The organism is Rhizobium sp. Root482 (assembly GCF_001426565.1).
GTDB lineage: Bacteria > Pseudomonadota > Alphaproteobacteria > Rhizobiales > Rhizobiaceae > Pararhizobium.
On sequence record NZ_LMFA01000020.1, the window covers coordinates 117,512 to 174,519 of the forward strand.

Genomic DNA, 57,008 nt, shown 5'->3' on the forward strand with positions numbered 1-57,008 from the left:
TCGAACCGGCTGACGCGCGCGCTCATCTATGCCGTGCTCATCCTGTTTGCAGCCTATTCGCTGCTGCCGCTCTATGTGATGGTGGTCAATTCGTTCAAACCGCTGGATGAAATCCGCCTGGGCGGCATGCTCAACCTGCCGCAGACATGGACGATCGCGCCTTGGCTTTCCGCCTGGTCGACGGCGCAGATCGGCGTGCAGCCGACCGGCCTCAAGCCCTTCTTCATCAACTCGATCCTGATGGTCATTCCGGCCGTGGCGATCTCCACCATTCTCGGCGCGCTCAACGGCTATGTGCTGACGAAATGGCGGTTTCCGGGTTCCGGCATCTTCTTCGGCATGCTGCTTTTGTCCTGCTTCATTCCGTTCCAGATCGTGCTGATCCCGATGGCCCGCATTCTCGGCATGATCGGGCTGGCGGGTTCCGTGCCCGGGCTGATCTTCGTCCATGTCATCTACGGCCTCGGCTTCACCACGCTCTATTTCCGCAATTACTACGAGGCCTTCCCAACGGAATTGGTGCGGGCGGCGCAGATCGATGGGGCGAGCTTCTTCCAGATTTTCCGGCGCATCCTTCTGCCGTCGTCCGGGCCGATCATCGTCGTCTCCGTCATCTGGCAGTTCACCAATATCTGGAACGACTTCCTGTTCGGAGCTTCGTTCTCCGGCGCCAATTCGGTGCCGATGACGGTGGCGCTCAACAATCTCGTTTCCTCCTCCACGGGGGTCAAGGAATACAATGTCCATTTCGCAGGCGCGATCCTCGCCGCCCTGCCAACGCTCGTCGTCTATATCGTGTCCGGCCGCTATTTCGTGCGCGGCCTGATGTCCGGCGCCGTGAAGGGGTAAGTTCATGTCCTTTTTGAAAATCACCAATCTGCGCAAGTCCTACGGCTCGCTGGAAATCCTGAAAGACATCAACCTGGAAATCGACGAGGGCGGCTTCCTGGTTCTCGTCGGCCCGTCCGGCTGCGGAAAATCGACGCTGCTCAACACGATTGCCGGGCTGGAGCCGATTACCTCGGGTGAAATCTCCATCAACGGCAAGTCGGTGGCGGGGCTCCACCCGTCCAAGCGCGATATCGCCATGGTGTTCCAGTCCTATGCGCTCTATCCGAATATGACGGTGGCCGGCAACATCGCCTTCGGCATGGAAATCCGCGGCGTGCCGAAGGAGGAGCGCGAGAAGGCGATCCACCAGGTCGCCGACATGCTGCAGATCGGCCATCTCCTGGAGCGCAAGCCGAGCCAGCTTTCCGGCGGGCAGCGCCAGCGCGTCGCCATGGGCCGGGCGCTGGTGCGCAACCCGCAGGTCTTCCTGTTCGACGAGCCCTTGTCCAACCTCGATGCCAAACTGCGCGTCGACATGCGCACCGAGATCAAGCGCCTGCACCAGCGCATGAAGACGACGATCGTCTATGTCACCCATGACCAGATCGAGGCGATGACGCTGGCCACCAAGATCGCGGTCCTGAAGGACGGGATTTTGCAGCAGTTCGGAACGCCGTCCGAAATCTACAACAACCCGGCCAACCTGTTCGTCGCCGATTTCATGGGCTCGCCGGCCATGAACCTCCTGACCGCAACCGTCGAGGGCGGTGGCGGCGATCTCAGCGTTTCGCTGGAGCGCCCGGATGCCGAGCCGTTGCGCCTGCCGGTGCCGCAGGTAAGCGGCCTTGCCGCCCATGCGGGAAAGCAGATCGTCTTCGGTATCCGGCCGGAAGCGCTGACCGATCCCGATGGTGCCGATCGCAATGCCCGTTCGCTGGTGGAGGGCGATTGCCTGATCGAGGTGGTGGAGCCGGCCGGTTCCGACACATTCGCGGTCACCAAGCTTGGCGGCAAGGAAGTGGTGGCACGCCTGCGCGCCGATGCCCGCATCGCACCGGGCCACGTGACCCGGCTTGCCTTCAACCTGGACAAGGCGGTCTATTTCGACCCGCGAAGCCAGCAGCGGATCGGCTGATATCGTCATGAATGGTCAGCCCGATATAGTCATCATCGGCTCCGGCATCGGCGGCGCGACGATCGCGTCGGCGCTCGCCGGTTCCGGTGCCGACATCCTCATCCTGGAGGCCGGCGGTCATATCGAAGACCGGCCGGAAAACCGCGACCAGCGGGCAATCTTCCAGCGCGGCCATTTCCGCCCGAAGGAAAGCTGGTACGAGGCCGACGGCACCAGCTTCAATCCCGGCAATTATTACAATGTCGGCGGCAATTCGAAATTCTTCGGCGCGGTGATGGTGCGCTACCGCCGCGAGGATTTCGCCGAAATGGCACATCTGGAAGGCGTCTCGCCCGCCTGGCCCTTCGCCTATGAGGAACTGGAGCCCTGGTACGGCCGCGCCGAACAGCTCTACCAGGTGCGTGGCAGCCTTGGCGAGGATCCGACCGAGCCCGATCATTCGCAGCCCTATCCGTTCGCACCCGTGCCGGACGAGCCGCCGATCGCCCGCGTGCGCGAAAAGCTCAAGCGCAACGGCCTCAACCCCTATTCGCTGCCGCTCGGCGTCGATATCGACAAATGGCTCGGCAAGGCAAAGACGCCTTGGGACGCGCATCCCAATAGCTTCGACGGCAAGATGGACGCGGAGACGGCGGCGCTGGCGGTTGCCCTGCAGCATCCCAATGTGCGGCTGCAGACCGGATCGCGAGTGACGCGGCTCGAGACGGCGCCCGACGGCAAGCGCATTGAGACGGTGCACTATGTTCGCGACGGCGCCGAACAGTCGGTCACGCCGAAACTCGTCATCCTGTCGGCCGGCGCCGTCCAGTCGGCGGCGCTGCTGCTGCGCTCGGCCAATGCTGTTCACCCGAAAGGCCTTGCCAACAGCTCCGACCAGGTCGGCCGTAATTTCATGAACCACAATTCGAGCGCCGTGCTGGCGATTTCGCCGTGGTTCAGGAATGATTCGATCTATCAGAAGACCTTCGGCTTCAACGATTATTATCTGTCTGACGGGGAGGGCAGGCCGCCGCTCGGCAATGTGCAGCTTCTCGGGCGGATTTCCGGCCGTATCCTCAAGGCCAACCTGCCGAGACTGCCGGAATGGCTGCTCGATCGGGTCTCGGCGCATGCCATTGATTTCTACGCGATGAGCGAGGATATCCCGCATCCGGAAAGCCGGATCATGGTCGATGGCGAGCGCATCGTGCTGCAATGGGTGCGCACCAACTGGCCGGCGCATCTGATGCTGGTGAAGAAGTTGAAACAGGCGCTAAAGGCGGCGGGTTTCCCGATCGTCCTGTCGCGGCCCTTCGACAAGCGTACGCCGTCGCACCAGTGCGGCACGGTGCGGATGGGCGACGATCCGACACTCTCGCCGCTCGACGTCTATTGCCGCGCCTTTGATCATCAGAACCTGTTCGTCGTCGATGCGAGCTTCCTGCCGACCTCGGCCGCCGTCAATCCGGCGTTGACGGTGGCGGCGCAGGCGCTCAGGGTCGCCGATCACATCACATCGAAGGATTTGGCGGCATGACGGATGAAAAACGTCCCCTCGCCATCGTCACCGGCGGCCGCCGCGGCATCGGCCTCGGTATTGCCAAGGCGCTGGCGAAAGGCGGCTACGATATCGCCATCACCGGCATCGGCGAGGCGGACCAGCTCGGCTCGGTGCTCGATGATCTGGGGACGCTCGGTGCGAGGGCGGTATTCCTGAAGGCTGATCTTTCGGTTCTGTCCGGACACCGGGCGACGGTCGATGCGGTGCTCGATGCGTTCGGGTCGATCGACTGCCTCGTCAACAATGCTGGCATGGCATCGGTGATGCGCGGCGATTTTCTTGATCTGGCCCCGGCAAATTTCGACGCGATCATGGCCACCAATCTGCGCGGAACGGTGTTCTTCACCCAGGCCGTCGTCAGGGCGATGCTGGCGCAGCAATCCGGCGTGAAGAACCGTTCAGTGATCAACATCACCTCTGTGTCCGCGACCCTGTCTTCGCCGGAACGGCTGGACTACTGCATGAGCAAGGCCGGGCTTGCGGCCTTTTCGCAAGGGCTGGCCCTGCGCCTGGCGGAGACCGGAATTTCCGTCTTCGAGGTGCGGCCGGGCATCATCCGATCGGACATGACGGCGGGGGTCTCCGCGAAATACGACGCCCTGATCGACGGCGGCCTCGTGCCGATGCGGCGCTGGGGCGAGGCCGAGGATATCGGCCGCATGGTCGCGGCGCTCGCCAGCGGCAGCTTCGGTTTCGCCACGGGCTCGGTGGTATCAGCCGATGGCGGGCTTTCGATCGGGCGGTTGTAGAGAGAGTGTCTTGTTGTGATTGCCCCTCACCCTCACCCTCACCCTCACCCTAGCCCTCTCCCCGTAAACGGGGAGAGGGGACTAAGGAATTTGCGGCACGGTCCTTCTCCCCGCACGCGGGGAGAAGGTGCCCGGCAGGGCGGATGAGGGGCCATGCTCCTCGGCAAGTGGAATTTAAGGACGACGACATGAGCTATGATTACATCATCACCGGCGCCGGGCCTGCCGGTTGCGTGCTGGCCAACCGGTTGAGCGAGGACGCGGATGTGAAGGTGCTGCTGCTCGAGGCCGGCGGCGGCGACTGGAACCCGCTGTTCCACATGCCGGCCGGCTTTGCCAAGATGACCAAGGGCGTTGCCAGCTGGGGCTGGGAGACCGTGCCGCAGAAGCATATGAAAGGCCGCGTGCTGCGTTATACCCAGGCCAAGGTGATCGGCGGCGGCTCCTCGATCAATGCGCAGCTTTATACGCGCGGCAATGCGGCCGATTACGATCTCTGGGCCAGCGAAGACGGCTGCGCCGGCTGGGACTATCGTAACGTCCTGCCCTATTTCAAGCGTTCGGAAGACAACCAGCGCTTTGCTGACGATTACCATTCTTATGGCGGGCCGCTTGGCGTTTCCATGCCGGTTTCGGCATTGCCGATCTGCGATGCCTATATCCGCGCCGGCCAGGAGCTCGGCATTCCCTATAATCACGATTTCAACGGCAGGCAGCAGGCCGGCGTCGGTTTCTATCAACTGACCCAGCGCAATCGCCGCCGCTCTTCGGCCTCGCTCGCCTATCTCTCGCCGATCCGCGACCGTAAGAACCTGACGGTTCGGCTGGGCACGCGGGTGACGCGGATCGTGCTGGAAGGAACCCGCGCGGTTGGCGTCGAAATCGCCACGGCAAAAGGGTTGGAGACGATCAGGGCCGAGCGGGAAGTGCTGGTCTCCTCCGGCGCCATCGGTTCGCCGAAACTGCTGCTGCAGTCCGGTATCGGTCCGGCGGATCATTTGCGCGCGGTCGGTGTCGAGGTGAAGCACGATCTGGCCGGCGTCGGCGGCAATCTGCAGGATCATCTCGATCTCTTCGTCATCTCCGAATGCACCGGCGACCATACCTATGACGGTGTCGCGAAATTGCACCGAACGCTTTGGGCAGGCCTGCAATATGCGCTGTTCCGCTCCGGCCCGGTGGCCTCGTCACTGTTCGAGACCGGCGGCTTCTGGTATGCGGATCCGCAGGCGCGCTCGCCGGATATCCAGTTCCATCTCGGCCTCGGCTCCGGCATCGAGGCCGGCGTCGAAAAGCTCAGGAATGCCGGGGTGACGCTGAATTCGGCCTATCTGCATCCACGCTCGCGCGGCACGGTGCGGCTGTCCTCCGCCGATCCGGCCGCAGCGCCGCTGATCGACCCGAACTACTGGAGCGATCCGCATGATCGCAAGATGTCTATCGAAGGACTGAAGATCGCCCGGGAAATCTTCCAGCAGAATGCGCTGAAACCGTTCATCATGGCCGAACGCCTGCCGGGTCCGAAGGTCATGACTGACCAGGAACTGTTCGATTACGGCTGCGCCAATGCCAAGACCGATCACCATCCGGTGGGCACCTGCAAGATGGGAACCGGCGCTGATGCGGTCGTCGATCTGGAACTGAAGGTCCATGGGCTCGAAGGTCTGCGGGTCTGCGACAGTTCGGTCATGCCGCGCGTTCCCTCCTGCAATACCAATGGACCGACGATCATGATGGGCGAGAAGGGCTCGGACATCATCCGCAACCGGCAGCCACTGCCGGCGGCGATCTTCTCGCACGAACGCAACGACCAGCGGCCGCGTGCGCGCGCCGAAATAAGATAGGAATCGCCATGATCCGCCATTGTGTCTTCATCCGCTTCAAGGCGAGTATCCCGCAGACCGAACGGGCGTCGATTCTGGCTGATATCGCCGATCTCAAGAGGTTGGTTCCGGGCTATCTGACGGTAAATATCGGTCCCAATGTCAGCCCGGAAGGGCTGGGCAGGGGCTATACCGACGGCTTTGTCATCGATTTTACCGATGCGGCCGCGCGCGACGCCTATCTTGTCCATCCAGCGCACGAAAAGGCGGGCAGGCGGATCGTCGCGGCGGCCGAAGGCGGCGTGGACGGTGTGTTCGTCTATGATTTCGAGATGGCGGGTTGATGGCGATGTCGCTTGAGCCGCGCGCTTTCCTCACCAGCCTGTTCGAGGCGGCGGTCAAGGCTGCCGATCCCCTGACGGCGATCCGCGCTCATCTGCCCGAAAGGCCGAAAGGCCGCACGATCGTCGTCGGCGCCGGCAAGGCCGCGAGCCAGATGGCGGCCGCCTTCGAAAACCTCTGGGACGGGCCGCTCGAAGGCGCGGTGGTGGCCCGGCACGGACCGGTGGCGGTTTGCGAGCGCATCCGCGTCCTGCAGTCGGCCCATCCTGTGCCGGACGAGGCAGGACTTGCCGGTTCGGCCGAATTGCTGCGACTTGTTGAGGGCTTGACGCCCGACGATCTCGTCGTGGCGTTGATCTCGGGCGGCGGTTCGTCCCTGCTGCCGGCCCCGCCTGCGGGGCTCTCGCTTGAAGACGAGATTGTCGTCAACAGGGCGCTGCTTGCCTCGGGCGCGCCGATCTCGGCGATGAATGTCGTGCGCAAACACGTGTCGCGCATCAAGAGCGGGCGGCTGGCCTTCGCAGCAGCGCCGGCGCGGCTGGTGAGCCTGATCGTCTCCGATGTCCCGGGCGACAATCCGGCCTTCGTCGCCTCGGGGCCGACCATCGCGGATTTTTCGACGGCGCAGGATGCGCTTGCCATTATTGCCCGCTACGGTCTGGCCCTGCCCGAACCCGTCATGCGCCATCTGCGCTCCGGCCAGGCGGATGCGCCCCGGCCCGATCATCCGGCCTTTGCCGGCCAGGCGCATCATGTCATCGCCTCGGCAGGTGTCTCGCTCGAAGCGGCCGCCGCGAGAGCCCGTTCGCTGGGCGTCGAGGCGGTCATTCTTTCGGACGCGATCGAGGGCGAGGCGCGCGATATCGGCCGCATGCACGCGGCGATCGCCCGCGAAACGGCCGCGCGCGGCCGGCCGTTCACAAAGCCGATCGTCATCCTTTCGGGCGGCGAAACTACGGTGACGATACCGCCCGGCGCCCAAGGAAAGGGCGGCCGCAACAGCGAATTCCTTTTGTCCTTCGCACTTGATATCGATGGCATCGATGGCATTCATGCGCTGGCCGCCGATACGGACGGCATCGACGGATCGGAAGACAATGCCGGTGCCTTTGCCGATGGCGGCACGATCCACCGCATGCGCACGGCCGGCGCCGATGCGCGCGCCCATCTTGCCCGCCATGACGCCTGGAGCGCGTTTTGCGCGAGCGGCGATCTGTTCGTGCCGGGGCCAACGGGAACGAATGTCAATGATTTCAGGGCGTTATTGATCCGCTAAGTTCTTTCGTCGCGTCTTCCTATTCCTTGCTGCATGGCTGGAACAAAATCTTCGCCCCATCCGTTGCTTCCCTGGTTATGGAGGGTGTGCAATGTTCATACGGTTTGGATACGAAATAGGCATCAGATGCGCCCAGCCGACGCCGATGATGACGTTTCTCTCGGTCGAGCAGGCCCGGCGCAAGGACATCGTCAGGGAAACCGGCCCGATATCCGATCCTGTGGTCAAGATGGACGAGATTACCGATTCCTTCGGCAATAGCTGTATCCGCATGCTCGTTCCCGAAGGCGATATGCGACTGACCTATGATGCGGTGATCATGGACGATGGACGACCTGACCCGGTCATATCCCAGGCCGGCATCATTCCCGTCGAGAAACTTCCGGCCGAATGCCTTCCCTATCTTTCCGGCAGCCGCTACTGCGAGACCGATCGGTTCGGGGAACTTGCCTGGCGGCTTTTCGGCGGGATAGAGCCCGGCTGGGCGCGCGTCCAGGCGATCTGCGATTACGTGCATGACCGGCTGACTTTCAGCTACGGCTATGCATCCGCCTTTCGCACCGCCGTGCAGGCGCATGAGGAAAGGGTGGGGGTGTGCCGCGATTATGCGCATCTCGCCGTTACGTTCTGCCGCGCCTTGAACATTCCTGCGCGCTACGCCAACGGTTACATGGGTGATATCGGTGTTCTCGCCGATCCGGCACCGATGGATTTCAACGCCTGGTTCGAGGTCTATCTGGAGGGCGGGTGGTATATTTTCGACGCCCGTCACAATATTCCGCGTATCGGCCGCATTACCGTCGCGCGTGGTCGCGACGCCGCCGACATCCCACTGATCCAGACCTTCGGCATCCACGATCTGACGACCTTCAAGGTCTGGACCTATCCGGAAGAAAACGCGGCGATGACGCGACCGCATGCCAAGGCCGAGGTGACATTGATCAGTCCCTGGTTCAGCGAGCGGTGGTCGCGACTGGTGCGCGAACGGGAGTACAATCGGGAACATTGACGCCGGCGACGCATTTCATACGACGGCATGGCGCGAAGTCGGATTTTTTCCAGCCGATGCTTATCGAAGAAAATAATATCTATAAATTCAGTAGGAAATAACGGACAAAGGCAGGACCGACACACGGCATGGCAGGCGGGCTATCCGCACAACTCATATGGAGGACGTGATGCAAGGTTTGAAACACGTCATGCACAATCGTCCATCTCCCCTTGGCGTCAGGCCACCCTTTTCCTGGCATGCGGCGACCCAGGCCGTCGTTCTGTTTGCCGCATTCCTCTTTGTCGCCGTGCTCGTCTGCGGCGGGATCTAGTCTTCGTCAGGCCGATAAAGCACCCGTAGAGCCTCCGGTATCCCCAGGGATTCCGAGGGCTCTGCTTTGTCGTGCTCCCGCGGAATATGCCCTGTTTTCCCGTATTGCGCTTTGACTGGAGTTCGCTCAAGTTCCTTTTGGCCTTCATGGCCTGTCTGCCGATGGGGACGGCCGGCACAGCATGATCTGATGGGAAGGAAAGACCTGATGCTCGACAAACGCAAATTCTATATCAATGGCGAATGGGTAGCCCCGCTTACGGCCAATGATCTGGAGGTGCTCAATCCGGCCACCGAAAAGCCGGTGGCGGTGATTTCCATGGGGACGGCCGCCGATATCGACCGCGCCGTCGCTGCCGCCAAGAAGGCCTTTGCCACCTATAGCCGTACCAGCATCGAGGAGCGGCTTGCGCTTCTGGAAAAACTGCTGTCGATCTACAAGCGGCGCTATGAGGAGATGGCAGACACCGTCACGCTGGAGCTTGGCGCGCCGGCCACCATGTGCCGCGAGCAGCAATGCGATGTCGGCGTCGGCCATTTGCAGGGTTTTATCGATGCGCTGAAGCGCCTGCCGATGCGTGACGTGCTGCCGAACGGCGATGTGGTGCTGCGCGAGCCGATCGGCGTCTGCGGGCTGATCACGCCCTGGAACTGGCCGATCAACCAGATCGCCCTGAAGGTCGTGCCTGCTTTGGCGACCGGCGCCACCTGCGTGTTGAAGCCGAGCGAGTTTACGCCGCTGAATGCCATGCTCTATGCCGAAATGGTCCATGAGGCAGGCTTTCCGGCCGGCACCTTCAACCTCGTCAATGGCGATGGTCCGAATGCGGGTGCTGCGCTTTCCAGACATAAGGACATCGACATGATGTCGTTTACCGGCTCCACCCGCGCCGGCATCGCCGTCAGCAAGGACGCGGCCGAAACGGTCAAGCGGGTGACACTGGAACTGGGCGGAAAATCGCCGAATATCGTCTTCGAGGATGCCGATCTGGAGGACCGCATCACCGCCGGCGTTCTGGATTGCTTCAACAATTCCGGCCAGTCCTGCGATGCACCGACGCGTCTCCTGGTGCAGAAATCGATCTACGACAAGGCCGTGGAGATCGCCACGCGGGTTGGCGGCGAAGCGAGGGTCGGCGATCCCACGCAAGAGGGTGACCATATCGGACCGCTGGTCAGCGATATCCAGTTCGGCCGCGTGCAGGCGCTGATCGAGGCCGGCATCAGTGAAGGGGCCCGGCTTCTCGTCGGCGGCGCCGGCAAGCCTGAAGGATTCGAGACCGGTTATTTCGTCAAGCCGACGATCTTTGCCGACGTCAATAATCAGATGCGCATCGCCCGCGAGGAAGTCTTCGGGCCGGTGCTAGCCATCCTGCCTTTCGAGACGGAGGAAGAGGCGATCGAGATCGCCAACGATACGAATTACGGGCTGGCTGCCTATGTCCAGACAGGCGATCCGAAGCGCGCCGAGCGGGTTGCCTCAAGGCTGCGCGCCGGCATGGTCCATATCAATGGCGGACCGCACCGCTATGGCAGCCCCTTCGGCGGCTACAAGCAATCGGGGAATGGTCGCGAGGGCGGCCAGTTCGGGCTCGAGGATTTCCTCGAGGTAAAGACAATCCACCGTCCGGAGGAGGCTGCCTGAGGGCAATCCTTCGAATCCATGTTCCAGCCGCCGCGCCCGAAAGGGCGCGGCGGTTTCAGTTCAAGGATTGTCATCCTTCCATCAATAGAAATGGCTGTCTTCCGCGGCGGGCTTCTGATAGCGCCTTCTCCTATCGTCAGGGTGGCGCATCGCCGGGCCAGCATGCATTGGATCTCTCCGTGTCAGACATTTCTTCCGCCGCCCCCACATCGGCAAACCGCCTTGCGCTTGCAGCACTTCTGATCGGCGGTGCGGCGATCGGTGGATCGCCGATCTTCGTGCGGTTGTCCGAGGTCGGGCCGATGGCGACCGCCTTCTGGCGGGTGGGGCTGGCGCTCATACCCCTGCTGATCTGGGCGAAGGCCACGGAAAAGACGGCTGCCGACACCCGTCCGCAGGGGCTTGCGGATTATGCCATGCTGGTGCTTCCGGGCGTCTTCCTTGCCGTCGATCTCGCCGCCTGGCATCTTTCGCTGCACATGACCTCGGTTGCCAATGCGACGCTGCTTGCCAATCTCGCCCCGATCTTCGTGACGCTCGGCTCCTGGGCGCTGTTTCGCGCCCATGTCAGCCGGCTGTTCATCGTCGGTCTCGCCACGGCGCTGATCGGCGTCGTCACCTTGAAGGGCGGGCCGATGAAGCTGGGCGGCGGCGATCTCGCGGGCGACGCGACGGCCATCGTCGCCGCCGTCCTCTATGCCGGCTATATCCTGACGGTCGGCCGTTTGCGCAGCCGGTTTTCCACCAACAGGATCATGGTCTGGAGCACGGCATCGGCGGCGGTCTGCATCGCGCCCATGGTGTTCTTCCTCGAAAGCAGCTTCATGCCCACGGCGCTGTTCGGCTGGGCCATGCTCATAGGGCTGGCCTTTATCAGCCATGCGGGCGGGCAGGGGATGATTACCTATGCGCTGGCCTTCCTGCCGCCGGCCTTCTCGTCGCTGACGCTGCTGCTGCAGCCGGTCGTGGCGGCGATCCTCGCCTGGATTCTCCTCAATGAACCGGTCGGGCTGATGCAGGCCGTTGGCGGCATCATCGTGCTCGCCGGCATCATGGTCGCCCGCCGCGGCTGATTTGCCCGCCAGATGGTGGCCTGCCGGTCAGATGCCCGGCAGGTTGAAGGTCGAGAGCCGCTCCTCCAGCCGAAGGATGGTCGGCGCATCGGCATTGGCAAAGGCAAAGCGCAGATAGCCTTCCTGGCCCTCGCCGAAATAATCGCCCGGCAGGCAGGCGACCCCGGCGAGCTTTGCCAGCTTTTCCGCGACGAATTCCGAGCGGATATCGGGATAGGGATGCCGGATATAAGCGAAATAGGCGCCGATCGCCTGGAGTTTCCAGCCTGACAGCCTGCTCATGACCAGTTTCAGCGCCTCTGCGCGCCTGGCGATTTCGGCGCGGTTACCGGCGCGCCATTCGTCCAGCGCCGGAAGCGCTTTGGCGACCGCCGCTTGAGCGGAGCGCGGAGCGCAGATCTGCAGATTGTCCATGACCTTGGCGATCTGCTCCACCAAGGTCGGGCCGGCAGTGACGGCGCCGAGGCGGTGACCGGGAATGCAGAAGGATTTGGAGAAGCTGTAGAGGCAGACAAGGCTGTCCTGCCAATCCTCGACGGTAAGCAGGTCATGCGGGGCGCCGCTGCCCTCGGCAAGAAAGTCCCGATAGGTCTCGTCGAGGATCAGCCATGTGCCGTTGGCGCGGCAGAGATCGAAAATCCGCCGCAGCAGTTCCGGCGGATAGACGGCGCCGGTGGGATTGTTGGGGGTGACGAGTGCCAGGGCACGGATGCCGGGCTTGAGGGCAGCTTCTATCGCCCCGATATCCGGCAGGAAGCCGCGTCCCGCATCGCAAGGCACGAGCTCGACATCGATGCCCAGCATGGCCAGTGTGGTTTCCTGGTTGAAATAGAACGGATTGGTCATCAGCACCATATCGCCGGCGCCGGCGATCGCCATGATCGTGCAGATGAAGGCCTGGTTGCAGCCCGAGGTGATGTGGATATTGCCGGTCGTGACCGGCGCCCTGTAGAGAGCCGAGACATGGGCCGCATAGGCGCTGCGCAGGACCTCCTCGCCCTCGATCGCGCCATAGCCGGTAAAGGCGGGAGAGCCGGCGGTTTCGGCCAGCCAGGCCAGCATGTCGGGATGCGGGGGATAGCCGGGAACGGCCTGGCTGAGATCGATCAGCGGTCCGCGCGCGCCGTCATAGGCCCTTGCCCAGGCGAGGACGGACGGCACCGGCGGCGGCGACAGTCTGGCGATCAGCGGATTGAAATGCGGCATTGCGATTGTCCCATGGTTCATGTTTTTGCGCGACGCTTCGGCGGTCTTTCGGCATGCCGGTCGCGGGTTGGCGAGGAAACGGGCTGGAAGCCCTCTCTGGCGGGCAGGCGCTCCGGAGTCCCGGTCTTGGCAGGCCGGGCGCGGATGATGGTGCGTGCCGAGGTCTGCAGTTCCGGCATCGGCTCGCTTTCGAGCGCGGAAAACAGCCAGTCGATAAAAACCTTGACGATCGGGGCTGCGCGGACCTCGTTGCGGCAGGCGACATAGAAGGCGTCGTTGGCCGGCACCGTCAGGTCGAAGGGAGCGATCAGTTCGCCGCGGGCAATCAGGCTGCCGGCGGTGATCGTATCGCCGAGCGCCACGCCCTGGTTGTGCAGCGCCGCCTCCGTCGAAAGCCGGGCATCGCTCATGAAATGCTGGCGCCCGCGCTGGAAATCGATGCCATCGGCGGCCGCAAGCCAGGTGTTCCATTCGCGACCGTCGTCGCCGTGCAGGATGACGTGATCGCGCAGATCGCGCACAGAGCGCAGCGGCCGCGTGCTCAGGAGTGCCGGGCTGACGACCGGGAATAGCTCCAGCCGGCTCCACAACCGCGCCCAGCAATCGGGCCAATTGCCGTCACCATAGAGCAGGCAGATATCGATATCGGAGGAGAAAAGGCCGGCAGGATCGTTGGTGGCGATCAGCGTCAGGCGGACATCGGGAAATTGTTCGGTGAACTGGTGCAGGCGCGGAATCATCCAGAAGGACAGAAGTGCCGGTACGCAGGTGATGCGCAATTCGCCGCTGGTGGTCGGCCGGGTCATGGCGGCGGTCGCGGCCGCGATCCCTTCGAAGGCATGGGTGACGGCGGGGAGCAGCAGGGCGCCCTGCGAGGTCAGTCGCAGCCGCTTGCCGCCGCGCTCGAAGAGAGCTGCGTTGAAGGACAGTTCCAGCGCTCGTATCTGATGGCTGATCGCTCCATGCGTGACGTTGAGTTCGCGCGCCGCCGCCGAAACGGAGCCGCGCCGGGCCGTCGCCTCGAAGGCGCGCAGGGGATTGAGCGGGGGCAGGCGGCTGGACACGTCGGACTTCCGGAACGCTTGGATGGTGAGTTTTTCTCACATCAAATGCTATAACAATGTCAATTGATTTTTCAATGAAATTGTTTCCTAATGTATCCCAATAAAGGCAAAAAGGCCTGGGGAACACGCAAGACGGTGGTTTGGCTCAAGGCCGGAATCGTCTCGCTTCTGGCGATTTCAGAGCTTTCAGAAGCTTTACTTCGTCGGATGATCTCCCTTGGCTGAAGAGGAGATGATTGCCATGGCATGGAACGCAGCAAAGCTCGAGGAGTTGAAGGCGAAATACGGGGCGAGCCATGGCGGCGAACTGTTCGATCCCGCCTTCCGCAAGGTCGCAGACAAGATATTCTCCAAGAGCGGCACACGCCTGGCGCCCTATGCGGGCGTTCCCACTTTTCTCAGCGCCCCCTATATGCCGGTTGATGCCAACGAGCCCGATTTCGGCAATCTCCAGGTGGCGATCCTTGGCGTGCCGATGGATCTCGGCGTCACCAATCGCCCAGGATCGCGTTTCGGTCCGCGCGCCCTGCGCACCATCGAGCGGATCGGACCCTACAACCATGTGCTCGATTGCGCGCCGGTGTTTGACCTTCGTGTGGCGGATATCGGCGACGTGCCGTTCCAGAGCCGCTACCGGCTGGAACTCAGCCATGACGACATCGAAAAGCGCGTCAACCAGATCGTCGATGCCGGCGTCGTGCCGCTTTCGGTGGGCGGCGATCACTCGATCACCCATCCGATCATGAAGGCGGTGGGCAAGACGCGTCCAGTCGGCATGATCCATATCGACGCGCATTGCGATACGGGCGGTGCCTTCGACCAGACGAAATTCCACCATGGCGGCCCGTTCCGCAATGCGGTTCTGGATGGCGTGCTCGATCCGACGCGCACGGTGCAGATCGGCATCCGCGGTTCGGCGGAATATCTCTGGGAGTTCTCCTACGAGGCCGGCATGACCGTCATCCACGCCGAGGAAGTGACGGGCATGGGCATTCCGGCGATCATCGAGAAGGCGAAGGCAATCGTCGGCGACGGCCCGACCTATCTTTCCTTCGATATCGACAGCGTCGATCCGAGCTTCGCGCCAGGCACCGGCACGCCGGAAGTGGGCGGGCTGACGACGCGTGAGGTGCTGGAACTGATCCGCGGCCTCAAGGGCATCAATCTCGTTGGCGGCGATGTCGTTGAAGTCGCGCCGCAATATGACGCGACCACCAATACGGCTCATGTCGGCGCCCAGGTCCTGTTCGAGATTTTGAGCCTGATGGTGTCCAGTCCTTTCGTGAACGGGAAGCGGGATTGAGGCATGTCTCGGCCGAATTGCGGCCTTGACATCCTTTGCCGGTTTTGAGGAAGTGGACGCTGCTTTGAGGCCGCGCCCGGATAGCAAGTCAGGCGGATTTGCAATGGTGCTTACGCGCAGGGTGCTTTGGGTGCCGCACCCGGATATGTGCGAACATCCCGCGTCGAAATACTGAGAATAAGAATGCCGGCCTTGCATGCCGGAGGGAAACTTGGGAACAGACCGGAAGCCAAAAATGGCACCGGCAAACAGGAGAACGACGATGAGCGAATTTCTGAAACAGACCGTCGGCCGCCGCGCGGTGCTGGGGGCCGGGCTTACCGGCGTCTCCATGCTGGCGATGCCCTCCATCCTGCGCGCCCAGGACAAGTCGCTGAAGGTCGGCGTCTATGGCGGATATTTCAAGGATTCCTTCGACAAGAACATCTTCCCGGAATTCACCAAGGCGACCGGGATCGCCGTCGAAGCGGTGGCGGAGCCGACTGGCGAAGCCTGGCTGGTGCAGCTGGAACAGGCCGCCAAGGCGGGCCAGGCGCCGGCCGATGTCTCGATGATGTCGCAGGTCTCGATGCTCAAGGGCCAGGCAACCGAACTGTGGGCGCCGCTCGACATGGCCAAGATTCCGAATGGCGCGAACCTTATCGATCGGTTCGTCAATAAATACCCGGATGGTCGCGTTGCCGGCATCGGCGCCGTTTCCTGGTACATCACCCTCGTCACCAATACCGACGTCTACAAGGAAGCGCCGACCTCCTGGGCCGCCTTCTGGGATCCGGCCAATGCCGACAAGCTCGGGCTTCTGGCGCTGGTTTCCAACTCCTTCCTGCTTGAAGTGACGGCCAAGACCTATTTCGGCGGTACTAATGCGCTCGATACCGAAGAGGGTATCCAGAAGGCCTTCGACAAGCTGGCCGAAGTCAAGCCGAATGTCCGTCTCTGGTATCGCGACGAGGCGCAGTTCGAACAGGCGCTGAAATCGGGCGAAATCCCGATGGGCCAGTATTACCACGACGTGACAGGCCTTGCCGCCGCCGACGGCAATCCGGTGCGCTCGACCTTCCCCAAGGAAGGCGGCATCCAGGACAGCGGCTGCTGGGCGCTGTCGCGCGCCTCCGAGAAAGTCGAGGAAGCGCATGTGTTCATCGATTATATGAGCCAGCCTGGGATCCAGGCGATCCTGTCGCGCAAGGTCGGCACCTCGCCCACCGTCAAGCGCGACCTGATCGACCTTACGGACGAAGAATTCGCCGCCGTCTCCTCCGATATCGAGCCGATCATTCCGCGCTATGATCTCTACCAGACGAAATCGGACTGGCTGAACCAGAAATGGACGGAACTGATTGTCGGTTGATCGATCGTCCCTCATCCGCCCTGTCGGGCACCTTCTCCCCGCTTGCGGGGAGAAGGACCGTGCCGCAAACTCTGTAATCCCCTCTCCCCGCGTGCGGGGAGAGGGTTAGGGTGAGGGGCATTTTGTCTGCATATTGAAACTGAATGGAACACGAATGTCAGGCCTGGCCCTCAACAATGTCACGAAGGAATTCGGGACTTTTACCGCGGTCAACAATGTTGCCCTGACGGTGCCGCACGGCACATTCGTGTGCATGCTGGGGCCTTCCGGCTGCGGCAAGACCACGCTTTTGCGGATGATCGCCGGGCTCGAACTGCCGAGTGCCGGCACGATCAGCCTCGATGGCGAGGACATTACCCAGGTTCCCACCCACAAGCGCAATCTCGGCATGGTCTTCCAGTCGCTGGCTCTGTTTCCGCATCTGACGGTGGGCGAGAATATCGCCTATCCTTTGCGCATTCGTGGCGCCGCGAAAGAGGACCAGGTCAAGCGCGTCGCGGATCTTCTGGCCATGGTGCATCTGGGCGGCTACGCCGACCGGCCGGTGGCCAAGCTTTCCGGCGGCCAGCGCCAGCGCGTGGCGATCGCCCGCGCCCTGGCGATATCACCAAAACTCTTCCTTCTCGACGAGCCGCTGTCGGCGCTCGATGCGCAATTGCGCGAGGCCATGCAGGTGGAACTGCGGCAATTGCAGCAGAAGCTCGGCATCACCACCATCGTCGTGACCCATGACCAGCGCGAGGCGATGACCATGGCCGATACGGTGATCGTCATGAAAGGCGGCGAAATCCGCCAGGCGGCGCCGCCGATCGAAATCTACCGGCGCCCGGCCGACAGCTTCGTCGCCGATTTCATCGGCTCCACCAACCTGATCGCCGCCGAGGCCGACAGTGCCGGCCGCGTCAGCGTGCTCGGCCAGGCCGTCCCCGGCATTTCGCTCGGCTCCGGCATGAAAACAGCGACGCTTTCGGTTCGGCCGGAAGACGTGCATCTGACGGCACCCGGCGACGGCGCGCTGTCGGGAACGGTGACCTTCGTGCGCGATCTCGGCGGCACGATCGAGACCTTCGTCGATATGTCCGGCCAGCGGATCGTCGCCGTCTCGACGCCGCGCGCCCGCCCGCAGGTCACGGTCGGCCAGCCGGTCGGCGTGGTGTTGCAGCCCGATGTCTGCGTGGTGCTTGCCAAATGAGACGAGAAGCACCGCAACGGTTTGGCGACTATGCTCCGCTGTTCTTCCCGGCGACGATGCTCATCGTCTTCTTCGTCATTCCCTTCGCGACGATGATCGCCGTCTCGTTCTTCCAGCGCCAGCAGGGCGGCTTCTACGTGCCGGCCTTCGAGTTTTCGAACTACCAGCGGTTTCTCAGTCTGTTCTTTGCCAATGTGCTCGGCTTCTCGCTGATGCTTGCGGTTGCGGTTGCCATCTGCTGCGTCCTGCTTGCCGTTCCCTTCACCTATCTTCTCACCCGCATGGCGCGAAAGGTGCAGATCGTCTGGCTGGTGGCGCTCCTGTCCGTCCTGTCGCTCTCTGAAGTCATCATCGGCTTTGCCTGGTCGACCCTGTTTTCGCGCACCGCCGGCATCACCAACCTTCTCGTCATGGCCGGGATCATGAGCGAGGCGAAGGCGCTGTTGCCGAGTTTTGGCGCCGTCCTCACCGGCATGGTCTACCAGGCCTTTCCCTATACGGTGCTGGTGCTCTATCCGGCGCTGGTCCGGCTTGACCCGACGCTGACGGAAGCGGCCCGAACGCTCGGTGCTTCGCCGATAAAAGCCTTCTTCACCGTCGTCGTGCCGGCGCTGCGCAATACAATCACGGCCACGCTGATCATGGTGTTCATCTTTGCGCTCGGCTCCTATCTTCTGCCGCAGCTTCTCGGCCGGCCGCAGCATTGGACGCTGTCAGTGCTGATCACCGACCAGGCGATCTACCAGTCCAACATGCCGTTCGCGGCGGCCATGGCGGTCTTCCTGGTGCTGGTGACGCTCGGTCTCGTGGGGCTGACGATCCTGGCCGGACGCAAGGGAGAGGCCGCATGACCAGGGCGTTGAGCAAGATCTATTTCGTCCTGATCGGCCTGTTCCTGGCCCTGCCGATGATCGTCGTCGCCGGCGTTTCGGTGAACGAAAAACAGACGCTCGCCTTTCCGCCGAAGGGCTTTTCGCTCTCCTGGTATGGCGAAATCTTCCTCAATCCGGAGTGGCGCAGCGCACTCTTCGCTTCGCTGACACTGGCGCTTGCATCCGCAGCGCTGGCGGTGGCGATCGCGCTGCCACTGGCCTGGTTTCTCTGGCGGCGCATCGCGCCTTGGGCGAATATCTTCCAGATCCTCGGCATCGCACCGTTCACGCTGCCGCCGGTGATTACCGCGCTCGGGCTCCTCACCTTCTGGGCAACCACCGGCTTCTATGGCCAGCCCTGGACGGCGGTGGTGAGCCATGCGATCTTCTTCGTGACCTTGCCATTGGTGACGCTGTCGCTCGGCTTCACGGCGATCGACCGCTCGCTGGTGGAGGCGGCCGCCACCATGGGCGCTGACGACCGGACGATTTTCCGCACCGTCGTTTTGCCGCTGATTTTGCCCTATATCGTTTCCGGCTATGCCTTTGCCTTCGTCCTGTCGCTCAACGAATATATCGTTGCCTATATGACGGTCGGCTTCACCATGGAAACCCTGCCGATCAAGATCTTCAACGCGCTGCGCTACGGTTATACGCCGACCATGGCCTCGGTGACGATCCTGTTCGTCGCCACCGCAGCTGTCATCTTTTCCCTTGTCGCGCGGTTCGGCGATCTGCCGAAGCTGCTCGGCGCCATGTCATCGGACGACACATGATCACGATTGCCGCCCTGCAGATGAAATCCGAAGGCGGCGATGTCGCCGCCAATCTCGCCCGGATCGAACAGGCCGCCGTGGACGCCGCCGCCAAGGGGGCGAGCCTGCTGGTCACGCCGGAGCTTTGCCTGACGGGCTATGGCGCCGGTGATATCATCCGCGATCTTGCCGAGGCCGCCGACGGGCATCTCGTCAGGGAACTGCAGGCGATCTCGGCAAGGATCGGCATCGCGATCATCGCCGGCTTTGCCGAGCAGGCCAGGCAAGCGGTCTTCAACAGCGCTGTTTATGTGGACGGCACGGCGGAGCCCGCCATTTACCGCAAATCCCATCTTTATGGCGACTACGAGCGGTCCTTGTTCAGCCTTGCTGCACCGAGCACGGTATTGTTCGATCATCGCGGCGTCACCTGTGGCATGCTGATCTGCTACGATGTCGAGTTCCCGGAGAATGTCCGGCGGTTGGCGCTGGCAGGTGCCGATGTCGTGTTGGTGCCGACGGCGCTGCCGGCCGGCTATTCCGGCAGTTTCATTGCCGAGCATATGATTCAGACCCGCGCCTTCGAGAACCAGGTCTTCGTTGCTTATATCAATCATTGCGGCTCGGACGAGCGCTACACGTTCGCCGGTTCGTCGCGCATCGCGGCACCCGACGGGACGCTTCTTGCAGGCGCCGCATCACATGGCGAGGCGCTGATGATTGTCGCGCTCGATCCCGCCGAGTTCCATGTCTCCAAGACCGAAAATACCTATCTCGACGACCTGAAGCGGCACGCCTGAAGCGATTGCACCGGGCATTCGCGACGTGCCGGAGGATCGTTCACGATCTGTAGACATTCTGTCTGGATCGGAACACTTTATGAAACGGCTTCGATCACCGATATTGGCCTCATAGATAAAAGGAGGCAGTCATGGACTTGCAACTCACCGGAATTCACCACCTCACGGCCATCACCGCGAATGCCAAGGAGAACCTGCATTTCTACACGCAGGTGCTCGGCATGCGGCTGGTCAAGAAGACCGTCAATCAGGACGACACGACGGCCTATCATCTGTTCTATGCCGACGGGCAGGCGACGCCCGGCACGGACCTGACCTTCTTCGACTGGCCTGTCGGCCGCGAAGGTCGTGGCACCCATAGCGTCTCGCGCACCGGACTTCGCGTCGCAGGGCGAGACAGTCTCGTCTGGTGGAAGGCGCGGTTCGACGGCTTGAAGGTCGATGCCGGCGATGTGGTCGAGATCGACGGGCGCGCTTCTTTCGATTTCGAGGATGGCGAAGGCCAGCGATTCCGGCTGATCGACGACGGCGGCCTGGCACCCTCCCATCCCTGGGACGGGAGCCCGGTACCGGCTGAGCAACAGATAAAAGGCCTCGGCCCGATCGTCCTGAGCGTGCCCGACATCACCAATACCGAACTGGTGCTGACCAGGGTGATGAACATGACGGCCGTCCGCCGCTATGCCTCGCCCGACGGCAATGGCGAGGTTCACGTCTTCCAGATGGGCGAAGGTGGGCCGGCTGCGGAATTGCATGTTGCCGTCCAGTCGGGACTGCCGGCGGCCCGGCAGGGTGCTGGCGCCGTCCACCATGTGGCATTCCGCGCACCGGACGAGGCGGCCCTGCACGCATGGACCGAGCGGCTGCAGGGCTTCCGGCTGCCGTCGAGCGGCGAGGTCGAGCGTTTCTACTTCCGCTCGCTCTATTTCCGCGAGCCGAACGGCATCCTGTTCGAGATCGCCACCGATGGCCCCGGCTTTGCCGTCGACGAGCCGTTGGAAACGCTCGGCGAGAGCCTGTCGCTGCCGCCGTTCCTGGAGCACAGGCGCGTCGAGATCGAGGCACGGCTGAAGCCGCTGGTCTGAAACGCATACAAAGCCGGGAGACTATCTCCCGGCTTTGTCATCTTTGGCGCACTCTATTTTCCTGTTTCGCAACGGTGTTGCGGCAAGAAAAAAGGACCTCTCGCATGACGAAACTGATCGGTATTTCCGGAAGCCTGCGTAAGGCCTCGTTCAACAAGGCGCTTCTGCATGCGGCACTGCCGCTGGCGCCGGTGGGCGTGCGCTTTTCCTTGGGGACGATAGAAGGCATTCCGCTCTACAATGCCGATGTGGAACGGGAAGGCGTGCCGGAGGCTGTGCAGGTGCTGAAGGACCAGATCGCCGATGCCGACGGGGTGATCCTGTTCACTCCGGAATATAACAATTCCATCCCGGGAGTTTTCAAGAACGCCATCGATTGGGTCAGTTCCTCGATGACCGGCGCGCCGAACGTGTTTTCGGGGCGTGCGTTCGCGCTTGCCGGAACCTCGCCGGGGCCGTTCGGCACCTTGCTCAGCCAGAACGCCTGGCTTCCGGTCCTGCGCACGCTCAGTGCCGATCTCTGGTCGGGAAAGCGGCTGATGCTGCCGAAGGCCGGCACGCTTTTCGACAAGGAAGGCAACCTCATAGACGAGGACGCCAAGGCGCGGCTCAAGGCCTTCGTCGAGGCTTTCGCCGCCTATGTCGAGACCGTCAAAAAACGCTAGGCTTCAATCCCGGTCGGCCAATCCCGCCAGCCATGCTCTGGCGATGGACACGTCCTGCGGGCTGAGATCGTGACCGGCATTGACCAGCGTGTTCTCGACCTCGGCATGGCTGTTGAGCAGGTTCTTTTCCAGATCGGGCGTATAGGGCGCGTAGGGATCCTGCGCGCCTGTGGTCATCAGTATCCGCGTCCCGCTGAGATCGGCTTTCGGAATGTCTTCGAGCACGTTCATAGGACGCAGGAGCACCGCGGTCCTGATCAGGCCCGGATGCAGAAGCAGGACGGCGCCAAGCATGTTGGCACCGTTCGAATAACCGACGAAGACGGTGTCCCGCAGGTCGATGCCGTAGCCGGCGACCGCGCCCTCGACGAAGGCGGCGAAGGCCTCTGCCTCCGAAACCAGATCGGGCTGATCGAAGGTGACATTGGTGATGCGCCGGAAGAACCTCGGATAGCCCTCTTCGACGCTGCGGCCGCGCAGGCTGAGCAGGTCGGCGCGCGGCGCGATCTGCCGACCGAGCGGCAGCAGGCTGGTCTCATTGCCGCCGGTCCCGTGCAACAGGACCAGCGTGCGGCCGTCGGGATTTTCCGCCTGCGTGAAGCGATGGACGAAAGGCAGGTCGCGCATGGGCAGGCGCTCCTCGTCGGGAAGCGAAAATTGCGGGAGGATCACGGTATCGACCTTATCCTTGCCGCCAAAATGTTCAGGGACGAAGAGTTTCGTTCCAAGCGCCTCGGCGCTCTCGTCAATGCTCATGCCGGGGCCATCGGTTGCCAGTTCGAACAGGGTGCCGCCGGGTTCGCGCACATAGAGGGAATAGAAATAGGTGCGGTCATGGACTGGTACCGCGCCAACATCCTCGGCCTCCAGCCGCATGCGCACCGCATTCACGGCATCTTCATCGACGGCCCGAAAGGCGATGTGGTCGATGGTTCCCGTGCCGGGTGCCGCCGTCCAGAAGCCGCCGGCGTCGCGAATATCGATGATGTCGCCCGATTGCGAGGTCAGCCGTCGGATCGTGTCGGTGGCGGCTGTTTCGCTATAGCCGAAATGCCGGGAAACGAAGGCAGCGGTGCCCTCGGGTTTTGCCGTGAGCACGGTCGCGCCGCGCAGGCGAAGGATCGCGTCCTCCGCCGGAATATCGGTGGCGGCGTGAATGGTCGGGGTGGCAACCGCCTGCGTACCCACAAGCTTGACGATCACCCCGTCCGGATCCTTCAGGCGCAACACCGGTTCGCCGAATTCCTGGGTTGGGCCGCTTGTGGCTACATTGTGGCGCAGGGCGCGTGTCAACCAGTAACCGATGCTTTCTGGCGCGATGGCAAAGGCGACTTCGCTGGGTTGTCCATGCCCGACACGGCCCGGCGCGCCGTCCTCCCAGACCAGGAAGGATATGAGCGACCCCGGTGAACCGGTGGCATCGCCATAGAACAGGTGAAGCTGCGCCGCATCCTCGAAGCCGGCCGTGCGCTTGACGAGCCGCAGGCCGAGAAAGCCGGCGTAGAAATCGACATTGGCCTGCACCTTGCGGGTGATCAGGGTAATGTGGTGAATGCCGCTTGTCATCTCATGAAACCTGTTGATCTGGCGGGAGAAAAGCAGTTTACGCCGCCGCGCGCCAGCCCAGACGGGAACATACAATGCTCACGGCCGCACAGGTGGCGGGTCGGTACCGGCGGATTATCGGCGGGGAGGGGCATCGGCCAGGAAGGCCTTGAACGCATCGGCATGATCGGGATGCCAGCGCGACAGGGGCGGGCGATTTTCGATGATGTCGCCGGCCGACCAGGCAATCCGCTTCTCGTCGGTCGGGCGATCGACATCATTGTCCGGGCAGAGAATGTAGAAATCGCCGCCCTCGAGGCTCTGCATCATGAAATCGACGGTTTCCTGGGGCGTCCAGGCGGCGTCCGGCTTTTCCGTTCGGCCATTCGCCGTCAAGGCGGTATGGACATAGCCTGGGATCAGCAGGTGCGCGGTGATCTTGCAGCCGGCGGTGTTGCGCAGCTCATGCGCGAGCGCCTCGGTGAAGACCTTTACCCCGGCCTTCGAGACATTATAGGCGGGATCGCCCGGCGGCGTGGTGATGCCCTGCTTGGAGCCGGTATTGATGATCAGGCCGGCCTGTCCATGCGCCGCCATCGCGGGCGCGAAAATCCGGCTGCCATTGATCACGCCCCAGAGATTGACGGCGAGCACCTTTTCCCAATTCGCCGATGGACCGAACAGGGAACTGCCTGGCTGAACGCCGGCATTGTTCATCAGCACATGCACCGGCCCAAAGCGGGAGGTCGTTTCTCTTTCCAGTGCTTCAATTGAACCGGCATCCGCGACATCGGTGGGAATTGCAATCCCGCTGGCGGGACCATGCGGGGAAACGGCCGCCGTCTGGCGCGCCGCGTCATCGAGCCGTTCGCCGGGCAGATCGGCAAGTACAACCGTCATTCCGAGACCGGCAAACCGTTTGGCAGCGGCAAGTCCGATCCCGGATGCCGCTCCGGTCACGACGGCCACATGGTTGCTGGCGAAGGCTGGATGGTTCATTGCTGGTGCGTCCCGCTTTTACGGTTATGATCAGGCCCGCAAGGCTAGGCGCGCAAACCGGATATGTCCACCGCGCCTTTGTGCGTCACGGCCCGAAAACCTTCGGGTTTCAAATTGCAGTTGTCATCGGGGCGCTGGTTTCCTATCCAGAACATCACCGCCGGGGAAAATGCATGGCCGCACTGAAAGTCCGAAACAGCAAGCAGACGCCCTGCGAGCAATGTCCGCTGAGGGGGCTCGAACATTTCCGCGAGTTCACCGCGGAAGAGCTGAATTTCGTTTCAAATTTCAAAACTGGCGAACTCGCTGTCGATGCGGGCACAACTATTCTCCTCGAGGGATCGCACAGCCCCCATCTTTTCACCGTGCTTTCCGGCTGGGGTTTTCGCTACAAGATGCTGGACGACGGCCGCCGGCAGATCCTGAACTATGTCATGCCGGGAGACCTGATCGGGCTGCAGGGTACGTTGATGGGCGAGATGCAGCATTCCGTCGAAGCGCTGTCGCCGGTCACGCTGTGCGTTTTCGAGCGGGAAAAGCTTGGAACTCTCTACCGCAATTATCCGAGCCTCGCCTATGATCTCACCTGGATCGCGGCGCAGGAAGAGCGGATTCTCGATGAAAACCTGCTGAGCATCGGGCGTCGCTCGGCCCTGGAACGGGCGGCCTATCTGCTGGCGTTCCTTTATCAGCGCGCCAAGGCCACCAATCTTTTCAAGGGCGAACGCGTTTCCATCCCGATCACCCAGCAGCATGTGGCCGATACGCTCGGGCTGTCCATTGTCCATACCAACAAGACGCTGAAGAAGCTCAGCGAGCGCAGGCTCATTCGCTGGGCCGACCGCGGTTGCGATATTCTCGACGACGAAGGGCTCATGCAGATGTCGGGTTGGGAAGGATATAGCGAAAAAACCCGCCCCTTCATCTGAACCTCGCCGTGTCATGTGTCTTAGTTAAATGCCGCGACCACGTTCTTGTCATATTTGTCGAATCAAAGGCGGACTCGCTGGTAACAGGCATATGCAGACAGGAATACAATCAGTGACGCTCACCGATTTACCACTTGCGATCAAGCGCGTACTGGTGCTCGAAGACAATTTCATCATAGCGATGGAAGCCGAGGACATTCTGCGGTCACTCGGCGTGGAACATGTCGAGATCGCCACCAATCTTTCGCAAGCCGGCAGCCTGATCGAGACCGGGGCCTTCGATTTCGTGTTTCTCGACGTCAATCTCGGCTCGGAGACGAGCTTTTCTTTCGCCACCCTGCTCGTCGAGCGCAAAATGCCCTTCGGTTTCGTCAGCGGCTACGGCGAAAACTCGAACTTTCCCGCCGAGTTGCGCGATATTCCCCGCATCACCAAGCCCTTCAATGAAAGCTCGGTCGGCAGCCTGCTGTCGTCCATCGGCACGGTTGAGATATGAAACAGTCCGGCGCCTATAGCATCAGCACTGTCAGCTCGGTCCTGTCATAGCCGAAATCGAGCGCGGTTGTGCCTGTATGTTCCAGCACGATCCAGTCTCCGGCGTTGAGAAGCGCCAGGCCCATGGCGCAATTGCCGTAAGAGGTGGATGCCGGGTCGTTGTCCTTGATGCTGGTGATCGTCGTCGTGCCGTTGACCTTGACCGCCACGGAAAAGGCACCGGCCGGATTGGCCTCGACGGCGAGGCAGACGAGATAGGGCGCCGTGACGGGCACGACCAGCCGGCTGCCGCCACCTGCGACAGATGCGCCGAGAGCGAAGCCACCCTGAACTACGTTCAATGTCGAAAAGCCGGTCTGTGAGCCGGAAGCCGGTGTCACGAGGCCGCCGCCGCGCGTGGTGCGCACCAGCGGGCGTTGCGGCATCCGCACCTGTCCCTGTCCGGTGATGCCGAGCGCCTCGGTCCAGGCGGACCCGTCCGGACTGACCTTCACCGAGAAATCGTCCGTGCTGGCAAGGCCCATTTCCGCCCGCCCGGACCAGCCGGACTGGAACACGAGGCTCGCCGTATCGACTGGCGACGCCTTGTTGATTTTCAGCTGATGGCCGTTTCCGTCATGGGTGAGAAGTGTGGCATCGGCGGCGACGGCAAGCCTGTTGATGTCATCGGCGCTGGCATTGATGCCGATCCGGGCCGGCGTACCGATCGCGTCATAGTCCGCCCAGGCGCTGCCGTCATAAAGCTTCAGCCTGTCCTCGGCGAGGAACCAGCCGCGCCATCCCTGCCTCGGTGCGATGAAGATCCAGTCGCCATCCTGCCGGAAGGCGAGCCGGCCTGCCTTGCCCGCCCAGGCGCCGGTCGGCGAGGCTGCAATGTCGAAACAGCTTCCTTCCTGCGGATCGGAGGGAGGCGTCGAGAGCGAGGCGATGATCGTCAGCTGCGTCAAGGCATCGAGACGCTGCAGGGCTTCATTATGGGTGACATGCTTCTGGGCCTGCGAGGGCAGGATATAGGGCAGTTCGAGATTCGTGGTGGTTTCGCTCATCGGCAGGGCTCCTTCGGTTAAGAAGAAGGGTAGCCGGGCGCGGCCAGCAGGGGACGATAGGCCGGTTGCCCATTGTTTTTGAATGATGATCGGCGTGAATCGTGCCCGCCCGCCGACGACAGATCCGGCGCCAGCGCCGCGTCGTCCGTGCGATCCTAATTCTTGCCGCGCGAGACGAAGTGCGGATTGGCGAAGTCGATGTCGAAAATCTGATTGCGCTTGCCATAGGTGAGGGGATTGCCGTCCATTGTCACCGTCTCGCCTCCCGCGGCCCGTAGAACGGCGTCACCGGCGGCGGTGTCCCATTCCATCGTCCGGCTGAGGCGCGGATAGATATCGGCAAGCCCTTCGGCGAGCAGGCAGAATTTCAGCGACGAGCCGACCGCTTCATAGTCGGTGATGCCGTGTTCGGCGAGATAGGCGATGGTTTCGAGGCTGTTGTGGGAACGGCTCGCAAGAGCCACCAGCCGATCGCCGCGGCTGCGGCAGCCGATCACCGTCTCCGGGCCGATGTCGCGCTGGCCGGAAATCACGGATTTCTTCGCCTTGCTGCGGGTTGCCGCGTAGAGAATGCCGAGTGCCGGCGCATAGACCACGCCGGCAACGGGTTCGCCTTTTTCGATGAGGGCGATATTGACCGTGAAATCATGGTTGCGGCCGACGAATTCCTTCGTGCCGTCGAGCGGATCGACCAGGAAGAAGCGCTGCCCGCTGATGTCGGGCACGTGGCCGGCTGAAACGGCTTCCTCGGCGACAATCGGAATTTCGGGAAAGGCTGAGGTCAGTCGGTCGAGGATGATCTTTTCGGCATTCTCGTCGGCATCGGTGACCGGCGAACAGTCCGGCTTATAGCTGACTTCCGGCCCGGCATGATAGATGTCGAGGATGGCCTTCCCCGCAGCCACCGCCGCCTCTTCCAGAATGTCGAGCATGCTGCTCCCCGTGCCTCTCTGCCGTATTCGGCCATGCGTTCACTCCGACCGGACAGGAGAGTACCTCCGTCTGGCCAGGGACGCTACATCCGCATTCCCCGGCGGTCTTTTCAAGATCGATTCGTCAAATTATCGGCACTGTGCTGCATTTGGCACTGGGTTTTTTGTCGCATTCGAGCCGCGCTTGGCCACGGGCGCGGCTTCGGGGCTGCAAAGACCGGCCGGCGATCCTTTTCAAGCCTGCGCCACGCATTCAGGAGCCAAGCGGCGGTTGCTACCCGCCTTTTTCATTTCCCGATACAACGGTCGGTTTCAGCTGAAAAGAAGCGAAAAACATCCAGGACGCTCGCTGTTTTCCGCATTTTCAATCCTGACGCGCCGGTTTTAACCGCAAAACGAAAGAATTTGCCCATACCGTAATTTTAGGCTTCACTTTTCCTTCGAAAGCGGTATGGAATCCGCATCATTAGAGGGATGTCCAAAAAGGGCACAAAAACAAGAGATATGGCCAAAGTGGACCATATCCGGGGGATGTATATGGAATATTTCGTCCAGCAGCTCGTTAACGGGCTGACGCTTGGATCGATCTACGGTCTGATAGCCATTGGCTATACCATGGTCTACGGCATCATCGGCATGATCAACTTCGCCCATGGCGATATCTTCATGCTCGGCGGATTTGCTGCTCTCATCACCTTCCTCATCCTAACCAGCGTGTTCGTCGGCCTTCCGGTCGTCATTCTGCTGGTGATCATGATGATCGTAGCGATGCTGGTGGCCTCGCTGTGGAACTGGACGATCGAGAAGATGGCCTACCGGCCGCTGCGCGGTTCGTTCCGCCTGGCCCCGCTGATCACCGCTATCGGCATGTCGATCGCCCTGTCCAACTTCATCCAGGTGACGCAGGGACCGCGCAACAAGCCAATTCCCCCGATGGTCTCGTCGGTCTACAATGTCTTCGGCATCTCGATCTCGCTGAAGCAGATCATCATCATGGTGCTCACGATCATTCTGCTGACGACCTTCTGGTATATCGTCAACAAGACCTCGCTCGGCAGAGCCCAGCGCGCCACCGAACAGGATCGCAAGATGGCGGCGCTGCTCGGCATCGATGTCGACCGGACGGTTTCCGTGACCTTCATCATGGGCGCCTCGCTCGCCGCCGTCGCCGGCACCATGTACCTGATGTATTATGGCGTGACCGTCTTCACCGATGGCTTCATTCCGGGCGTCAAGGCCTTTACGGCCGCGGTCCTGGGCGGCATCGGCTCGCTTCCCGGCGCTGTCCTCGGCGGCCTTCTCATCGGCCTCATCGAGAGCCTGTGGTCTGCCTATTTCAGCATCGACTACAAGGACGTCGCGACGTTCTCCATCCTCGCCATCGTCCTGATCTTCAAGCCGTCCGGCATCCTCGGGCGACCGGAAGTCGAGAAGGTTTGATCCATATGTCCAATATTTCGAACACTCATGAGAGCGCCGGCAGGAACCTGACGGCGCGGGCTCTGCGCGAGGGCTTTTTCGCCGCTCTGGTCGCGCTCGGCCTCTTCGTCCTCTTCGTCGGTCTCGAGACCACGCAGAATATCCGTAACGAGCTGGTGCTGAACCAGCGCTGGGGCCTTCTTGCTGTCTTCGTGATCGTCGCCGCCGTCGGCCGCTTCCTGTCGGTCGCCTATATTCGCCCCTGGATGGCTGCCCGCAAGGCTGCGGCCACGTCGAAGGCTCCGGCCGAGGCGGAAGAAAGCTTCTTCAAGCGTAATTTCAGCAAAATCGCCATCGCGGCGCTGCTCGTCTACCCGCCGCTGATGGTCATGCTCTTCGGCGTGCAGGGTTCGCTGAAATGGGTCGATAATTTCGGCATCCAGATCCTCATCTATGTAATGCTGGCCTGGGGCCTGAACATCGTGGTCGGCCTCGCCGGCCTGCTCGATCTCGGCTATGTCGCCTTCTACGCGGTCGGCGCCTATTCCTACGCGCTGCTCTCGCAACAGTTCGGCCTGTCTTTTTGGGTTCTCCTGCCGCTTTCCGGCATCCTCGCTGCGTTCTGGGGGATCATCCTCGGTTTCCCGGTGCTGCGCCTGAAGGGCGACTATCTCGCCATCGTGACGCTCGCCTTCGGTGAGATCATCCGTCTCGTCCTCATCAACTGGACGGAGGTGACGCGCGGCACCTTCGGCGTCTCCGGTATTCCGAAGGCGTCCGTCTTCGGCATCTGGTCCTTCGATGTCGGCGCGGCCAACTATTTCCCCAAGGTCTTCGGCTTGGCGATGTCGTCTGCCTATTACAAGATCTTTCTCTTCTATCTCATCCTGGCGCTGGCGCTGCTCACCGCCTATGTGACGATCCGCCTGCGCCGCATGCCGATCGGTCGCGCCTGGGAAGCGCTGCGCGAGGACGAGATCGCCTGCCGCTCGCTCGGTATCAACACGGTAACGACCAAGCTGACGGCCTTTGCCACCGGTGCCATGTTCGGCGGTTTCGCCGGCTCCTTCTTCGCGGTACGGCAGGGCTTCGTCTCGCCGGAGAGCTTCGTCTTCCTGGAATCGGCGATCATCCTCGCCATCGTCGTTCTTGGCGGCATGGGCTCGCTCGTCGGCATCGCCATTGCCGCCGTGGTCATGATCGGTGGCACGGAACTCCTGCGCGAGATGCAGTTCCTCAAGCAGATTTTTGGCCCCGAGTTCACGCCGGAACTCTACCGCATGCTGATATTCGGCCTGGCGATGGTTATCGTCATGGTCTGGAAGCCGCGCGGTTTCGTTGGGAGCCGTGAACCGACGGCCTTCCTAAAGGAGCGCAAGGCGGTCTCCGGCACCTTCACCACGGAAGGGCACGGTTGATGACGCCCGGGACGAACACGATGACAAATGATCCAATTCTGAAAGTCGAGCATCTCTCGATGCGCTTCGGCGGCCTGATGGCTATCAACGACTTCTCCTTCGAAGCGCAGCGCGGCGATATCACCGCCCTTATCGGTCCGAACGGCGCGGGCAAGACCACGGTGTTCAACTGCGTAACGGGCTTCTACAAGCCGACCATGGGCATGATCACCATGCGCCAGAAGGAGGGCAAGAGCTTCCTTCTCGAGCGGATGGCCGATTTCGAGATCACCCGCGATGCGAAGGTGGCACGTACCTTCCAGAATATTCGCCTGTTTTCGGGCCTCACCGTTCTGGAAAACCTGCTGGTTGCCCAGCACAATATGCTGATGAAGGCTTCCGGCTACACCTTCCTCGGTCTGCTCGGCTTTCCCGCCTATAAAAAAGCCTCGGGCGAATCCGTCGAGATCGCGAAATACTGGCTGGAAAAGGCGCACCTCATCGAGCGCGCCGACGACCCGGCGGGCGACCTGCCTTACGGCGCGCAACGACGTCTCGAAATCGCCCGTGCCATGTGCACCGGGCCAGAATTCCTCTGCCTCGACGAGCCGGCGGCCGGCCTCAACCCGCGCGAATCGCTCGCGCTCAATGAACTCCTGCGCTCCATCCGCAAGGATAGCGGCACGTCGATCCTGCTCATCGAGCACGACATGTCGGTCGTCATGGAAATCTCCGACCACGTTGTGGTGCTCGAATACGGGCAGAAGATTTCCGACGGAACGCCGGACTATGTAAAGAACGATCCGAAGGTTATCGCGGCCTATCTCGGCGTCGAAGATGATGAGGTCGAAGAGGTGATCGAGGAAATCGAAGAGATCGAAGAGACGCAGGGAGGTAAGCACTGATGAGTGATACGCTTCTCAGCGTTAAGGGCGTGGAAACCTATTACGGCAACATCCGCGCGCTTTCCGGCGTCGATGTCGAGGTAAAGAAGGGCGAGATCGTCAGCCTCATCGGCGCGAATGGCGCCGGTAAATCGACCCTGATGATGACGATCTGCGGCAGTCCGCAGGCCCGCGCCGGCACCGTCACCTTCGACGGCGAAGATATTACGCGCCTGCCGATGCACATGATCGCGCGTCGCCGTATCGCCCAGTCGCCGGAAGGACGCCGCATTTTTCCGCGCATGACGGTTTACGAAAATCTGCAGATGGGCGCGAGCCTCGACAATCTGAAGTATTTCAACGAGGACGTGGAGAAGATCTACACGCTCTTCCCGCGCCTCAAGGAGCGCCAGACCCAGCGCGGCGGCACGCTTTCGGGCGGCGAACAGCAGATGCTATCCATTGGCCGCGCGCTGATGGCCCGCCCGAAACTCCTGCTTCTCGACGAACCGTCGCTCGGACTTGCGCCATTGATCGTCAAGGGCATCTTTGATGCCATCAAGGTTTTGAACCGGGAGCAGGGGCTTACCGTGTTCCTCGTCGAGCAGAATGCCTTCGCTGCTCTCAAGCTCTCCGACCGTGCCTATGTGATGGTCAATGGCCAGGTAACGATGAGCGGTTCGGGCAGGGAGCTTCTGGCCAATCCGGAAGTGCGTGCGGCCTATCTGGAAGGCGGGCGCCACTAGAGCGTTCTGGGGAGTCAAGAATATGCAGGGAATTCTCTACGAAGAGCCGTCGGTCTGGCAGTTCCTCTTCATCACCGTCGTCATGGGGGGCTGGACTGCCTGGCGCACGGGCAAGAGCGTTGCGGAGAACTGGCAGAATTACGGGACGCTTGTCGTCTACGTGCTGTTGCTGGGCGCGGCCATCCGTTTCATCCATCATGCGCTCTTTGGCGGCACGCTGCTGACGGTTCAGTACTATGCCGTGGACACGCTGGCGCTTTTGTTGTTTGCTACGCTCGGCTTCCGCTACTACCGTACAAGGCAGATGACCAACAACTACTACTGGCTCTATGAAAAGGTCTCGCCTTTTTCCTGGAAGTCCAAATAAGCAGAGGGAACACCGCGGCCAGGTCCGGCCGTGGCAAAACGATATCGGCGCAATGAATGCGGGTGTTGCGACCGGTTAAAAACCAACCCGCTCTTAAATCTGGGAGTTACAATATGAAGAAGTCTCTCATGTCGGCTGTCGCTTTGGCTGCAATGGTCGCTTTCAGCGGCAGCGCCTGGGCCGATATCCTGATTGGCGTCGGTGGCCCGATCACCGGCCCGAACGCCGCATTCGGCGCGCAGATCCAGAAGGGTGTCGAGCAGGCTGCAGCGGACATCAATGCTGCCGGCGGCATCAATGGCGAGCAGGTCAAGGTCGTGCTCGGCGATGACGTATCCGATCCGAAGCAGGGCGTTTCGGTCGCCAACAAGTTCGTTGCTGACGGCGTGAAGTTCGTGGTCGGCCACTTCAACTCGGGCGTCTCCATCCCGACTTCGGAAATCTATGCCGAAAACGGCATCCTGCAGGTTTCGCCGGCTTCCACCAACCCGACCTACACGGAACGCGGCCTGTGGAACACCTTCCGTACCTGCGGCCGTGACGACCAGCAGGGCGCCGTGGCCGGTGCCTTCATTGCTGCCAACTTCAAGGATGCCAAGGTTGCCGTCATTCACGACAAGACCCCGTATGGCCAGGGCCTTGCCGACGAAACCAAGAAGGCAATGAACGAAGCCGGTATCACCGAGGCGGTCTATGAAGGCGTCAACATCGGCGACAAGGACTTCTCCGCTCTCATCGCCAAGATGAAGGAAGCCGGCGTTTCCGTCGTCTACTGGGGTGGTCTGCACACCGAGTTCGGCCTGATGGAACGCCAGGCTGCCGACCAGGGCCTGAAGGCAACCTTCATGTCGGGCGACGGTATCGTTTCCAACGAACTGGCTTCGATCGCCGGCGACGCCGTCGATGGTACGCTGATGACGTTTGCTCCGGATCCGCGCAAGAACGAAGCCGCAAAGGAACTGGTCGAGAAGTTCCGTGCTGCCGGCTTCGAACCGGAAGCCTACACGCTCTACTCCTACGCTGCCCTCCAGGTCATCGCTCAGGCTGCCAAGGCTGCCGGCGGCAACGATCCGCAGGCCGTCGCAGAAGCTCTCAAGGCGAAGGGCCCGTTCCAGACGGCCATCGGCGAACTCGGCTTCGATGAAAAGGGCGACATCACCCGCCCGGACTACGTCATGTACACCTGGAAGAAGGGTGACGACGGCAAGTACACCTACGCCGAGAACGAATAATCCTTTGCCCGCACGGGCATGGTAAAAACAGGAAGGCCTGGCGAAACGCCGGGCCTTTTTCGTTCTGCGTTGTGCCGTCAAGGCTATCGAGGAGGCATTGATCGGCGCGCTCGAAAGGGTCATCATCCACGAGGCAAGGCCGGCGCCTGTCCGGGAGGATGTATGTCGGCCGTCTCGCCGTATAGGATAGGCGTGAACGGCATTTACGAAAGACAGGATAATCATGATCAGGACGATTGTTTTCTCAAATGTCATCCTCGCTGCCATGGCGCTGCCCGCTTTGGCGCAGGAGGAGCCGGTGGTTGATTGCGCCAATGCCACGACCCAGTCCGATCTCAACATCTGTGCCTATCGGGATTACCAGGCGGCTGATGGAGCCCTGAACGCGGCCTATCGCAAAGCCCTGGCCGCAGCGCAGGAAACCGACAGGCAGATCGGGGAATATGACGAGAAAGCCGTTGGCGCCGTCGATGCATTGAAGAAGGCACAGCGCGCCTGGATCCCCTATCGCGACGGTCAATGCGCGCTTGCCGGTTTTGCCGCGCGCGGTGGATCGATGGAGCCGATGCTGGTCTCGGGCTGCCTTGCCGAACTGACCGCAAAACGGACCGAGGAACTGAAGGCCACAGTCGAGAACCTTGGGAACTGACATGGATCGGTTGAAGATGGACCACTGGAAGGTGAGCCGGCCGACGGTGGGCCGAACGATCATGATCGTCGGAAACGGGTCGGTGGCTGCAGGCGCCGCCGCGATCATCGATGCCGCCGATCTTGTGATCCGGTTCAACGATTGCCGTTCCCGTGGCGCTGGGGGGAGCAGGACCGATATCGTCGCGGTCTGCAATACCGGACGTCCGGCTCTGTCGATGTTGGGCGGCGGCAACTGGAAGAACAGCGCTGCGGTGCGCCAGGCAAGCGCCATCTGGTGCGTTCGGTCAGCGGCGAAGTTCGAGAGCTTGCGATCGCAATTGGCACATAGCCATCCCGATCTCGATGATCTCTGCGACGACTATAGTTCGGGCTTCCGGGCTTTCGCGAAGGCGACCGGCCGGGCTTTCCATGCCGTTCCAGCTTCCATCCATGACCATGTGGACACTGGGTTGAGGGCGCATGATCCAGACCCCTATGTGGTGCCCAGCAGCGGTCTTATCATCATCGCGGAGGTTCTGGCTCACTGGCGGCAACCGGAGGACCGTATCGTCCTTGCCGGCTTCGGCCATGCCGGCTGGGAATGGCATCCTTTCGACGCCGAGCGCCGTTATGTGGATGCGCTGGTGGTGCAGCGCCAGTTGTCGCGCCTAGACCGGAGCGGAGACCAGATCGGCTCGAATGTCGCTGTAAAAGCCGTGTGAACCGGGTGCCGGGTCCGCTTCGCCCCATGATGGTCCTGGCGACCTTGTTCAAGCTCATTGGCTGACGGGCCGGCTTGCAGCGGCTGCATATCTGCCATGCATCGCGCCTTTTTCCGGTCGTTCTTGCTGCATTGCGGCAGGATTTATTGTAGGAAGCAGGTCACGCTGGGTGCCTTGGCTTTCCCACTGACCGCCCGCGATTTACATTCCAGGAGACCGATCATGATCATTGGCAGAAAAGTGCCGTCCGTCATCTTCCGCACGCGCGTTCGCGACGAGGCTATCGAAGGTACCAATCCGTTCCGTTGGCAGGATGTGTCTTCCGAGGACTATTTTGCCGGCAAGCGTGCCGTACTGTTTTCGCTTCCCGGAGCCTTCACGCCCACGTGCTCGACCTTCCAACTGCCCGATTTCGAGAAGCTCGCAGACGACTTCAAGGCCGAAGGCATCGACACGATCTACTGCATCTCGGTCAATGATGCCTTCGTGATGAATGCCTGGGGGAAATCGCAGAATCTCGACAAGGTCAAGCTCATTCCGGACGGTTCCGGCGAGTTCACCCGCAAGATGGGCATGCTCGTCTCGAAGGACAATCTCGGATTCGGCATGCGCTCGTGGCGCTATGCGGCGATCGTCAACAATGGCGTCGTCGAGCAGTGGTTCGAAGAGGAAGGCTATTGCGACAACGCCGACAGCGATCCCTATGGCGTGTCTTCGCCGCAGAATATCCTTGGCGCCCTGCGCTCGGAGAAGATGGCGGCCTGATCCTAAGACATGCCCTGATTAATCAAGCCCGGCGCCGGTCGTTTCGATCTGGCGTCGGGTTTTTTTATCGCTAGATTGCCGTGTCCCAGAAAAGACCGGAGGTTCAATGATCCACGTTATCGCCCATACGCAAGCCCAGCCGGGCAAGGGGAGGGATATCGTCTCCCTCAGCAAGACCCTGATTGCCGAGACCCGCAAGGAACAGGGCTGCATCAGCTACGACCTCTACCAGAAGCCCGGCGCGCCGGACACGCTGGTCTTCGTCGAGACATGGGAAAGCCGCGAGGCGCTGGAGGCGCATTTCCACACGCCGCATATCCGCAATTTCAGTGCGGCGACCTCCGGGCTGAAAGCAGAAAGCCGGGTCGAGATCGTCCATCCCGAGCGGATCGAGATTCTCTGACATCCGCTATGAGCGGAAGGATCGGTAATGAAAAAGCCGGCGCATCGAGGATGCGCCGGCTTTTTCGCAATTGCGCGGACCTATTCCGCAGCCAGTGCCGGATGGCTTATCACGTTCGAGCCGCGTCTTGGCCCTTCCAGTCGCTCCAGCCTTTGTTGCAGTTCGCCGATCGTCCTGTTCTGCTCGGTAACGATATCGGTCAGCGCTGCGTTCTCCAGGATTTCCTGCTCCTCATCCTTGCCGCCGACCAGATGGCCGAACAACCAGCCGAGCAGCCGGGACAGGTCGTCCATGATCAGGAAGAAGGAGGGCACCACGACCAGCGAGATCACCGTCGAGACGATGATGCCGCCGATCACGGCGATCGCCATCGGCGCGCGGAACGAGCCGCCTTCGCCGACGCCGAGCGCCGAGGGCAACATGCCCGCCGACATGGCGATCGAGGTCATGATGATCGGCCGGGCACGCTTGCGGCCGGCTTCGACCATGGCATGTGTTCGCTCCATTCCCTGTTGCATCATCTCGATGGCGAAATCGACGAGCAGGATGGCGTTCTTCGTGACGATGCCCATCAACATCAGGATGCCGATCAGCACCGGCATCGACATGGCGTTCTGGGTCAGGATCAGCCCGGCCGCCACACCGCCGATGGCGAGCGGCAGGGAGAACAGGATGGTGAAGGGCTGGATGACGTTCTTGAACAGAAGAATGAGCACCACCAGCACCAGCATCAGGCCGAGCAGCATGGCATTGCCGAAACCCTGCTCCATTTCCGCCTGGATCTCGGCATCGCCGCTTTCAAGGAACTGCACGGTCGGCGGCAGCTTGGTTTCCTTGGCGATCTGCTTGAAGCGATCCGTGGCGGAATTAAGTGCCACCCCGGTGGGCAGATCGGCACCCATGGTGACCACACGGTAGCGGTCATAGCGCTTGATCGAGCTTGGCCCTTCCGAATAGTTGATATCGGCGACCGTGGAGATCGGAACCAGCGCACCGGCAGCGGTCTGGACCTTGAGGTTGCGGATCGCGGCAAGATCGGTGCGGAAATCCGTATCGATCTGGACGCGGATCGGAATCTGCCGGTCGTCGAGGGAGATTTTCGTCAGCGCCGCATCTATGTCGCCAATCGTTGCGACGCGCACGACGTCGGCGATCTGGGCGGTGGTGATGCCCAGCCGCGACATCTGGTCGGCGCGCGGGCGAATCTGCAACTCGGGCCGCGGCAAGGCGCCGTCCGGGCTGATGTTGGCGAGCAGCGGCTCGTCGCGCAGATTGGCCTCCAGCAATGCCACCGCCGCATTCAGATCCTTGTCGTTTCCAGACAGCAGATTGAAGGACAGATCCCGCTCGCCGCGGTCGTTCAGCTTGAGAATGCGCACATCCGGGATGGAGCGAACGGCGGCATAGACCTGTTTTTCGATCTCGGCCTGCGGAATGATGCGACCGGCCGGCGGCAATTTCGGCATATAGGAGCCGATGAGGGGCATGCCGCCGAGAACATCGTTCACCACCTTGTTGAGAAGCGAATGATCGAGCTTGCCCAGCATGACAGTGATGGTGGCACGGCGCAGTTCGAGGTCCCCTTTCGGGGAAGCGCCGCCGAGCACGAATATGCCCTCGACGCCATCGAGATCCTTGATCTTGTCGTAGATCTGCGCCGTCGTTGTGTCGGTGTCCTCCAGCATGGCATTGGGCGGCAATTCGACCGAGAGCACGATGCGGGATGCATCTTCCGGCGGCAGGAAGCTGCCGGGAACCGTCATCAGCAACATGACCGAGCCGATGACGAAGGCGATGGCGGCCACGAGCGTGGCATAACGCATATACCAGCGCCTCGTCGTCGTCGTCACCAGCCAGGTATAGCCACGCATCAGCCGGCCGTCGCTGTCGTCGTGGTGGCCGTCTCCGTCGCCGGATTTCATCAGATAGGCGGCCATTACCGGTGTGATCAGCCGCGCGACCAGCAACGAGAAGAACACCGACACGGCAACCGTCAGGCCGAACTGGATGAAATACTGGCCCGGAATGCCGGGCATGAAGGAAACCGGGACGAAGACCGCGATGATGGTGAAGGTGGTTGCGATGACGGCGAGACCGATTTCGTCCGCTGCCTCGATGGCCGCCTTGTAGGGCGATTTGCCCATCTTGATATGGCGGGCGATATTCTCGATCTCGACGATCGCGTCGTCGACGAGAATGCCGGTCGCCAGCGTCAGGGCAAGGAAGCTGACGAGATTGAGCGAGAATCCGAGTAGGTCCATCACCCAGAATGTGGGAATGGCCGAAAGCGGCAAGGCCATGGCCGAGATCAAGGTAGCGCGCCAGTTGCGCAGGAAGAGCAGAACCACGGCCACCGCCAAAAGGGCGCCTTCGAGCAGCGTGTGCAAGGCCGCTTCGTAATTGCCATAGGTGTAATAGACCGAATCGTTGACCAGTTCGATCGACACGTCCGGATATTTCGTATGCAGGTCCGCGAGCGTCTTTTCCACGGTTTCGGCAACCGTGACCTCACTTGCGCCCTTGGAACGGAAGACCGCGAAGGTGACGACGGGATCGCCGTTGTAACGCGAGAAGGATTTCGGCTCCTCATAGGTATCCGTGACGCTGCCGAGCTCGGAGAGGCGGACGAAGCGGCCGTTCGGCAGGGCGATCATCGTATTGGCAAGGCCGGAGACCGAGCGCGTATCGCCCAGCGTGCGGATCGCCTGTTCGCTACCTCCCACCTGGCCGCGGCCCGAGCCGAGATCGGTGTTCATCTTGCGCAACTGGCCGTTCACGTCGGAGGCGGTGATCCCGTAGGAATTCAGCCGGGATTCGTTCAGTTCGACGCGGACTTCGCGGTCCGATCCGCCGTAACGGTCGATCCGGCCGATGCCGGTCTGGCCCTGGAGGGCGCGCTTAATCGTATCATCGACGAACCAGGAGATTTCCTCCAGGGTCATGCCGGGTGAAGAGACAGCGAAGGTCTGGATTGCCTGGCCCTCGACATCGACCTTGGAGACGATCGGCTCCTCGACGGAGGCCGGCAGGTCGCTGCGAATGCGGTCGATGGCATCCTTGACGTCTTGCACCGCCTGGTTGGTCGGCACGTCCATCTTGAACATGACAGCGGTGCTCGAAAGCCCGTCGCTGATGGTCGAGGTGATGTGATCGACACCGGAAATTCCGGCGACCGCATCCTCGATTTCCTTGGTCACCTGCGTCTCGAGTTCGGCCGGCGCCGCGCCGCTCTGGCTGACGCTGACGGAGACGATCGGCACGTCGATGTTCGGAAAGCGGGTGATCGGCAGCGTGTTGAACGACTGGTAACCGAGATACATCAGCAAGACGAAGGCGAGGATGGGCGCAATCGGGTTGCGGATTGCCCAGGCTGAGAAATTCATATCCGTGTTCCCGTCAATTGGTCGCCGTGGAGGCGGATGTCACCGGATTGATCTTGTCGCCATCACGCACATAGGCGCCTGCCTTGGCCACCACGGTGTCACCCGGCTTCAGGCCCGTGGTGATTTCGATGAATTCGCCGTCCTGGATGCCGGTGGTCACCTTGGCCATATGGACGACGCCGTCTTCGACCTTGCGCACGATCGTCTCGTCATTGGCGGTCGTCACTGCCGTCAGCGGCAGGACGATGGCCTGCTTTTCCTCGATGATGATCTGGGCATCCGCATACATGCCCACCCGTGCCTTGTCCGGCTCGTCAAGCGCGATATAGACGGTTCCGAGACGCGTCTGCGCATCGACCCGCGGTGAAATCAGACGGACCTTTCCGGCAAGCTCGTTCCTGGCCCCCGCCAGCGTCACCAGGACCTTTTCACCCAAGGCCAGCCGGACGAGATCAGTTTCTGGAATATCCGCCTGCATTTCGATCGCGCCATCGCGGATGAGGGTGAACAGCGGTTCGCCGGCGCCGCTGGCGATCGCGCCGATCTTTGCGGTCCTTGCCGAAACGAGGCCGCTTACCGGGGTCTTGACCTCGGTGCGGGCGAGACGCAGATCGACATCGGCTATCTGCGCTTCGACGACCTGGATATCGGCCTCGGCCACGGCGATCATCTGTTCGGCAGAGTTGACGCGCGCACGCGCTGCAGTAGCGGCCGCCTCTTCGCGATCAGCCTGTGCTGTGGACATGGAGCCCGCTTCCGAAAGCTTCTTGGAACGCTCGCTTACCCGCGCTGCCTCTTCGGCATTGGCATTGGCTTCGGCCAGTTGCGCCTGATATTGCGCCAGTGCGGCATTCGCCTTGGCAAGGCTTGCGGCATACTGGCTCTTTTGCAGGAGGAGCATGTCCTCGTTCAATGTCGCCAGCACGGCTCCCGCCTCGACGCGGTCGCCGATATCGGCATTCAGCGAGCGAATGGAAAGTCCATCGACCAGCGGCGAAACATAGATTTCCTCAACGGCCTTGATGGTTCCGGTGGCAACGACCCTGTCGGTAATCGACTGGTTTTCGACCTTGGTAACGACGATGGAGGGCAGGGCCTGCTCGGGTTTCGGCGCCTGTGCCTCTTCCGCGAAACTGGCGTTCGGCAGGAAAAACAGCAAGATAGCGGCAGAAATGCAAAAGGCGGGCGTCTTGGGGAGGGCCATCGGCTCACTTTCCTGGAATTGCGGATGTCAGATTTCCGACGCCGCGCGATTCCAGCAAGGAATTGCCGTCGTCAATTGAAGAATTGGAAGGAAACTGCCGTCTCGGTCACAATGAACGGAAAATTCCTCCGCATCCTCCTCAAAAATGCTTCGGCTCTATTTAGTTAGGCCTTGTGGACGATGCAAGGTCCCAGTCGAAGAAAGAATGGTGCCTCATTATTTTATTTGTTGCATTGATGCAAGGCAGAGTTCTTTCACGAAAAATTGTAGCCGTCGCCGGTGTCCTCAAATAGGCAACGCGCGGAAGTGATCCGCGCGTTGTGGTAGCAAAACTCGATATCGAGGTTATTTCAGGGCAGCATCGGTGATCTCATGGGTGAAGGCGCCGACAGGTTCCTTGGTGATGACCGGATCGGAGCCGCCCTTCAGCAGGGACGAGACGGTGCGCTTGTAATCTGCCTCATCCAGTGCCCCGTTCGAACCGGCGGTGAGCTTGGCGACTTCGCTCATCATGCGCTTCTGGTGCTCTTCCGTCTGGGCACCCGTCGCGTCATTCTCCAGAACGATGTCGGCCGCCTCGTCGGTATTGGTTTCGGCGTATTTCCAGCCCTTCATCGAGGCACGCACGAATTTCACCATCTTTTCCTTGAAGGCCGGGTCCTTGAGCTTGTCTTCAAGCACATAGAGCCCGTCTTCCAGCGTGGCGACGCCCTGGTCCTCGTATTTGAAGGTCACCAGGTCTTCCGGCTTGAGGCCGGCATCGATGACCTGCCAGTATTCGTTATAGGTCATGGTGGAGATGCAGGCGGCCTGCTTCTGGATCAGCGGATCCACGTTGAAGCCCTGCTTGAGCACGGTGACGCCGTCGGGGCCGCCGTCGGTCTTCAGGCCAAGCTGGCTCATCCATGAGAGGAAGGGATATTCATTGCCGAAGAACCAGACGCCGAGCGTCTTGCCCTTGAAATCGTCCGGCGAGGTGACGCCGGATTCCTTCAGGCAGGTGAGCATCATGCCCGACGATTTGAACGGCTGGGCGATATTGACCAGCGCCACGCCTTTTTCGCGGGTCGCCAGCGCCGAAGGCATCCAGTCGACGACGACATCGGCGCCGCCGCCGGCGATCACCTGCGGCGGAGCAATATCCGGGCCGCCCGGCTTGATCTCCACATCGAGGCCTTCCTCTTCGTAAAAGCCCTTGTCCTTGGCGACGTAATAGCCGGCGAACTGGGCCTGGGTAACCCATTTGAGCTGCAGGACCACCTTGTCGGCAGCGACGGCCTGGAATGCGGACAGCGAAAAGGCGCTTGCCAGCAGCAATGATGCAAGTTTCGTCTTCATGTCAGTTCCCTCTTTTTGTGCCCCTCCACCACGGAAGGGCAGGCTTTTTATGACGCCCGTCCATTGCGGACAGGTCGCTTCTCAGGCCGTTCGCGCGTTGCGCACGGACGGATGCCAGAACGTGACGGCGCGCTCGATGAGCGCAACCAGCCCGTAAAAGGCCGAGCCGGCCACCGCCGCGACAGCGATTTCGGCCCAGACCATATCGACATTCATGCGCCCCACCTCCGTGGAGATCCTGAACCCCATGCCGACGATGGGGGTTCCGAAAAATTCGGCCACGATCGCGCCGATCAAGGCGAGCGTGGAATTGATCTTGAGCGCGTTGAAGATGAAAGGCCATGCCGCGGGAAGCCTGAGCTTGACCAGGGTCTGGAACCAGCTGGCCGCATAGGTCCGCATCAGGTCCTTTTCCATGGAACTCGTCGCGGCGAGCCCGGAGACCGTATTCACCAGCATCGGGAAAAAGGTCATGATGACGACCACGGCCACTTTCGATTGCCAGTCGAAACCGAACCACATGACCATGATCGGCGCCACGCCGATGACCGGCAGGGCGGAGACGAAATTGCCGAGCGGCAGAAGCCCCTTTTGCAGGAAAGGGGAACGGTCGATGGCGAGCGCGGTGAGGAAGCCGAGCCCGCAGCCGAGCGCATAGCCGACGAGGACCGCCTTCAGGAATGTCTGGCGAAAATCCGCCCAGAGGGTCGGCACGGAATTGATGAGCCGCGTCCAAATCATCGAGGGCGGCGGCAGAAGCACGGAAGGAACGTTGAACGCGCGCACGATGCCTTCCCAGAGCACCAGGATTGTAATGCCGAAAAGCAGCGGTACGGCAAGCCGCGCTGCCCGCGCCATCGAGGAGCTCGTGAATGTGCGGCGCACGAGCCATTCGTTCGTGGCCCAGGCCAGCAGCCAGAAGGCGATCGCGCCGATGAGGAGAGCGGAATTCATGGCTTGACCCCCATGCGCTTGAGAACGGCCGTCTGGGCCAGGCCGACAATGACAACGAGCACCGCCGCCAGCGCCGCCGCCATGAACAGGGCCGACCAGATCTGCACCGTCTGGCCGTAATAGGAGCCGGCCAACAGCCGGGCGCCGAGGCCGGAGACGGCACCGGTTGGAAGCTCGCCGACGATGGCGCCGACCAGCGATATCGCGATGGCGACCTTCAGCGAGGTGAAGAGATAGGGCATGGAGGCCGGCCAGCGTAGTTTCCAGAAGGTCTGGGCGGGGCTGGCATAATAGGTGTGCATCAGGTCGAGCTGGATCTGCTCGGGGCTGCGCAGGCCCTTCACCATGCCGACGACGATGGGGAAGAAGCTGAGATAGGTCGAGATCAGCGCCTTCGGCAGGAGGCCGGAAATGCCGATGGCATTCAGCACGACGATGATCATGGGGGCAATCGCAAGGATCGGGATCGTCTGGCTGGCGATCACCCAGGGCATCAGCGAGCGATCCATGGCGCGATTGTGGACGATGCCGACGGCAAGCAGGATGCCGAGAAGGGCGCCGAGACCAAAGCCCAGCAACGTTGCGGAAAGCGTGATCCAGGCATGGTAGACCAGGCTTCGCTTCGAAGTGATCGGCTTGTTGAATGTCGTATCCCAGATCTCTGCCACCACCTGATGGGGTGCCGGCAGCACCGGCCGCTGCTGGAACATGGTTTTTGGGAGGATTTCGGAGAAGGTGATCTCCGTTCCCGCGCGGGCGGCGGTGTCACGTTCGAAGGGCGCATTGAGGAAGACCGCGGCCACATACCAGACGACGAGGAGGACAAGCAGGATCGTCCCCACCGGCAGGATCCTGTCCTTGAAAAAGCTCGGCTTTTCCATCTTCAGGCCTTTCCGCTCGAGGGCAGCAGCATCAGTGCCATGGAGACGACGCCGAGCGCCACGCCGGCCATCTGGGAAAGGGTCAGGCGCTCGCCGAAGATTGCAAAGGCGATGACATTGATCAGAAGAAGCTGCGCGACCGCCGAGGCGGAAATGGCCAGCCCCAGCCCGCCTTCGCGCATCAGCCGCACCATCATCAGATTGCCAACGCAATAGAGAGCGAGCGAGAAGACGAGGAGGAGGATATTATTGCTGGCAACATAATAGCGCGATGCGGTTGCCGCGCTGAGAAAGACCGCCATTGCCGCCACGAGCCAGAAGATGAAGGTGGCGTTCATGATGGCAACTCCGAAGAGCACGTCCATCGGAACAGGATATCCGGCAGACTTTCTTCGTTGTCACCGTCTGTTCTTCTCACCTCCGTGAACATTTCGCGCCTGTAGAACTGTTGCGCTCCCCTGTTTTCTACGAACGTCCAGAGGTCCAGCCGTTCAGGAAAGATTGCCTTTGCGGTGTCGATCAGTTTTTTTCCAAAACCTGCCCGGCGATAATCACGATCGGCATAAAGTGCTGTGATGCAAGCGTCATCGGAGAGCGCCAGGAAGGCGCATACCCTGCCGTCGAGATCGGCGACCTTGACTTGACGCTCCTGAAATACGACGTCGCGATAATAACGCTCGACATTCTCATGGTCGTGAACGCGTGGCATCCAGGACGTATCGTCAATCCAGCCGTTGAGAATTGCCGCACAGGCGGGCATATCGGAGATATGAGCGTCCCGGATGATGTCTCTACTCGTCATAGCTATGCCCCGCCCTCAGGCCCTCGCGCACGCGGCTGGCGATTTCAAGGAATTCGGGGCTTTCGCGGATGTCGAGCGGGCGCTCCTTCGGCAATGTCGATTCGATGATGTCTGTGACCCGCCCGGGGCGCGGGCTCATGACCACGATGCGGGTCGAGAGATAGACGGCCTCCGGGATCGAATGGGTGACGAAGCAGATGGTCTTGTTGGTCCGTTCCCACAATTTCAGCAGTTGTTCGTTCAGATGGTCGCGGACGATCTCGTCCAGCGCGCCGAAGGGTTCGTCCATCAACAGCAGGTCGGCATCGAAGGCGAGCGCGCGGGCGATCGAGGCGCGCTGCTGCATGCCGCCGGACAATTGCCATGGGAATTTCTTGCCGAAACCGGTGAGATTGACGAGGTCGAGCGTGCGCGCGATGCGTTCCTTCCGCTCGTCGCCGGAAATTCCCATGATCTCGAGCGGCAAGGCGATGTTCTTCTCGATCGTGCGCCAGGGATAGAGCGCGGCTGCCTGGAAGACATAGCCATAGGAGCGGTTCCTGCGCGCGTCTTCCGGCGTCGTGCCGTTGACGGTGATCGAGCCGGAGGTCGGCTTTTCCAGGTCGGCGATGACGCGCAGAAATGTCGTCTTGCCGCAGCCGGAAGGGCCGATGAAGGAGACGAAATCGCCCTTGCGAACATCGAGATCGACGCCGGTGAGCGCATTGACCGGGCCATCATTGGTCTCGAAGGTCAGGCCGAGATCGCGAGCCGAGACGACGGATGCTGGTGAGAGTGTCATTGTATCCGGTTCGCTCCGTCCTGAATGCCATTGCCTGGAAAATTGCTGTGACGTCATTCGGCTCTCTGTCTCCGATAGTCGTACTTCATATTTTTCGAATGAGGTATGCTGCCGGCGATATTGCTGCCGGGGAGCTGTGGAAATGTCGCAATCGTCGAAACCGACCTGCCGGATCGTCCGTCCCGGCCAGACCTATGACGGCAAGTAGGGGTTCAGCTATTTCGAGGGTATTTCGGCGGAAGCAGTCGGATCGACCGGCATCTGCATGCATCTTCTGACGATCCCGCCGGGTGGCCGGGCGAAGGCGCATAAGCACGCGACCCATGAAACGGCGATCTACATGCTGTCGGGCGAGGCGCATACCTGGTACGGTGACCGGCTGGAAAACCATGTCATCGTCAAGGCCGGAGAGATGTTCTACATCCCGGCCGGCGTTCCGCATCTGCCGGCCAATCTTTCCGACCAGCCGGCTTCGGCGGTTATCGCGCGGACGGATCCCAACGAGCAGGAGAGCGTCGTGCTTCTGCCGGAGCTGGAGAGGCTGGTGCCCATTTGAGACGGGGAGGCTGACGGGGTTGTTGCGATACCCCCCTCTGTCACTCCGTGACATCTCCCCCTCAAGGGGGGAGATTGTCCGCGCACGCGGTGCCAGCCTCACATGGAGTATGTTCAGGGCCGCAAGCGCTCTTTTTGATGGTTTGGGAACAGGCGCGCAGCAATCTCCCGATCTCCCCCCTTGAGGGGGAGATGTCGCAAAGCGACAGAGGGGGGTGTTGCGCGGCTGATGCGACATGTGAGCTTTTCACACCCCGCTTGCCGGAATGCCCGTGCGCTGAACCTTGCGCGGGGCGGTGATGTCCTTCCAGGTGGAGAGCGCCTTATTGACGGCGGTGAAGGGCTCGCGCCTGACGAATTTTCCCTGGCCCTCGCGGGTCTTCACAGTCGATTCCTCAATCGCCACGACGCCGCCGGTCAAGGTGTAGCGCGGCAGGCCGGTAACCTCTTTGCCCTCGAAGACATTATAGTCGATCGCCGATTGCTGGCTGGTGGCGGAGATCGTCTTCGAACGCTTCGGATCCCAGACGACGATATCGGCATCGGCACCGACCAGGATGGCGCCCTTTTTCGGATAGATGTTAAGAATCTTGGCGATATTGGTCGAGGTCACGGCGACGAATTCGTTCATGGTGATGCGGCCGGTGGCGACGCCATGCGTCCAGAGCATCGGCATGCGGTCTTCAAGACCGCCGGTGCCGTTGGGGATCTTGGTGAAATCGCCGACGCCGAAGCGTTTCTGCTGCGTGGTGAAGGCGCAGTGGTCGGTCGCGACCACCTGCAGGGAGCCGCTCGCAAGCCCGGCCCAGAGACTGTCCTGATGCTGCTTGTTGCGGAAGGGGGGCGACATGACACGACGGGCGGCGTGGTCCCAGTCGGGATTGGCGTATTCGCTTTCATCGAGCGTCAGGTGCTGGATCAGCGGTTCGCCATAGACGCGCATGCCGTTCTGCCGCGCGCGGCGGATCGCTTCATGTGACTGTTCGCAGGAGGTGTGAACCACATAGAGCGGGCTGCCGGCCATGTCGGCAATGATGATGGCACGGTTGGTCGCTTCGCCCTCGACGGCGGCCGGGCGGGAATAGGCATGTGCCTCCGGGCCGTTATTGCCTTCTGCTAGCAGTTTTGCCTGCATCTGCGCGACGATGTCGCCGTTTTCCGCATGCACCATCGGCAGAGCGCCAAGCTCGGCGCAGCGTTGGAAGGAGTGGAACATCTCGTCGTCGTCCACCATCAGTGCGCCCTTGTAGGCCATGAAATGCTTGAAGGTGTTGATGCCTTTGTCCTGAACGATGGTCTGCATCTCGTTGAAGACCTGCTCGCCCCACCAGGTGATGGCCATGTGGAAGGAGAAATCGCAATTGGCGCGCGAGGTCTTGTTGTCCCACATGGTCAGTGCCTCGAGCAGCGACTGGCCGGGCGAGGGGAGCGCGAAATCGACGACCATGGTGGTGCCGCCGGAAAGTGCCGCCCGCGTGCCGCTCTCGAAATCGTCGGTGGAATAGGTGCCCATGAACGGCATTTCGAGATGGGTATGCGGATCGATGCCGCCCGGCATGATGTAGCACCCCGTCGCATCCAGCGTCTCCACGCCGGAAAGGTCCGGCCCGATTTCGACGATCTTGCCACCCTCGATCTTCACATCGGCCTTGTAGGTCAGGTCAGCGGTGACGATGGTTCCGTTCTTGATGATTGTGGTCATGATCGTTTCCTACTCTTTCAATTCCGCGGAGGCAGGCGAGTAAAAGCCAGTTTTCTCATCCTCGACGGCGATCTCGCCGTTCAGGGCGGCCAATATCGTTTCAAGGACGGATCGGCGCTGGCGCGAGATCTCGTGGTTCCAGAAGCGCAAGATCGAATATCCCCTGGCATTCAACCACGCGGTTCGGCTGCGGTCGGAGCGGCTATCGGCATGATGGAAGCCATCGACTTCGACGATCAGGCGTTTCTCGCGACAGAGGAAATCGACGATGAAGGGGCCGAGCGGAATCTGCCGGGAGAATTTATGGCCGTTGAGGCGTCTGGCGCGCAAATCGCTCCACAGATGGTGTTCTTCCTCGGTCTCGCTTTGCCTTAATTTTCGAGCCTGTACCGTCTTGCCGGACTGACGTTTGGTGATGTCGCGCGTCGTTGACTTCGGTGCGGAGGCAGCCCCCTCATCCGACCCTTCGGGCCACCTTCTCCCCGTCGGGGAGAAGGGAATACCGATTGCAAATTCGCGCTTCCCAGAATTTACCTCGATTCGAGCGTGAGATGTGTTCGAGGGGCAAGCGGCAACCTCCCTCTTCTCCCCAGCGGGGAGAAGGTGGCCTGGAAGGCCGGATGAGGGGGCCACGGCCACCGTCTTCACCCCACGATCCCCGCCGTCTCCACCACCGCGTGGAACAGCACATCGCAGCCGGCGGAGGCCCATTCCCTGGAGATGTCTTCCGCCTCGTTGTGGCTGAGACCGCCGACGCAGGGGCACATGACCATGGTGGCGGGGGCAACCTTGGCGGCCCAGCAGGCGTCGTGGCCGGCGCCGGAGATCAGGTTCATATGGCTGTAGCCGAGTTTTTCGGCCGCCGTGCGCACCGCCGTCACCAAAGTCGGGTCGAAGGTCACCGGCTCGAAATGGCCGATCGCCTCGATCGAACAACCGACGCCGAGCGCGTCGCTGATTTTCGGTGCCTCAGCTTCGATCTTCGAGCGCATGCGGTCGAGCTTGGCCTTGTCCGGCGAACGGATATCGACGGTGAAGACCACCTTGCCTGGCAGGACGTTGCGGGAATTGGGGGAGAAGAACACCTGGCCGACGCCGCCGACGGCGCCCGGCTGTTCGCTCATCGCCACATCCTGCACCATTTCGAGGATACGGGCCATGGCAAGGCCGGCATTGACGCGCAGGTTCATCGGCGTCGAGCCGGTATGGGCCTCCCTGCCGGTCAGCGTGAATTCCAGCCACCAGAGACCCTGGCAATGGGTGACGACGCCGATCTGCTTTTCCTCGGCTTCCAGGATCGGCCCCTGCTCAATGTGATATTCGAAATAGGCGTGCATCTTTCGAGCGCCGACCTCTTCATCGCCAAGCCAGCCGATGCGCTTCAACTCGTCGCCGAAGCTTTTTCCCTCGGGGTCCTTGCGGTCATAGGCATAGTCCAGCGAATGAACGCCGGCAAAGACGCCCGACGCCAGCATGGCGGGGGCAAAGCGGGCGCCTTCCTCGTTCGTCCAGTTGGTGACGACGATCGGGTGTTTCGTCCTAATGCCGAGATCGTTCATGGTGCGCACGACTTCGAGTCCGGCAAGCACGCCGAGCACACCGTCATATTTGCCGCCCGTGGGCTGGGTGTCGAGGTGGCTGCCGATATAGACGGGGAGAGCATCGGGATCGGTGCCGGCGCGGGTGGCAAACATGGTGCCCATGCGGTCTACGCCCATCGCCAGGCCGGCCTCTTCGCACCAGGTCTGGAAAAGTCTTCGGCCTTCGCCGTCTTCGTCGGTCAGGGTCTGGCGATTATTGCCGCCAGCAATGCCCGGACCGATCTTCGCCATGTCCATCAGCGATGTCCAGAGACGATCCGCATTGACGCGCATGTTCTCGCCGGGTGCATGAGCCATGGCGGTTCTCCTCATCAGTTTTCAGGGGAAACGCATGTCGCGCCTCCCGTCGTTCCCGTGGTCAGATCGGGGCATCTGGTTTTTTCGATTGCCCTGCGATCAGCCGTTGCGTTTGCGTTTCAACTGACTGATAATTTGACCGGTTGGTAAAACATTACAGCTTCCGTTGCCGCACTCAAGGCGAAAAACAGAAAAAACCGGATTGCCGTCCGAATTTTTGGACCACCTGGAATTAGAACGAATATGCCGCCGGCGGGCGGTGCTTGCGAGGGGCAGGGGCAGATGGCACTTCCGAGGGCAGCCAGGACACAAAGGCGAACCCGCATCCAGGAGGAGAAGGAGGAACTGATCCTCGAGGCAGCGCTCGATGTCTTCGCCACCCACGGTTTTCGAGGCAGCACCATCGACCAGATCGCCGAAGTGGCCGGCATGTCGAAGCCCAATCTGCTCTATTATTTCCGAACCAAAGAAGCCATGCATCGGGCGCTGATCGACCGGGTGCTCGATAACTGGCTCGATCCCTTGCGCGAATTCGATGCGGAGGGAAATCCGGTCGCGGAAATCCGCAGCTATATCCGCCGCAAGCTGGAAATGGCCCGTGATTTCCCGCGCGAAAGCCGGTTGTTCGCCAATGAAATCCTGCAGGGTGCGCCGCATATCGAGGATGAGCTGAAGGGGCCGCTGAAGGCGCTGGTCGACGAGAAGGCCGAGGTGATCCGGGCCTGGGCTTCTGCCGGCAAGATCGCCAGATGCGACCCCTATCACCTGATCTTCGCCATCTGGTCGACGACGCAGCATTATGCCGATTTCGACGTACAGGTGCGCGGTGTTCTGGGAGAGACCCAATCGGGCGAGGGGCGCTTCGAGGACGCGGCGCGCTTTCTCGAGCAATTGTTCGTCAACGGGCTGTCCGTCGGTACCACGGCTTCCCGAGGCTGATCGGCATCAGGCCGGCGGCCCATCCGCAGGTGCCGCCTTGATAAGGTCCTCGAATTCGCGCGCATTCTGGACGATCAGCGTTTCGAGCGTGCCCGCCCGGCCGCGGATCGATATGGGATAGGTTTCCCGTCCGTCGATTGCCAGTCCGGCGTAGCGGACCATGTCGGCGGATACGGCCAGCTGCGCATCATATTCCTTGGCAAAGCCTTCCAGCCGGCTGGCGGCATTGATCGTGTCACCGACGGCAGTCAGTGACGAGGCTCTGCCATAGCCGATCTGGCCGATGATCGCCGGGCCTGCATGCATGCCCATGGCGATGCGCAAGGGCTTGTCCAATTCGCTGGTGAAGGCGCCGTTCAGCCGCTCGACGCCTTTCGAAATGCGAATGGTCGCCGTCAGCGCCTGGGTGCAGGCCTCCTCTATGCTCGTGTTCAGGCCGAAGATCGCCAGCGCGCCGTCGCCGATGAATTTGTCGATCACGCCGCCGGCGCTTTCGACCGCCTCGCCGATGGTCTCGAAGTAACGGTTGAGCAGGAAAACGGTATCGAAAGGCAATTGCTGCTGGGCAAGCAGAGTGAAATCGCGCAGGTCGCAGAACAGGACGGCGATGCGGCGCTCGCGTCCGGCCGCTTCCCGTTCGCTCAGTTGCGTGCCTGCACCGACATTGCCGGTTCCGAGAATGGGGGCGATGGCCAGGTCGTATTCCGGCCTCAGTTGGCAGGCGAGGCGCACGTCGGCGGGCGCGCGGATCCGCGTCAGCGTCGCCCGTTCTGCCTCGTTTGCAGGCGGCTGGCTTTCGAGGCCCTCGGTGACCCGGACGCGGCAGGTGGAGCAGCGGCCGCGCCCGCCGCAGATCGACAGATGCGGAATGCCGGCGGCACGGCTCGCCTCCAGCACACTGAAGCCCCTTGCAACCGAAATGGTGCGGTCCGGATAGGTGATCCTGATCTTTCCGCGTATGGGGATCGCCCGCAGGATCAGCGTCGCACCGATCATCCCGGACAGGACGGCGATGATGAAAAATTTGATCCGCGCCAGGGTTTCCGGTGACGCGCGCTCGGCCAGGAACCAGCTTTGCGACGCCAGCCCCATGTCCATCGAACGGGCAGCCGAGACGAAGCCCAGCAAGGCAAGCAGCGGCACAAGGATCGCAAATGTATAGAGCAGAAGGAAATAGCGCGGATACCAGCTGCGTCCGCGCATCCAGAACCAGGCTCCGAGGCAGCCATGCGTCCAGGCGACGATGAGGGCAATCGTCTGCCGGGTGGTGTTGTAGGAGCTCGACCAGAGCGCCGGCAGGACCTGATAATATCCGTCGCCATAGCCCGACAGCATCCATCCCACCCGCGTGCCGACCACATGGGTGACGATGAGGAAGGGCAGGGAAAGTCCCAGCACGATCTTCAGGGCTTCGCCAATGGGCATGCGCAGCGTCTGCCGGCGGTAGAGGCTTTCGAGTGCCAGCAGGAAATGCGCGGCAAGCGAGCCGTAGAGCAGCACCGTGCCCGGCCAGCTTCGCCAGAGGAGGTTGAGAATGTCACGCATCTTCTCCATGGCGTCGAGCGAAACGAGGCCGAGGGCATGGTTCGAAAAATGGGTGAGCAGGAAGAATCCCAGGCAGGCGCCCGTCAGGATATGGAGTCTCTTGCGCGATCTCAGGGAAGGGAGCTTCAAACAGGCATCCGGAGTTCGGCGGCTCGCGCCGCATATCGTCATTGTCTGTTATTGACGAGTTCGCGCTCCGGAGCAACGCGTGTTTTAAAGACAGTGTATCGTATTTTGCGAACAGATCGACGCTTCGGCCGAAAAGCGGATATCTACGTGCCTTGCATCAGCCGCCCTGCTGTCCAGGGCGGCTGATTTCGCCCCGACTATTCGGCGGCCTGGCGGGCCATCGGATTGTTGGGGTGCGTCGTCCAGTTGGCATAATTCGGATCCACCACCTTGCCGGTACGCTCATCGAGCGTGCCCGGTTCAAGACCGATCATGGTGATGCAGTCCTGTACGGGACAGACATTGACGCAGAGATTGCAGCCGACGCATTCGTCTTCCATCACCTCGAAATGCCTGATGCCATCGACGAACTGCGTGATCGCCTGGTGCGAGGTGTCCTCGCAGGCGATGTGGCAGCGGCCGCATTTGATGCAGGCATCCTGGTCGATGTGCGCCTTGGCGATATAGTTGAGGTTGAGATATTGCCAGTCGGAGACATTGGGCACGGCACGGCCGCAGATATCGTCGAGGCTGCGATGGCCCTTGGCATCCATCCAGTCGGACAGGCCGGTGATCATCTCCTGGACGATCTTGAAGCCATAGGTCATCGCCGCAGTGCAGACCTGGACATTGCCGGCGCCGAGCACAAGGAACTCCGCCGCATCGCGCCAGGTGGTGACACCGCCGATGCCGGAAATCGGCAGGCCATGGGTCTCCGGATCGCGAGCGATCTCGGCCACCATGTTGAGCGCGATCGGCTTGACCGCCGGGCCGCAATAGCCGCCATGGCTGCCCTTGCCGTCGATCGAGGGCTCCGGCGAGAATGTATCGAGATTGACCGAGGTGATCGAATTGATCGTGTTGATCAGCGACACGGCGTCGGTGCCGCCGGATTTCGCGGCGCGGGCGGGCTTGCGGATATCGGCGATGTTCGGCGTCAGCTTGGTGATCACGGGCATGCGCGTATATTGCTTGCACCAGCGTACGACCATTTCGATATATTCCGGCACCTGGCCGACGGCCGCACCCATGCCACGCTCCGACATGCCGTGCGGACAGCCGAAATTGAGCTCGATGCCGTCGGCGCCGGTTTCCTCGACCAGCGGCAGGATCGATTTCCAGGCGTTCTCCTCGCAGGGTACCATGATCGAGGCGATCAGCGCCCGGTCCGGCCAATTCATCTTCACCTGCTTCATTTCGCGCAGGTTGGTATAGAGATCGCGGTCGGTGATCAGTTCGATATTGTTCAGGCCCAGAAGCCGACGGTCGGCGCCCCAGATGGCGCCATAGCGCGGGCCGTTGACATTGACCACGGGCGGGCCTTCCTCGCCCAGCGTCTTCCAGACGACGCCGCCCCAGCCGGCCTTGAAGGCGCGCTCGACATTATAGGCCTTGTCGGTCGGCGGTGCGGAGGCGAGCCAGAAGGGGTTGGGGGATTTGATGCCGACGAAATTGTTGCGCAGATCAGCCATTGTCTTTTCTCCCCTTCAAGCGACGGCAATAGCCGGCTGCGTTACAGCGGCGAGTGCACGGTTGATCGATGCGGCCGCATCGCGACCCATGGCGACGGCCGAGACCGTCAGGTCCTCGCCGCCGAACACGCAGTCGCCGCCGGCCCAGACGCCGTCCAGAGACGTGCGGCCTTCCTGATCGACGACGATGCGACCCGATTGCAGGCTGATGATGCCGAGTCCCTCGGGATCGAAGCTCTGCCCGATCGCCTTGAGAATCTGGTCCGCGACGATCACGCCGGTTTCGCCCGTCGTCACCAGGCGGTCGTCCTCGATGGTCGTATAGTCGAGCTCGATGCCGGCCGCCTTGCCGTCGCGGCTGAGGATGCGCCGAGGCTGCAGCCAGTGGCGGATGGAAACGCCCTTGGCGGCGGCCAGGTCCTGTTCGAATTCCGAGGCGTTCATATGCTCCTTGCCGCGGCGGTAGCAGATGGTCACTTCTTCGGCGCCGAGCAGCTTTGCCTGCACGGCCGCGTCGATCGCGGTCATGCCGCCGCCGAGCACGACGACCCTGCGGCCGACGGGAATATCGGAGCGGGTTTCGGACTGCCGCAGAGAGGCGATGAAATCGACCGCGTCTTCGACGCCCTCCGCCGCTTCGCCCTCGGCGCGCAAGGCGTTGACGCCGGCAAGGCCGAGGCCGAGAAAGACGGCGTCATGTTTCGCCAAAAGGTCGCTCAGCGAAAAATCCCGTCCGAGCATCTGGCGGTTGCGGATGTCGATCCCGCCGATCGAGAGGACGTAATCGACTTCCCTCTGGGCGAAGCCGTCGACGGATTTATAGGCGGCGATGCCATATTCGTTCAGCCCGCCGGCCTTTTCGCGGGCGTCGTAGATGATGACGTCATGGCCGCTCACCGCAAGCCCGTGGGCACAGGCAAGGCCTGCCGGGCCGGCGCCGATGACGGCGATCGATTTTCCTGTGGGCGCGGCGCGCTCGTAGAACTGGATGTTGTCGTGCAGGGCGATATCGGTAGCATACCGCTGCAGGCGACCGATCTCGACCGGGCGGCGCTCCGCCTCGTTGCGCACGCAAGCCTCTTCGCAGAGCGTTTCGGTGGGACAGACCCGGGCGCACATGCCGCCCAGAATGTTCTGGTCGAAGATCGTGTTGGCCGATCCGACCGGATTTCCCGTCGATATCTGCCGGATGAACAGCGGGATATCGATGGAGGTGGGACAGGCCGTCATGCACGGCGCGTCGTGGCAGAAGTAGCAGCGGTCGGCGGCGACCAGCGCTTCGTGCTCGTCGAGCGGTGGGTGCAGATCGGAAAAATTCTTTTCATATTCGACGGGTGTCAGCCGTCCGCTCAGTATTCCAGTTTCGGTGGTTCCCATTTTTTGCTCCCAAATGTCGTGCCTCAGGATGACGAAACGGTAACACGGTTTATTTTTTTATCAAACGGTAAAATTTTAGGGTGAATGCGCTGGAAGCACGGCTGCGCAAGGGTTTGATTGCCCCACGAAAAAGCGTGGCAGGACGGGTGTTTGACAAAAGGCCGGAAAAAATGTCAGCAGTTTTTGCAAGGGAGTACGGACATGGCGCGCAGACCGGACGGTAGCAACAGGCTCGACGACGCCGCGCGGGCGGGCTGGCTCTATTACGTTGCCGGGCGCACGCAGGACGAAATTGCCTCCGCCATGGGCATCTCCCGCCAGTCGGCGCAGCGGCTGGTTTCGCTTGCCATGACCGAGCGGCTGATCAAGGTCCGGCTCGATCACCCGATCGCCGCCTGCCTAGAACTGGGACTGGCGCTGAAGGAGAAATACGATCTTCGTCAGGTGGATATCGTGCCGAGCGATCCCGGATCCTCCTCCACCACCGTCGGCATCGCCGAGGCGGCGGCAAGCGAGATCGAGCGCTGGCTGAAATCGGCCGATCCGATCATCCTTGCCATCGGCACGGGCAGGACGCTGAAGGCGGCGATCGACCAGCTTCCCGGGATGGACTGTCCGCAGCACCGCATCGTCTCGCTCACCGGCAATATCGGCCTCGACGGATCGGCAGCCTACTACAACGTCATCTTCAGCATGGCCGATGCGGTGAAGGCCCGGCACTTTCCAATGCCCCTGCCGGTCCTCGTTTCCTCGGCAGAGGAGCGTGTGATGTTTCACAACCAGGCGCTGGTCAAATCGGCGCTGCAACTGGGCGCGCAGGCGGATGTCGCCTTTGTCGGCATCGGCGAACTCGGCCCGCAGGCGCCGCTCTGCGAGGACGGCTTTCTGGCGCGTGACGAAATGGACCGGCTGATGGACGAGGGTGCCGCGGGCGAAATCTGCGGCTGGATGTTCGATGGCGAAGGCCGGATGATGTCCGGCAGCATCAACCAGCGGGTCGCCAGCGTGCCGCTGCCGTCACGGCAAACCTCGATCGTTATCGGAATCGCCAAGGGCGAGCGAAAATATCAGGCGGTGAGGGCGGCTCTCAAGGGCGGGTTGATCAATGGCCTGATCACCGATGAAGCGACTGCTGAATTTTTGCTCAACGCCTGAGCGCATCTTCGGAAATTTCTCCCAGCAAAATCAACATGAAAGCTTCGCCCTGCCAGTGCGACAACAAATGTCCGTTGACTTTTTCCGCAAGTTTGTGAGTAATTGCCCAAGAGCAAGGCAAATGCTCATAACTCTTCTGGGAGGAAGAATATGAATTTGAGAACTTTTCTGCTGGGCAGTTGCTCAGCCCTCGTCGTTGCGGGCTTTGCCCAGGCGGAAACCCTCACCATTGCAACGGTGAACAATGGTGACATGGTGCGCATGCAGACGCTCACCGACGATTTCACCAAGGCAAATCCCGATATTCAGCTGGAA

At 61.6% G+C, this 57,008-nt stretch carries 54 protein-coding genes and 1 pseudogene (2 of these 55 running past the window's edge); 35 read left to right on the plus strand and 20 right to left on the minus strand.

The window, feature by feature from the left end; genetic code table 11:
* The 11 genes from ASD31_RS12770 to ASD31_RS12815 form a co-directional block, all read left to right on the plus strand.
* On the plus strand, window positions 1-849 hold the 3' portion of the coding sequence (locus tag ASD31_RS12770) for a carbohydrate ABC transporter permease (RefSeq protein ID WP_056333949.1). It extends 33 nt beyond the left edge of the window; the window shows 849 of its 882 coding nt (coding positions 34-882); its start codon lies beyond the left edge, outside the window; it ends in the stop codon at window positions 847-849.
* Window positions 850-853: 4 nt separating this feature from the next.
* Window positions 854-1,966, plus strand: a complete 1,113-nt coding sequence (locus ASD31_RS12775; protein ID WP_056333952.1) for an ABC transporter ATP-binding protein — start codon at window positions 854-856, stop codon at window positions 1,964-1,966.
* Window positions 1,967-1,973: 7 nt separating this feature from the next.
* On the plus strand, window positions 1,974-3,482 hold the full coding sequence (locus ASD31_RS12780; RefSeq protein ID WP_056333956.1) for a GMC oxidoreductase: 1,509 nt from the start codon (window positions 1,974-1,976) through the stop codon (window positions 3,480-3,482).
* Window positions 3,479-4,255, plus strand: coding sequence for a 3-ketoacyl-ACP reductase (locus ASD31_RS12785; RefSeq protein ID WP_056333959.1), 777 nt, complete (start codon window positions 3,479-3,481; stop codon window positions 4,253-4,255). Before ASD31_RS12780 ends, ASD31_RS12785 begins: the two co-directional genes overlap by 4 nt.
* A 188-nt stretch (window positions 4,256-4,443) precedes the next feature.
* Entirely contained in the window at window positions 4,444-6,099 is a 1,656-nt protein-coding gene (locus tag ASD31_RS12790; RefSeq protein WP_056333962.1) for a GMC family oxidoreductase, read from the plus strand.
* A gap of 8 nt (window positions 6,100-6,107) precedes the next feature.
* Entirely contained in the window at window positions 6,108-6,422 is a 315-nt protein-coding gene (locus ASD31_RS12795; RefSeq protein ID WP_056333964.1) for a Dabb family protein, read from the plus strand.
* A 5-nt stretch (window positions 6,423-6,427) separates the two neighbouring features.
* Window positions 6,428-7,696, plus strand: coding sequence for a glycerate kinase (locus ASD31_RS12800; protein WP_056334684.1), 1,269 nt, complete (start codon window positions 6,428-6,430; stop codon window positions 7,694-7,696).
* 91 nt (window positions 7,697-7,787) lie between these two features.
* Window positions 7,788-8,705 (plus strand): transglutaminase-like domain-containing protein, encoded by a 918-nt coding sequence (locus ASD31_RS12805; RefSeq protein WP_056333967.1) that lies wholly within the window; start codon window positions 7,788-7,790, stop codon window positions 8,703-8,705.
* Window positions 8,706-8,874: 169 nt separating this feature from the next.
* Window positions 8,875-9,018 carry a hypothetical protein gene (locus ASD31_RS25990; protein ID WP_156392640.1) on the plus strand — a complete coding sequence of 48 codons (144 nt, stop codon included), beginning with the start codon at window positions 8,875-8,877 and terminating at the stop codon, window positions 9,016-9,018.
* 207 nt (window positions 9,019-9,225) lie between these two features.
* Window positions 9,226-10,662, plus strand: a complete 1,437-nt coding sequence (locus tag ASD31_RS12810; protein WP_056333970.1) for an aldehyde dehydrogenase family protein — start codon at window positions 9,226-9,228, stop codon at window positions 10,660-10,662.
* A 167-nt stretch (window positions 10,663-10,829) separates the two neighbouring features.
* Window positions 10,830-11,735, plus strand: a complete 906-nt coding sequence (locus ASD31_RS12815) for a DMT family transporter (protein WP_056333973.1) — start codon at window positions 10,830-10,832, stop codon at window positions 11,733-11,735.
* A gap of 27 nt (window positions 11,736-11,762) precedes the next feature.
* On the opposite strand, the gene ASD31_RS12820 is transcribed toward ASD31_RS12815, so the two are convergent.
* Both ASD31_RS12820 and ASD31_RS12825 read right to left on the minus strand, forming a co-directional pair.
* A complete protein-coding gene (locus tag ASD31_RS12820; RefSeq protein WP_056333976.1) occupies window positions 11,763-12,941 on the minus strand; it encodes an aminotransferase in 1,179 nt (392 codons plus the stop codon).
* Window positions 12,942-12,958: 17 nt separating this feature from the next.
* On the minus strand, window positions 12,959-14,005 hold the full coding sequence (locus ASD31_RS12825) for a LysR substrate-binding domain-containing protein (RefSeq protein ID WP_056333979.1): 1,047 nt from the start codon (window positions 14,003-14,005) through the stop codon (window positions 12,959-12,961).
* A gap of 241 nt (window positions 14,006-14,246) precedes the next feature.
* On the opposite strand from ASD31_RS12825, the gene speB reads away from it, so the two are divergent.
* The 8 genes from speB (at window position 14,247) to ASD31_RS12865 (ending at window position 22,028) form a co-directional block, all read left to right on the plus strand.
* Window positions 14,247-15,308 carry an agmatinase gene (gene speB, locus ASD31_RS12830; RefSeq protein ID WP_056333982.1) on the plus strand — a complete coding sequence of 354 codons (1,062 nt, stop codon included), beginning with the start codon at window positions 14,247-14,249 and terminating at the stop codon, window positions 15,306-15,308.
* Between the two features lie 262 nt (window positions 15,309-15,570).
* Complete coding sequence (locus tag ASD31_RS12835; RefSeq protein ID WP_056333985.1) at window positions 15,571-16,659, plus strand: ABC transporter substrate-binding protein; 1,089 nt, start codon at window positions 15,571-15,573, stop codon at window positions 16,657-16,659.
* A gap of 154 nt (window positions 16,660-16,813) precedes the next feature.
* Window positions 16,814-17,851 carry an ABC transporter ATP-binding protein gene (locus ASD31_RS12840; protein ID WP_056333988.1) on the plus strand — a complete coding sequence of 346 codons (1,038 nt, stop codon included), beginning with the start codon at window positions 16,814-16,816 and terminating at the stop codon, window positions 17,849-17,851.
* On the plus strand, window positions 17,848-18,702 hold the full coding sequence (locus ASD31_RS12845) for an ABC transporter permease (protein ID WP_056333990.1): 855 nt from the start codon (window positions 17,848-17,850) through the stop codon (window positions 18,700-18,702). Before ASD31_RS12840 ends, ASD31_RS12845 begins: the two co-directional genes overlap by 4 nt.
* Entirely contained in the window at window positions 18,699-19,499 is an 801-nt protein-coding gene (locus ASD31_RS12850; protein ID WP_056333993.1) for an ABC transporter permease, read from the plus strand. Before ASD31_RS12845 ends, ASD31_RS12850 begins: the two co-directional genes overlap by 4 nt.
* A complete protein-coding gene (locus tag ASD31_RS12855) occupies window positions 19,496-20,278 on the plus strand; it encodes a carbon-nitrogen hydrolase family protein (protein ID WP_056333996.1) in 783 nt (260 codons plus the stop codon). The genes ASD31_RS12850 and ASD31_RS12855 overlap by 4 nt, the downstream gene beginning before the upstream one ends.
* A 131-nt stretch (window positions 20,279-20,409) precedes the next feature.
* Entirely contained in the window at window positions 20,410-21,363 is a 954-nt protein-coding gene (locus tag ASD31_RS12860) for a ring-cleaving dioxygenase (RefSeq protein WP_056333999.1), read from the plus strand.
* A gap of 104 nt (window positions 21,364-21,467) precedes the next feature.
* Window positions 21,468-22,028: an NADPH-dependent FMN reductase gene (locus ASD31_RS12865; protein ID WP_056334002.1), complete on the plus strand. Its 561-nt coding sequence runs from the start codon at window positions 21,468-21,470 to the stop codon at window positions 22,026-22,028.
* A gap of 3 nt (window positions 22,029-22,031) precedes the next feature.
* Here the strand turns inward: ASD31_RS12865 and ASD31_RS12870 are convergent, their stop codons facing one another.
* A complete protein-coding gene (locus ASD31_RS12870; RefSeq protein WP_056334687.1) occupies window positions 22,032-23,594 on the minus strand; it encodes a VOC family protein in 1,563 nt (520 codons plus the stop codon).
* A gap of 114 nt (window positions 23,595-23,708) precedes the next feature.
* Window positions 23,709-24,572 (minus strand): SDR family NAD(P)-dependent oxidoreductase, encoded by an 864-nt coding sequence (locus tag ASD31_RS12875; protein WP_056334004.1) that lies wholly within the window; start codon window positions 24,570-24,572, stop codon window positions 23,709-23,711.
* Window positions 24,573-24,745: 173 nt separating this feature from the next.
* Here ASD31_RS12875 and ASD31_RS12880 point away from each other — a divergent pair, with 173 nt between their 5' ends.
* On the plus strand, window positions 24,746-25,501 hold the full coding sequence (locus ASD31_RS12880; RefSeq protein ID WP_056334007.1) for a Crp/Fnr family transcriptional regulator: 756 nt from the start codon (window positions 24,746-24,748) through the stop codon (window positions 25,499-25,501).
* Between the two features lie 112 nt (window positions 25,502-25,613).
* Entirely contained in the window at window positions 25,614-25,997 is a 384-nt protein-coding gene (locus ASD31_RS12885; protein ID WP_056334010.1) for a response regulator, read from the plus strand.
* A gap of 13 nt (window positions 25,998-26,010) precedes the next feature.
* On the opposite strand, the gene ASD31_RS12890 is transcribed toward ASD31_RS12885, so the two are convergent.
* Window positions 26,011-27,042: a DUF2793 domain-containing protein gene (locus tag ASD31_RS12890; protein ID WP_056334014.1), complete on the minus strand. Its 1,032-nt coding sequence runs from the start codon at window positions 27,040-27,042 to the stop codon at window positions 26,011-26,013.
* Window positions 27,043-27,197: 155 nt separating this feature from the next.
* Window positions 27,198-27,974: a 3'(2'),5'-bisphosphate nucleotidase CysQ gene (gene cysQ, locus ASD31_RS12895; RefSeq protein ID WP_056334017.1), complete on the minus strand. Its 777-nt coding sequence runs from the start codon at window positions 27,972-27,974 to the stop codon at window positions 27,198-27,200.
* A 537-nt stretch (window positions 27,975-28,511) separates the two neighbouring features.
* On the opposite strand from cysQ, the gene ASD31_RS12900 reads away from it, so the two are divergent.
* The 10 genes from ASD31_RS12900 (at window position 28,512) to ASD31_RS12945 (ending at window position 36,539) form a co-directional block, all read left to right on the plus strand.
* Window positions 28,512-29,414: a branched-chain amino acid ABC transporter permease gene (locus ASD31_RS12900; protein ID WP_056334690.1), complete on the plus strand. Its 903-nt coding sequence runs from the start codon at window positions 28,512-28,514 to the stop codon at window positions 29,412-29,414.
* Between the two features lie 5 nt (window positions 29,415-29,419).
* Complete coding sequence (gene livM / locus ASD31_RS12905) at window positions 29,420-30,811, plus strand: high-affinity branched-chain amino acid ABC transporter permease LivM (protein WP_056334692.1); 1,392 nt, start codon at window positions 29,420-29,422, stop codon at window positions 30,809-30,811.
* Window positions 30,811-31,695 carry an ABC transporter ATP-binding protein gene (locus ASD31_RS12910; RefSeq protein ID WP_056334020.1) on the plus strand — a complete coding sequence of 295 codons (885 nt, stop codon included), beginning with the start codon at window positions 30,811-30,813 and terminating at the stop codon, window positions 31,693-31,695. The genes livM and ASD31_RS12910 overlap by 1 nt, the downstream gene beginning before the upstream one ends.
* A complete protein-coding gene (locus ASD31_RS12915; protein ID WP_056334022.1) occupies window positions 31,695-32,420 on the plus strand; it encodes an ABC transporter ATP-binding protein in 726 nt (241 codons plus the stop codon). The genes ASD31_RS12910 and ASD31_RS12915 overlap by 1 nt, the downstream gene beginning before the upstream one ends.
* A 22-nt stretch (window positions 32,421-32,442) precedes the next feature.
* Window positions 32,443-32,787, plus strand: coding sequence for a DUF6867 family protein (locus tag ASD31_RS12920; protein ID WP_056334025.1), 345 nt, complete (start codon window positions 32,443-32,445; stop codon window positions 32,785-32,787).
* Between the two features lie 113 nt (window positions 32,788-32,900).
* Entirely contained in the window at window positions 32,901-34,019 is a 1,119-nt protein-coding gene (locus ASD31_RS12925) for a branched-chain amino acid ABC transporter substrate-binding protein (RefSeq protein WP_056334028.1), read from the plus strand.
* 226 nt (window positions 34,020-34,245) lie between these two features.
* Window positions 34,246-34,668 carry a lysozyme inhibitor LprI family protein gene (locus ASD31_RS12930; protein WP_413813817.1) on the plus strand — a complete coding sequence of 141 codons (423 nt, stop codon included), beginning with the start codon at window positions 34,246-34,248 and terminating at the stop codon, window positions 34,666-34,668.
* Between the two features lies 1 nt (window position 34,669).
* Window positions 34,670-35,371, plus strand: coding sequence for a Urease operon accessory protein (locus ASD31_RS12935; protein ID WP_244483843.1), 702 nt, complete (start codon window positions 34,670-34,672; stop codon window positions 35,369-35,371).
* Between the two features lie 225 nt (window positions 35,372-35,596).
* Window positions 35,597-36,136 carry a peroxiredoxin gene (locus ASD31_RS12940; RefSeq protein WP_056334696.1) on the plus strand — a complete coding sequence of 180 codons (540 nt, stop codon included), beginning with the start codon at window positions 35,597-35,599 and terminating at the stop codon, window positions 36,134-36,136.
* A 106-nt stretch (window positions 36,137-36,242) separates the two neighbouring features.
* Window positions 36,243-36,539, plus strand: coding sequence for a putative quinol monooxygenase (locus tag ASD31_RS12945; protein WP_056334034.1), 297 nt, complete (start codon window positions 36,243-36,245; stop codon window positions 36,537-36,539).
* Window positions 36,540-36,619: 80 nt separating this feature from the next.
* Here ASD31_RS12945 and ASD31_RS12950 read toward each other — a convergent pair whose 3' ends face one another.
* The 8 genes from ASD31_RS12950 to ASD31_RS12985 form a co-directional block, all read right to left on the minus strand.
* Complete coding sequence (locus tag ASD31_RS12950; protein WP_056334037.1) at window positions 36,620-39,922, minus strand: efflux RND transporter permease subunit; 3,303 nt, start codon at window positions 39,920-39,922, stop codon at window positions 36,620-36,622.
* A gap of 13 nt (window positions 39,923-39,935) precedes the next feature.
* Window positions 39,936-41,126: an efflux RND transporter periplasmic adaptor subunit gene (locus tag ASD31_RS12955; protein WP_056334039.1), complete on the minus strand. Its 1,191-nt coding sequence runs from the start codon at window positions 41,124-41,126 to the stop codon at window positions 39,936-39,938.
* 345 nt (window positions 41,127-41,471) lie between these two features.
* Window positions 41,472-42,464 carry an ABC transporter substrate-binding protein gene (locus ASD31_RS12960; protein ID WP_056334044.1) on the minus strand — a complete coding sequence of 331 codons (993 nt, stop codon included), beginning with the start codon at window positions 42,462-42,464 and terminating at the stop codon, window positions 41,472-41,474.
* Between the two features lie 81 nt (window positions 42,465-42,545).
* Entirely contained in the window at window positions 42,546-43,418 is an 873-nt protein-coding gene (locus ASD31_RS12965; protein ID WP_056334047.1) for an ABC transporter permease, read from the minus strand.
* The gene (locus ASD31_RS12970; protein ID WP_056334050.1) at window positions 43,415-44,299 is read right to left on the minus strand and encodes an ABC transporter permease; all 885 of its coding nucleotides are present in this window, start codon (window positions 44,297-44,299) and stop codon (window positions 43,415-43,417) included. The genes ASD31_RS12965 and ASD31_RS12970 overlap by 4 nt, the downstream gene beginning before the upstream one ends.
* Window positions 44,300-44,301: 2 nt before the next feature.
* A complete protein-coding gene (locus ASD31_RS12975; RefSeq protein ID WP_056334700.1) occupies window positions 44,302-44,637 on the minus strand; it encodes a hypothetical protein in 336 nt (111 codons plus the stop codon).
* Window positions 44,634-45,101: a GNAT family N-acetyltransferase gene (locus ASD31_RS12980; protein ID WP_056334053.1), complete on the minus strand. Its 468-nt coding sequence runs from the start codon at window positions 45,099-45,101 to the stop codon at window positions 44,634-44,636. The genes ASD31_RS12975 and ASD31_RS12980 overlap by 4 nt, the downstream gene beginning before the upstream one ends.
* On the minus strand, window positions 45,091-45,882 hold the full coding sequence (locus ASD31_RS12985) for an ABC transporter ATP-binding protein (RefSeq protein WP_056334056.1): 792 nt from the start codon (window positions 45,880-45,882) through the stop codon (window positions 45,091-45,093). The genes ASD31_RS12980 and ASD31_RS12985 overlap by 11 nt, the downstream gene beginning before the upstream one ends.
* Window positions 45,883-46,024: 142 nt before the next feature.
* On the opposite strand from ASD31_RS12985, the pseudogene ASD31_RS12990 reads away from it, so the two are divergent.
* Window positions 46,025-46,438, plus strand: a pseudogene (locus ASD31_RS12990) (cupin domain-containing protein).
* Between the two features lie 246 nt (window positions 46,439-46,684).
* On the opposite strand, the gene hydA reads toward ASD31_RS12990, so the two are convergent.
* Genes hydA through ASD31_RS13005 form a run of 3 tightly spaced genes read right to left on the minus strand, consistent with a single transcriptional unit; the run spans window position 46,685 to window position 50,037 of the window.
* Window positions 46,685-48,139, minus strand: a complete 1,455-nt coding sequence (gene hydA / locus ASD31_RS12995; protein WP_056334059.1) for a dihydropyrimidinase — start codon at window positions 48,137-48,139, stop codon at window positions 46,685-46,687.
* 9 nt (window positions 48,140-48,148) lie between these two features.
* Window positions 48,149-48,787 (minus strand): endonuclease domain-containing protein, encoded by a 639-nt coding sequence (locus ASD31_RS13000; RefSeq protein ID WP_056334060.1) that lies wholly within the window; start codon window positions 48,785-48,787, stop codon window positions 48,149-48,151.
* A complete protein-coding gene (locus ASD31_RS13005; protein WP_056334063.1) occupies window positions 48,784-50,037 on the minus strand; it encodes a Zn-dependent hydrolase in 1,254 nt (417 codons plus the stop codon). Before ASD31_RS13005 ends, ASD31_RS13000 begins: the two co-directional genes overlap by 4 nt.
* Before the next feature lie 282 nt (window positions 50,038-50,319).
* On the opposite strand from ASD31_RS13005, the gene ASD31_RS13010 reads away from it, so the two are divergent.
* Window positions 50,320-50,976, plus strand: a complete 657-nt coding sequence (locus ASD31_RS13010; RefSeq protein WP_056334703.1) for a TetR family transcriptional regulator C-terminal domain-containing protein — start codon at window positions 50,320-50,322, stop codon at window positions 50,974-50,976.
* Window positions 50,977-50,982: 6 nt separating this feature from the next.
* Here ASD31_RS13010 and ASD31_RS13015 read toward each other — a convergent pair whose 3' ends face one another.
* From ASD31_RS13015 to ASD31_RS13025, 3 genes are all read right to left on the minus strand, one after another.
* On the minus strand, window positions 50,983-52,650 hold the full coding sequence (locus ASD31_RS13015) for an adenylate/guanylate cyclase domain-containing protein (RefSeq protein WP_056334066.1): 1,668 nt from the start codon (window positions 52,648-52,650) through the stop codon (window positions 50,983-50,985).
* A gap of 197 nt (window positions 52,651-52,847) precedes the next feature.
* Window positions 52,848-54,161: an NAD-dependent dihydropyrimidine dehydrogenase subunit PreA gene (preA, locus tag ASD31_RS13020; protein WP_056334069.1), complete on the minus strand. Its 1,314-nt coding sequence runs from the start codon at window positions 54,159-54,161 to the stop codon at window positions 52,848-52,850.
* 15 nt (window positions 54,162-54,176) lie between these two features.
* On the minus strand, window positions 54,177-55,538 hold the full coding sequence (locus ASD31_RS13025) for an NAD(P)-dependent oxidoreductase (RefSeq protein WP_056334072.1): 1,362 nt from the start codon (window positions 55,536-55,538) through the stop codon (window positions 54,177-54,179).
* Window positions 55,539-55,739: 201 nt separating this feature from the next.
* Between ASD31_RS13025 and ASD31_RS13030 the strand changes: the two genes are divergently transcribed.
* Window positions 55,740-56,693 (plus strand): sugar-binding transcriptional regulator, encoded by a 954-nt coding sequence (locus ASD31_RS13030; protein ID WP_056334076.1) that lies wholly within the window; start codon window positions 55,740-55,742, stop codon window positions 56,691-56,693.
* A gap of 150 nt (window positions 56,694-56,843) precedes the next feature.
* Window positions 56,844-57,008, plus strand: the start of a protein-coding gene (locus ASD31_RS13035) for an ABC transporter substrate-binding protein (protein ID WP_056334079.1). 1,146 nt of this gene lie beyond the right edge of the window; the window shows 165 of its 1,311 coding nt (coding positions 1-165); the start codon lies at window positions 56,844-56,846; its stop codon lies beyond the right edge, outside the window.

Bases quoted from the DNA above. Each gene is read 5' to 3' on its own strand.
- cysQ (WP_056334017.1), bottom strand. From the start codon at position 27,974: ATGCTCGACATTCTGGAAGAGGCGGCGGTGGCTGCGGGGAAGGCCATC.
- ASD31_RS12855 (WP_056333996.1), top strand. From the start codon at position 19,496: ATGATCACGATTGCCGCCCTGCAGATGAAATCCGAAGGCGGCGATGTC.
- ASD31_RS12950 (WP_056334037.1), bottom strand. From the start codon at position 39,922: ATGAATTTCTCAGCCTGGGCAATCCGCAACCCGATTGCGCCCATCCTC.
- ASD31_RS12835 (WP_056333985.1), top strand. From the start codon at position 15,571: ATGAGCGAATTTCTGAAACAGACCGTCGGCCGCCGCGCGGTGCTGGGG.
- ASD31_RS25990 (WP_156392640.1), top strand. From the start codon at position 8,875: ATGCAAGGTTTGAAACACGTCATGCACAATCGTCCATCTCCCCTTGGC.
- ASD31_RS12805 (WP_056333967.1), top strand. From the start codon at position 7,788: ATGTTCATACGGTTTGGATACGAAATAGGCATCAGATGCGCCCAGCCG.
- ASD31_RS12965 (WP_056334047.1), bottom strand. From the start codon at position 43,418: ATGAATTCCGCTCTCCTCATCGGCGCGATCGCCTTCTGGCTGCTGGCC.
- ASD31_RS12980 (WP_056334053.1), bottom strand. From the start codon at position 45,101: ATGACGAGTAGAGACATCATCCGGGACGCTCATATCTCCGATATGCCC.
- ASD31_RS12880 (WP_056334007.1), top strand. From the start codon at position 24,746: ATGGCCGCACTGAAAGTCCGAAACAGCAAGCAGACGCCCTGCGAGCAA.
- ASD31_RS12935 (WP_244483843.1), top strand. From the start codon at position 34,670: ATGGATCGGTTGAAGATGGACCACTGGAAGGTGAGCCGGCCGACGGTG.
- ASD31_RS12845 (WP_056333990.1), top strand. From the start codon at position 17,848: ATGAGACGAGAAGCACCGCAACGGTTTGGCGACTATGCTCCGCTGTTC.
- speB (WP_056333982.1), top strand. From the start codon at position 14,247: ATGGCATGGAACGCAGCAAAGCTCGAGGAGTTGAAGGCGAAATACGGG.
- ASD31_RS12800 (WP_056334684.1), top strand. From the start codon at position 6,428: ATGTCGCTTGAGCCGCGCGCTTTCCTCACCAGCCTGTTCGAGGCGGCG.
- ASD31_RS12860 (WP_056333999.1), top strand. From the start codon at position 20,410: ATGGACTTGCAACTCACCGGAATTCACCACCTCACGGCCATCACCGCG.
- preA (WP_056334069.1), bottom strand. From the start codon at position 54,161: ATGGCTGATCTGCGCAACAATTTCGTCGGCATCAAATCCCCCAACCCC.
- ASD31_RS12875 (WP_056334004.1), bottom strand. From the start codon at position 24,572: ATGAACCATCCAGCCTTCGCCAGCAACCATGTGGCCGTCGTGACCGGA.
- ASD31_RS13010 (WP_056334703.1), top strand. From the start codon at position 50,320: ATGGCACTTCCGAGGGCAGCCAGGACACAAAGGCGAACCCGCATCCAG.
- ASD31_RS12985 (WP_056334056.1), bottom strand. From the start codon at position 45,882: ATGACACTCTCACCAGCATCCGTCGTCTCGGCTCGCGATCTCGGCCTG.
- ASD31_RS12910 (WP_056334020.1), top strand. From the start codon at position 30,811: ATGACGCCCGGGACGAACACGATGACAAATGATCCAATTCTGAAAGTC.
- ASD31_RS12960 (WP_056334044.1), bottom strand. From the start codon at position 42,464: ATGAAGACGAAACTTGCATCATTGCTGCTGGCAAGCGCCTTTTCGCTG.
- ASD31_RS13030 (WP_056334076.1), top strand. From the start codon at position 55,740: ATGGCGCGCAGACCGGACGGTAGCAACAGGCTCGACGACGCCGCGCGG.
- ASD31_RS12890 (WP_056334014.1), bottom strand. From the start codon at position 27,042: ATGAGCGAAACCACCACGAATCTCGAACTGCCCTATATCCTGCCCTCG.
- ASD31_RS12925 (WP_056334028.1), top strand. From the start codon at position 32,901: ATGAAGAAGTCTCTCATGTCGGCTGTCGCTTTGGCTGCAATGGTCGCT.
- ASD31_RS12865 (WP_056334002.1), top strand. From the start codon at position 21,468: ATGACGAAACTGATCGGTATTTCCGGAAGCCTGCGTAAGGCCTCGTTC.
- ASD31_RS12915 (WP_056334022.1), top strand. From the start codon at position 31,695: ATGAGTGATACGCTTCTCAGCGTTAAGGGCGTGGAAACCTATTACGGC.
- ASD31_RS12970 (WP_056334050.1), bottom strand. From the start codon at position 44,299: ATGGAAAAGCCGAGCTTTTTCAAGGACAGGATCCTGCCGGTGGGGACG.
- ASD31_RS12920 (WP_056334025.1), top strand. From the start codon at position 32,443: ATGCAGGGAATTCTCTACGAAGAGCCGTCGGTCTGGCAGTTCCTCTTC.
- ASD31_RS12785 (WP_056333959.1), top strand. From the start codon at position 3,479: ATGACGGATGAAAAACGTCCCCTCGCCATCGTCACCGGCGGCCGCCGC.
- ASD31_RS12945 (WP_056334034.1), top strand. From the start codon at position 36,243: ATGATCCACGTTATCGCCCATACGCAAGCCCAGCCGGGCAAGGGGAGG.
- ASD31_RS12850 (WP_056333993.1), top strand. From the start codon at position 18,699: ATGACCAGGGCGTTGAGCAAGATCTATTTCGTCCTGATCGGCCTGTTC.
- ASD31_RS13005 (WP_056334063.1), bottom strand. From the start codon at position 50,037: ATGGCTCATGCACCCGGCGAGAACATGCGCGTCAATGCGGATCGTCTC.
- ASD31_RS12870 (WP_056334687.1), bottom strand. From the start codon at position 23,594: ATGACAAGCGGCATTCACCACATTACCCTGATCACCCGCAAGGTGCAG.
- livM (WP_056334692.1), top strand. From the start codon at position 29,420: ATGTCCAATATTTCGAACACTCATGAGAGCGCCGGCAGGAACCTGACG.
- ASD31_RS12795 (WP_056333964.1), top strand. From the start codon at position 6,108: ATGATCCGCCATTGTGTCTTCATCCGCTTCAAGGCGAGTATCCCGCAG.
- ASD31_RS13025 (WP_056334072.1), bottom strand. From the start codon at position 55,538: ATGGGAACCACCGAAACTGGAATACTGAGCGGACGGCTGACACCCGTC.
- ASD31_RS12820 (WP_056333976.1), bottom strand. From the start codon at position 12,941: ATGCCGCATTTCAATCCGCTGATCGCCAGACTGTCGCCGCCGCCGGTG.
- ASD31_RS12955 (WP_056334039.1), bottom strand. From the start codon at position 41,126: ATGGCCCTCCCCAAGACGCCCGCCTTTTGCATTTCTGCCGCTATCTTG.
- ASD31_RS12780 (WP_056333956.1), top strand. From the start codon at position 1,974: ATGAATGGTCAGCCCGATATAGTCATCATCGGCTCCGGCATCGGCGGC.
- ASD31_RS12810 (WP_056333970.1), top strand. From the start codon at position 9,226: ATGCTCGACAAACGCAAATTCTATATCAATGGCGAATGGGTAGCCCCG.
- ASD31_RS12775 (WP_056333952.1), top strand. From the start codon at position 854: ATGTCCTTTTTGAAAATCACCAATCTGCGCAAGTCCTACGGCTCGCTG.
- ASD31_RS12790 (WP_056333962.1), top strand. From the start codon at position 4,444: ATGAGCTATGATTACATCATCACCGGCGCCGGGCCTGCCGGTTGCGTG.
- ASD31_RS12975 (WP_056334700.1), bottom strand. From the start codon at position 44,637: ATGAACGCCACCTTCATCTTCTGGCTCGTGGCGGCAATGGCGGTCTTT.
- hydA (WP_056334059.1), bottom strand. From the start codon at position 48,139: ATGACCACAATCATCAAGAACGGAACCATCGTCACCGCTGACCTGACC.
- ASD31_RS12900 (WP_056334690.1), top strand. From the start codon at position 28,512: ATGGAATATTTCGTCCAGCAGCTCGTTAACGGGCTGACGCTTGGATCG.
- ASD31_RS12840 (WP_056333988.1), top strand. From the start codon at position 16,814: ATGTCAGGCCTGGCCCTCAACAATGTCACGAAGGAATTCGGGACTTTT.